Here is a 57,671-nt window from a genome sequence, read left to right on the forward strand (position 1 = left end):
AACGAAAGCATGTAATTACAGGAGTAAGAGAAAAGCAAATGCAAACCAAAAAGTCAGAGAATATCTTTGTTATTTCCACTCGGATCGCAGAGGTCAGTCGACATTTTCGCTCTATCCAATTAAAAAAGAAACTCCAACAAGTTGAAATGGAAGCTGCTAAAATGTTGCGCCTATTGTTTCGAAAAGAATTATTCGTCGTACGAGTGTGGATACATCCTGAGACTTTCCAATTAAAACTTTACAATTCCCTAAATGAAGAGATTCTCAAAGAGAACTTGTCAGCGGGAGAAAAGCAAATCCTTCTATTATCAACGATCTGGGCTATGGCTATGTGTTCAAACCGCCGCTTACCATTTATTTTTGATACGTTACTTGGTCGGTTGGACCAGACTCATAAAAAGAGTATTATCGAACACTTTCTACCAAGATGTGGAGAACAGGCAATAATCCTCTCAACCGATTCTGAAATCGATTCAGAGCACTATAAGTTAGTTCAACCAATTGTATCTAAGACTTATACTCTTGATTTTAATACCGACGAATCAACAGTCCAAATAAGTAATAACTACTTCCATTTTCAATTAGAGGAGGAGGATATAAGTTATGCAGTTTCGACTCAAGACTTCTAAATCAACAGCTGATCGTTTAAAACTGTTACAAGACTCAACGGGGCTAACCCCTAATATTCTTTCTCGTATTGCAATAATGCTGTCTCTAAGAGAACCAAAAAAAATCAGTGCATTAAGCAAAGATGTTGGTGGTATTGAGTTTAATCGAAACACTTTAACTGGTACGTATGATTACGTATTTAAAGCGCTTATTACCCATCACGAAGAGCGTGAAATCACGGATGAGGAGTATTTTCCCAATCTATTTAATGCTCATCTTGAACGAGGTAGTAAGTTACTCGAGAACGAGTACCAATACGCAGGTAACTATCAAAAATTTATCACTAACCTAGTTGAAAAGTCTGGCATAAGTAAACTATGATTTACTTTGATAATTGTGCTACAACGCCCTTACATCCTGAAGTGCTGGATGCCATGCTCCCCTTTCTCCAACAAGAGTATGGAAACCCATCCAGCAAGTATTATCCCTTAGCTGAAAATGCAAAAAACGCAGTCTCTTACGCACGTGAAAAGATCGCTATGTTACTTAACTGCATTCCCGAAGAAGTCGTTTTCACCAGTGGGGCAACTGAGAGTAACAATATGATTCTAAAAGGCATTGCTGATCCATTCTGGGGTACCGAAAGACAAATTATCACCTCTAAAACTGAGCATTCATCCGTACTTGATACCGTTCATCATCTAAGATCAAAAGGATTTCATATAGAGGTTATGGATGTAGACCGATTTGGTAGAGTAAGTATCGAAAAACTTAAAGAACTTGTGAGCAGCAACTCTCGAACAACCCTAATGGTCAGTATTTTATGGGGAAATAACGAATTGGGAACATTAAACAATATCAAAGAAATAGCTGAATTTTGTCAAAATCATTCTATTTCCATACACAGTGATGCTACTCAAGTTGTAGGGAAAATGAAAATCGATTTAGACGATCTCCCGCTTCAGTTCCTGTCTTTGTCATCACACAAATTACATGGTCCTAAAGGAATAGGCGCAGCCATAATTAAAAAAGACAAGCTAGGCATTCGTACTCCTATTACTCCTCTATTGCATGGAGGAGGCCAAGAATTCGGATATCGAAGTGGTACTCTAAATGTCCCTGCCATTGTTGGTTTTGGCAAAGCAGCTGAGATCGCAAATCGAGATTTGGAAAGTAATATTAGGCATTTGGAATTCTTAGATACTTATTTTATTTCTAAGCTTCAACAACATTTTTCTGAGATCCTTCATTTTAATTCAAATTCATCTCCTAAACTTCCAGGGATACTCAATATTCGATTTGCAGGAATCCATAATGAACTACTAATCAAAAAGATTGCAGCCCACGTTGCCATTTCAAGTGGATCTGCCTGTAGCAGCAGTAAACCTTCTCATGTTCTCCAAAGCATTGGCTGCTCACTCGATGAAGTCAGATCTTCTATTCGAGTATCATTCTCTAAATATAATAATATCGAAGAAATTGATACATTCATTAATCTTCTAAGCAGCTAATAAAATACTAAATTCAAGGTGATCCTTTATGAACAAATTAAAAGAGAAAGAACTGCAATTACTCTCCAAATTGTGTAGAGAGAATAACTTGCCTTTAAAGATGGTCAGTGAGTTGCTAAAGTCAGCTGAGAAGTTCTCGTATGAGAATACAACTGACACCGTTCGTGTGAAAGATTATACTGGTTTGATCGATTTTTATTCTAAAGACATCAAAGGTGATTAAATAAATGATTATTAAAAAGTTACTCTTATATAACTATAAAACCTATTATGGACAACAAGGGCTTAATTTGCATATTCCGAAATCGGTGCGTGAAGAAAGCAGTAAAAACATCATACTTATCGGCGGACTAAATGGTGCGGGTAAAACAACAATCCTCAAAGCAATTCACTATGCCCTATTTGGTCAACGTGGGATGTCCCCCTCCGAACATAAACGTCTATTCTCGAATGTACTTAACAATACATTCTTTGATGAAGGTGGTCGTGAGTGTTCCATTTCCCTAACACTAGATATGGATTCTGGTGAGGAATGGGACCTGATAACTAAGTGGACTTTCGACCATAATAAAAACTTAGTTAGAGAAAATCGAGAAATAACAGTACGTAAACCTGGGATGAGTCTCGGAAAGACTGCAAATGTTGAAAATATTGCCGCCTACAATCGTTATATCGATAAAATGATTCCCTATCACGCGGCTCCGTTTTTCATATTTGATGGAGAAGAGATTAAAGAAATAATCCTTCGGCAGAATAGCAACGAGATGAAAGAAGCTATTCATAAAATTAGTGGAATCGAAGCCTATAAACAGTTAATCAGTGACTTAGCTAAACTTAAAACTTCTGTTGAGAGTGAACTTGCAAAAGCAGTAAATCAGTCGGCTGTTACATCGCTCGAGAAAAAACTATCTGAAATCGAAGATGAAATTAAAATAGCAGAAAAAAAACGTGAAGTTCTAATTGCCGACCGAAGAAATCTCGATCAATTACTCGAAGAAGCAAAAACAACCAGGAATAATAAAATGCTACTTAATTCGAGATCACGGGAAGTAATTATTTCAAAACAGAGTCAAGTAGCAGCAGAGCTTAAACTGACGCTAATAAATCTCAATCAACAAATGAAAGAAAAGGTTGTTGAGATTATTCTAGCTGAGAAAGTTTTCTCTCTACAAAATCAGCTACGTCAAGAATCTGACAATCGGCAGCGTAAACTCGTTTATGAGGCCAAATTGACTCCTTATCATAGTTTCTTTAATCAATTACTTCAACACCCAATTCACCCTCCACTCTCGACTGAACAACTTTTTCAACTTAAGGAAATTGGAGAAGAACTTTGGAAAAAAGAAAACAATATCCAATCCTCTCCTCGGCCTATAGCGAAAGAAATACATGACCTAGCTCAATCAGATTACAATTACTTAATAGCACTGCCTAGATTAAGTAAGAATACGGTAATTAAATTAGTTAATCGTATTGAAGAGCTGCAGCTATCTTCAAACGAAATAGAGTTAGAACTTAGAAGTGCTCCTGAATCTGTAGACATTCAGGACGAAAATGAAAAAATCGAACTTCTGACTAAAAAGATAGGCGTACTTGATGTAAAGAACAGATCACTGTTTAGTAAAATTAATGTGTTAAAAGAGGAAAAGAAGAACCAGCAGAATAATATTACAAGAAAATCGGGTGACGCCGCAGATAGCGAACAGCTAAAATCCAGACTTGCCACCGTTACTAAATTAGAAAAGGCTATGCAACAATACGTTCAACAAATGACTCAAATGAAAGCTGAATTTATCAAGGAAGAGTTTGCAAGAATGCTGTTGACCTTGTTCAGGAAACAAGAGGAATTTGGGAAAATTGAATTTGATATCAATACTTACACCATTCGCCTCTACAATGAACGTCAACAGGAAATAAGTATCCAGGATCGTTCTGCAGGAGAGATGCAAATGATCGCTTCAGCATTGATATGGGCTCTCACAAAAGCATCAGACCTTTCATTACCCATGGTAATTGATACTCCTTTAGGACGGCTGGACAGCTATCATCGCAATCATCTTATTAATCATTACTACAAGAATCTAAGTGAACAGGTTATCATTTTATCCACCGATACTGAAATTACAAGAGAATATGTTGACTTAATGAAAAAACATTCGTATAAACAATACATGCTTGACTATAATCAAGAAAAAAAGTATACCGTTATTCGAGATGGTTACTTTGACTTCATAAAGGTGTGATACCATGTCCAATCGAAAAAGAAATCTATCTGGAAGTGGAAAAGAGATCCTAGAATCCTTATGTGATGCACTAGAGATTGAACGACCATTGGCATTAAAAATTGCTCTTGCAAAAGGAATAACCCAGGGGGTTAAGAACGAAGGTTTGGAACAATTCAAGGATAATAAGGACAAATGGACAATCGGAGAAGGTTTGATTAAAGATAAAGATTATATTCTCTTCAAGCATCTTATTATTAATGAACAAAATCAAGCTCTAAATGATGATGAAGTAAGTGACTTCTTTCTTCTATATATTGAAGTAGGACTCCGTGTGATTAAAAGAAACCTCACTGACCAAACGTCACTAGAAGACTTTCGCATAAAGATCTTACAATAAATAAAGAAGAGTGCCGCGGGCACTCTTCTTTATTTATTTAGATTCGATATTTAAGTGGAGTAATATCAATTACGGTAACTACTGGGGAAGACAACTCTCCATTTTCTTTTAAAGATTGTCCATTTACAATACATTGCCCCTTCTTCAGGGCTGCAAGACGCTGTTCGATCTTTTTCTTTTCACTTTGATCATTTGCCAAGTTACTAGCTATATAGGAGATCTCTTGTTCAGGCTGTGCAAAATAAATCTTCTGTGAAGCATTTTGCAACCTAGCCAACTCATCATTTCCGAGTTGAGCTTTAAGAAATTGTGTAGCAAACCAGCCCGACCAACCAAACTTTCGACCTTCCGTTAGAATTTTCGTAGAGGGTGATTTCTCTCCATGGTCTAAGTTCTGAGCTTCGTCAAGAACTACTGGTATCGGGTTATTCTTTCTACCATTTCTAACTGAGTGATTCCATAAATCCCACAAAATAAACTCAGTCAGAATAAGTTGAACATCACGTGGATAACCTGTCAATTGAATAATAAATACATTCCCGTCACCTTCAAACAAATCTGTCCACTCCATAGAGTCTTCATTTGCAAAGGGATTACGGTCGATAAATGGACGAATTTGTGAAAGGGCCGTTTTTGAATAACTTGAGTTGTCAGCCTCCAGTGCCTCCTTCAATAATGGAAGGTTGAATTTTTCGTCATGTGCTTCTAGACCGTTTAATACTGCCTCATAAATCGCATTAAGCTGTTGAATACCAAGTGACTTATAAACTGTACCAAAAACACTTTTAACTCGTTCAGCCACATCAGTATTGTCCTCGGGAAGCATCGCCCCGCCAATATCGCGAACATTTTTTCGGAATGGATTAATCGGGAATTTTTCTGTGAAAACAATTCTCTGAGTTAATTTAGCCCCCATAAAGTTTACAAATTCCGATTCAAGTTGATTAGGAAGAAACCCTTCCGTATAATCGATAACAATATTTGATATGCCTAACTTTGATTGCTCCAAGAGTAAACACTGCATTAAATATGTCTTACCCTGCCCCGATTTCCCGGAAATCAGTAAGTGTCTGTTGGCTAGATCTTTATGACCAAATTCCCAATACAATTCTCGATTGCTGTTTTCTGCTCTACCTAACAATATCCTCGCTTGCTGCAGATCGGCTTTGACTGGTTTCTGATTACACAGTGGTCCTTCTGGATCCCTTGGTAAATCTACTAACTTTTTAATCTCCATTGTTGGTGGATCTACTGGTGTCATGGACTCCTCAGGCAAAGTAGGTTGCTCTATGGACTCTATAGATTCTATGAGCCCCTTTGGACTCTTTAACGCCTCAACTGACTCCTTAAGCTCAGTTGGTTCTACTGGAGGTTCTAATGAGCTGGTGCTCTCTGATGATATATTTAATAAAACTGATCCACTAGTTGGCCTACTTTCAATGGGACTTTCTCCATTGTAGTTATACAAGTACGACAGCATACGTTCCTTAATAAAATCATTGTTTTTATCCTGAATCCAATGGCGCATATCCTCCATGGATTTCGTCAGCCCACTATAACCATCATCCTCTGTTAGATTCAGATAGGTTATGCCATCTTCCAACTTAGAGCTTCTATGGTAGGCATCCCTTTGAAATGACAGAACTGCCCCTTCACCGATTATTTTGTGTATATCACTATCTAAAGCTAAATCATCTTTCAAGAGTCGTTCAATAGTAGCAAATGACAGATTATAGCCTATGCGTTGAGGCCAAAATTCACTACTATATAGTTTGTATGCATTTGTAATATACAGTTGAACAAAAAAGTAACGATAGAATCTACTTGTGAATCGCTTTTCGCTATTTTCTGATAAAGCGCTAATAATTAACTGTTTGGTATGCTTTACCTGCGCCTTAGCCTTATCTAAGACTGATCCATTGTTGATTCCTATCTTTACTTCAACTGGATAAAAGTGCATAACTAGTTGACCTTTACGTTCCTCTAAACCAATCAATAGCAGGTCATCACTATGAGCACCTTTCACGCCTAGATTTTTGGCAGTAAAGACACCTTCTGATTTATTCAAGCTAACTGCTCCCGCTACCCTTAAAATTTCTTCTAAAGAGATCGGCACCCAAAGTATATTCAAATGATCAAAATAAGATAAAGAGAACTTAATTGCGGATATAATACTCAATTTTTCTCTCGAATAATGCCCCTTGCTGCCAATAATCCGTAACAGCCATTCACCATTAAAGGTATTAAATGCTCTTACAGTATTTATAACACTCTGCTCATTTACTTCAACTTTTTTAGCAGCAAGAACCTCTTTAATTACAGAATAATACTGCTGAGATTTATCCGTAACTGTAATTGCATCATATTTATTTGACGTAGAATATTGATCATTGTAATGAATGACAACTAAATTCTTGTAGCTATTGAAAAACTCTAAATCTATATTCGAATCGATAAACGTAACCCAATATGAGATCTGGAAGATCTTCTCCAATGTCTTCTCATCCGCTGTCGTAGTTCTAGAGAAAATAGATTCTCCTTTACGATAAGCATCACTACCAGAGTTCCGCAGATTAGCAGCTAATTCATTAATGTAATAGACAGTCTCCATGAGGAGGTTGCCATCATCAATTTCATAACCTTTTATTCCAAAACCACTTCGATAATTCTCTTCTGACTTCATTGAAGGTACAAACGAGTACAAACCATCCAATGCAATTCCAGACTCCATATCGCTCATTAGTTGCAGAGCATCCTTTTCTTGAGCCATCATCTTGTAGAATGAAATATGCGCATATCTATAGTCTTGATCTACGTTTTGCTTGTAATAATTGAGTTTGTTTCTTATGATTCTCATCAGATCATGTGAGTCGTATTGTTTGGATACAAGGTTTATTGAAAACATTTCTTCAATAGCGGCGATAGAATCAAGCCTTGAAAAACGATCAAATGCACTTTCAGCATTATTAGCTCGGTAAAGTGTTAATTCGATATTTTTTAGGGCATCAGCACCTTTTTCTCCAATTGTACGTAGCATCCATTGTATAATTCCTCTTAATACTTCTCCATCATTTTCAATGTTGATTAGATTGATTTGTAATGGTGCACGTGAGCTTTCACTAAACAGATATCCAAAATGTTCTTCAAATTGTTTTAATTTATCTTCGATAACTTTGGCAAGGTACTTGTTTGCATCTGTAATCGAAACTTGATTTACAGGCTTGTAGACCATCCATTCCATTGCTGACATTTGTGGATCTGGTTTATAAAGTCTATCATCATCATTAAAGTCATAAATGAATGGAACTAACCCATCGGGTCTTAGCCTATTAAGTATATTAGTCTCCACTTCCTCATTGGATAATTGGGTGTTTAGTTGGAGCTGATAGGCTACAATTAGTGGATGATAAGGTGTAAAATAAATACAATTATTGGATTTAATAACCCCCAGTTTAAAGAGATCTCTTCCCTTTCTCCCAGCCTCCTTGTTACTGACAAACGCTTTTATCTCGTTAACATACACAGTTAAATATTCTTCCGCCCTTTTTATCAATTCTTGAGAATATACAGTTAAACTTGGAATGTTTTGAATGACATTATATTGATTTATATAACGACTATATGCTTCCCTCATCAAATCACTAAGTTCTAGATCTACATTTACAAGGCTACCCGATTCAAAATCCGCGCATTTATAACCTCTTTCACGCCATTCGGTTTCCCATTCAAAAAAGTGCCTGTAATCGGAGTTTAAATAGAACTCTCTATTTCCGAGCATGAGTTTATTACTTTTCCATTCGAAATCCCTCTGCATTTCTCGCTTTAATCGCCATATTCTAGCCCCCGTTATAGGTGTTGATTCCGGGAGCTCATTAATTAACTTGATCGGAAGCTGCAGGTTCTCTTCGACCAATTTGATATTTATGATCAGTTCCTCATCGTCATTAAATGCTTCTGCATGTGGCTCAATGATTAGTTTGTCATCAGGGTTCAACAAGATCTCCTGACCATCTGAATTAATTTCAATAATATTTTGATTTAAACCATCACCGAGGACAATCGTACTGCCCTCATATTGAATAGTAATTAATTGCATTGATGTATCGATCAAATAAGATGTCTTATAGGGATCAAGAAGAAATGAGTCTATTGGTAAAACTAAAATATTAAACTCAGCACCCAAAGTTGGCTTATTATTATGTTTATAGTCAACCTTAGCAAATGTGCAACCATTGGTTTGTGTTTTCACTTTAATTGTCATTGTTGTACGTGCCACAGTAACAATAACATCCGAGTTCTTGGACCTCACATAATTCTCCTGGAGACTTTTGGCTTCCCCACCTTCAAACCCAAACGTAGCGGTTAAATTGATCTCTTCTTTTTTATTTACATTGAAAATAATAATATGTCGTTTTCTTTCTCCCGCTGATGTCTCTTTAACCGGTCTGTTCCAAATAATTACATCATCTTTTGAGTCAAATGACTTTAGTTCGACTTTCGTCTTCACTCTCTGTTCCAGCATTTCATTGTGATGCTTTAAGACATCCGAGAAGGATGTATCTGACCAGTTTCCTTTTTCAAGCTTATCTTTTCCTTTTGAAGTAAATTTATTTTCTAATTCTTCAACGTCTAATCCATAATCATGAAACCTTTTCACAAAATCAAATAGCTCACGATTTAACTCAATGCGGTCCCTGAGCTTATTTCCAGTAAAGGTATCTAATTCATCGTCCTTAAATAGACCTAAAAGCTTATAGTCCTCTTCTTTGATCGATCCTGCGGCAAGGAGAGTAAAGATTTCTTCAAAATCGAAGAAGGTAATATGTTGAAATATCTGCTCACTCAATATAAGATCCATGCGGTCTAGTAGCATAATTTGTTCGACTTTGTTAAGCGTACTATTCTCTATTTCTTTCTTAAGACGTCCTACTAAAGTTTGCGCATGTAAGGGCATGCCCTCTTTTTGAAGGTCACTACTTCCACCTTGAATTGAATCAAGTTGCATGGATACAACGCTCAGTAATGCAGTTTTTTTCCACACTCCACCTTGTTCTCCAACCTGATTTCGTAGTGTAACAAGAAAATCTGGCTTAACAATGTCAGATGTCGAGGCCACTACAAGCTGAACATCTTGGATTTCGATTGCAAATGTTTCGTAAGGTTCACCCATTTCATGTTTATAAACAAACGCACTTACATTAGATTGGAGCCTAAATGACTCTAACAACCCTTCGACATCATCCTGACGATCCAACTGTAAATAATACCGATCTCCCGCTGTAACACTTTCCGTTCTAAAGTATTCAAGTAATAATCCTGAAATTTTATTAAAGAATGGGTTTGACATATTGAGCATCTCCGCTATCGCTTTTTTTGTCGAGAATATTTAATGAATCAAATAGCTCGATGATTGCTTTTTTAGATAAACGATCAAAGTTCACCCCTCGTTTGGAGAACTCCTCAAACAATTTATTTACAGGCATTCTCTCGTTTTTCACACAAACCGTCGTTAGAAGCAGAAGCATCTCTTGGTTTATATTTAATACTTGTCCTAGACTGCCGCGATTCTTTATAAATGTCTTTCCACCAAATCCTTCGAGCTTTTTACCATATCTCTCAGCAACTTCTGTATTGGTTCCTTTTTTTATACTATCAAATAAAATCCCCATAGCGCTTTCTATGTTTGTAGGACTCTCGCTGATGATTTCATCATCTGACAAAAATAACTTTGAATAATCTTGGATCCAAATTTTCAGATCGTTAAGATAGTTGTAATTCATCTCTTGATCTTCTTTAATTTGGTCATGAATATCTCTGTAAGTTAAGAAACTAGGATTTTCTTTAGCTGTTTCAGATTGGATATGACTAAGCTGAGACATCGTATGCACATGAACGAATAAATGAGGGAGTTTCTTCTTTAGACCTTGGAACCCCTCCGCTTCCGATGCCTTCCTGCGTTTACTCACTGCTTCCCACTCTAAAGCAAAATAAATTGTAGAAGCCTCGCTGTACTCTCCTTTTTCAAAGCGTTCAAATTTTAGAAGCAATTGACAAATATACATAAAGGAATAGAAGTGAGTTAAAAGGGTGAAATTTGAAAGAAAATAATCTTGGTACTTACTAATAAACATTATATCTTCTTTATACAGAGACGAAAGAAAAGGTAACAGGAGCTGATACTTTCTTGAATCGCTATTATTTATAGCCTTTAATTCTAGATTCTTAAGAACTAACTCAGTCAGAATGTCATCCGCATTTTTGTTAGTAAAAATATTTTTCATCTCAATTTCATCTTGCACTAGGATTTCTGATAAGAATATGGCATATTTACGGTAAGTATCCTTTTCAGGTACGGGGATAAAATTATAAATGTAGGGATGGAACACTTTCATATTGTTGTTTTGACTATATAAATATTGTCTCAAGAATCGCTCTAAGTCTATTTGAGACTCATTCTTAAATTCGATTTGACCGGTTAACTGTGAAATCAGTGGGTCTTCGAATTCAAGTTGATCTTTACTTGCAGGTTTTTTCTTAACCACATGTCCACATATCTGGCGAACATACTCACCAATCAAATCACCGAAATCATTATTTAAATCTTTGCCATTGGTCGCAACAAACGGAAGAATATCCGCTACTTTTCCCGTTTCGTGCTTCTTTTTACTAAGCAAGCTCCTTAGTTTAATTACATCTAACGATAATGTCATCTGAGAATTACTCCTTTTCAAATACAAAAGAACCAAAATCATCTTTGTACAATTTATAGAATCGACCATCATTCGGATAATGAACAATTAACTCTTTGGATTTTTCTCCATAATTCATCATTTTGTCAACAAATTCCACGAAATTTATTGCGTCTTCTTCGTCTTTTTTATTAGGACAATAACCCCGTAACACCTGTTGCAATAGCTCATAGAGAGCAAAATCCACCTCTATTGGAATTGGTTCATCCTTGCCAATATTATAAGCTAGCGATAAAGTTGGCTTGAATGTCTCAAGAACCTCTTCTTGAACAAATTGTAGGTGGCTGACGTTAGGCTTTAGATTTAATTTTTGAGCTATCCGAATTGTTTCTGTCTGTTTACTTAAATAAACGTAGTCTTTTAGCGGTGTCCCTTTCCATTTCTGAATCACATCTTTAAACTCATCATAGAACGATCTTATCCCTGCAGTTCTTCCATGGTTGAAATCATAGAGGCGTCTTAAATAATTATTAAACACCTGACTTTTTATTTGCCTAGCGTATTTCTCATTTGTAAGAAAAGACAGCCGAATTATCGTTTCAGAGAACTGAACAAATGATTCACCACTCAAAGAACCATCGCTATCATTCCTAAAAGGCATTATCCACAGTTGTGCAGTTTGATCACTAATGAAATCATTTGTAACATTTGACCAGTCACTCAATGTGTTCAAATCGATAATTAACTGATCCGTGAAGGAAGAACGGGAGTGAAGTGGATCTAATTCATACATCGCTTTCAATATAAACGATCGCTCTCTTCGCTTGAATAGCAGCGTAGGAACCGATTGTTCCAGCCTTTCAAACTGATCAATGAACCGTACCGGAGTTTGAATGTCAGGAATAATCAAATCCGCAATAAAATTTAGAAATGCCCTGGCCGATATCACGATTTTATTGCGTATAATCGCCTCGATTGTTAACTGTACGATTTGTTTCTGAACAAAAGCGTTCTGTAAAAACCGATAATTTTCATGCACCATCGTTTGATTAGAATTGTTTAAATCCTCTTTATATGCGAGAAAGAAAGGATTGAACGATTTCTCAGCAAACACTCTAGAAAGGATTTCACTAAAAAACTTCGATTCTGCTCCTCTTTCTGTTAACTCATATGAACGGTAGTCACTAAAACTAATGAGGTCAAAGAACTCTTCACTGAACCAAGTAATAATTTTTTGTGAAAACAACCCACTGTTTGAGATGAAGCCTTTTAACCGATTAAAAGTAACGCTTTCATGCTGTAAATTAATGAAATTATGAAGAACACCCAGATTAATGGCCAAGATTACTTTTTTATCGGAGCTTCCAATCTTTTGATCCGAGAAATCTTCTAACACTTCCCTCAAAGTCTCCATTGCATCCTTTGTTGGAGAGAAGCTTTCCGTCGCATCGTTGAACACTTGGTAGTCCTGTAATAGCTGCGGCTTGTTTTCTTTTAAGTAGGCTAATAAGTGCGACTTACCATCACCAACACTTCCGCACAACAAAATTAAACTTGGCTTTTGAAGAATCTCGTTTTTAGTGAGACTCTTCTCTAGATCAAGTTGAACTTTCCTTTCAACGTGTAGGTATTCTTTATATTTGCTAAATGCATTGGCATTTTCAATAGCTTCTTTTGATGAATCTTTAAGCCGCCTCAGCTCACGCATTAGATAGCTCTCACGTTCAGAAAGATCAGCCTTAAAAAGCCCCTCATCTCCGGTTACGACAGGTTGAGTAACAGTCCGCTCTGACTGATCACCTTTTCCTGACTGTATATTTGCAAGTAATTGAAACACTTCTTTTTTAAAATCTTGGAGCTCCTCAGAAGCTTTAGCAGGTGGTTTAGGATACTCATACGAAGGAACGGTAAGTTGTAATGTTGTGTATATCTCATAGAACCAAACAGCGATTTTGTAGACAATCTTATGAAGCATTATCGCTTCACTCAGATCATCATAATTGGCAGTGTGAGCTGCCTTATTCCCCGTCATTCTAATAGTATGAAACCCATTCTGCACTTCCGAGGTAATATATCCACCATTGCTTAAAAAAATAATTTTATCATTAAGGGATGATTGCGGCGGCAAACTCAAATTTTCAAGTTCGAATACTCTTTTTAATATTTCTTCGGCAAATACTCTGGCTTTTACAATAGAACTACTTGGATCTTGGTATATTAACTCTTCCATTTTCTTCGCACTAACTGCAGCGTCTTGGTTGAGCTGCTCAATAAACGTTATAAGTTCTGTTATTGGTTGAGACAAGACTAATCAACTCCAAATTAATATATCATTTGCACACTTTAATCATTTTCTCGACTTTGGTTATTACTATATTAACTCAAAATACATGTAAGATGTTGAATCGATAAATATTTACCAACTATTACCAAGCTAACCTTTTCCAATTCCGGAGAGTACAATCTAGTTCAAACTTTGGCCAACTCTTCTTATTCAGTACCTATCACACCATTTTGAACATGCTCTATAGCTAACCTATTTTACTCATGTGATTAAATCCTAAAGAGTGCCAAATTATTTCAATAATTACTGCTTTAGACGGAATTAATATCTACTTCACAGTATATCTATTCTACATAATAACCTTAATAATTCTATTTAAACACATTTGGTATTGGTCATTACACCATCTAGTTCTACCCTCACTCATAAAAAATAGACATATCTCTACTTTATAATAAAAAAAACATATTCCTTCACATTTCCGCCTACCTTTCGCTCCCAGTCCTCCACATGAGCAATCACTTGAGGACTATAATAATCCACAGAAAAATCCGCGAGTTCATTGATATGGCGAAGCAAATTATCTTTGGGTACAATCAGGTTATAGAGTTCAATGTAAGGACTTAACACCAAAGTCTGCTGTTTTTGATCACTCGGCTCACTCTTTTCCCATGATGCCTAAAAGTATACAAGAAAAAAGGTGCAGTCTCCTCAAATTTTCGAGAGAATACTACACCTTTTTTAAAATTGGACTTCTTCAGTGGTCTCGCTTACATATCAGGTGTTTTTCTAACTAATCTATTGATTTCATCAACATTCAGCCAACTCATTAATTTCAAGTCTCTTTTCACATTTTCATCTCATCTGTACTAGTAAAAACAGCTCCACCACTACAATATCAGCTCTCTGTACCATTCCTCACCAATAAAGCTACCGACTCCACATGCACCGTCCACGGAAACATATCCACCGGCGTCACCTCCGCGACGCCGTAACCGCCATCGACCAGTACGCGCAGGTCGCGCGCGAGTGTCGATGCGCTGCACGACACGTACACCACGCGCCGCGGCCGCAGCTCGAGGATGGTCGCCAGCAGCGCCGGGTCGCAGCCCTTGCGCGGCGGGTCGACCACGATCACGTCAGGCCGAACGCCCTGACGTGTCCACTCCGGCAGGACGACCTCGGCGGGTCCTGCCTCAAAGTGCACGTTCGTCATGCCGTTTAACTCGGCATTCTTACGTGCATCGGAGATCGCCTCTTCGACGATCTCGACGCCGTACACCTGTCCCGCGCGCTGCGCAAGGAACAGGGAGATCGTGCCGATGCCGCAATAGGCATCGACCACAACCTCATCGCCGGTCAACGCGGCGTACTCCAAAGCTTTCCCGTACAAGACTTCCGTCTGGACGGGGTTCACTTGAAAGAAGGATCGCGCGGAAATAGCAAATTTCACATCGCCGATATAGTCATAGATGACCTCGCTGCCCCACAGAGTGCGCGTCTCATCCCCAAAAATAACATTGGTCTGTCTCACATTAATGTTATGACAAATGCTCTTCACCGCAGGCAGAGCCTCGCGAATGCCAGCAATCCACTCGTCCACACGCGGAATCTCCGTCCCATTGGTCACCAATACGACCATGACTTCGCCCGAGCGGAAGCCGACTTTGACGACGACATGGCGCAGAAGCCCAGTCCCCGTCTCTTCACTATAAGCGCGAATTCCTAAGCGCGAGCCGATCTCTTTCACACGTGCAACGACTTCGTCGTTCGCCTCGTGCTGAATCAGACAAGCCTCCATATCAATTATCCGATGACTGCCTTGCGCATAGAAACCGCCGATGAGGCCGCCCCGCTCTTCCCCAAAAGGAACCTGAGCCTTGTTCCGATATCTCCACGGATCGCTCATCCCAAGCGTGGGATGAACAATAATCCCTTGACCTTGCTCTTCATCTCCGCTTTCACCGGTTCGGCTAAGTGTCGGCTCCCCCGCCACCCCCAACTTCCCAATCCGCACTAAATTATCAACAACCTGCTGCCGCTTCACGCGCAGCTGCGCCTCATAACTCAAATGCTGCAACTGACACCCGCCGCACTCATCATAAATCCCACAGTCGGGAGCCACGCGATCCGGACTCACTGCTAGCAGCTCTACCAAAGCAGCATACCCATACTGTTTCTTCAAATGTTCCACGCGTACAAGCGCACGCTCACCCGGCAGCGCCCCCGCGACAAAAAGGGTAAAGCCATTCACACGGCCTACCCCTTCGCCATCATGGCTGATCCCAATGATCTCAGCCTCGTATTGCTGTCCGCTCTGAACAGGCAAGCCTGCCATCCAAGCGGGCACTTCTTTCTTCCCTCTGTTGTTACCATTCCCTTTATTCCCTGCCGACCTGCCACTACCTCTATGTTTACCTGGCGCGGAGCCAGATGTACCTTTTGCTCTCATATTTCCCTCACTTAATTCTAGCTAAAATTAATCATGTTAATATTTGGGTCTTTACTACCTACTCAACCTCATCATGCCCATTTCCATGCCCCTTCAAATGAAACGGCGTGGTCAATGCCTCAAGAAATTTCTTTTTATATATCGACTGCCCCGACTCATCCACGATCACTTGCAAATGGCTCTGCAAATTCGTCATCACACATGGCAATGTTCCGCCAAACTCACCGTCGAGATTCAACTGAACGTAGTCCGGAGAGTTAATTTCAATATGATTCGTCTGAAAATAGATCAAGTTCGGATCATTCAAATGCTCGCCGCGGAGCGCGAGTGTAACGATGCGGATGAATTCGGCCAGGTTACATTTTCGCAAAATAATGACATCGAACATGCCATCATTAATATTGGCTTCCGGAGCCAACTTCTCGAAGCCGCCAACGGAGTTGGTGTTGCCCACGAGGAAGAGCATGACTTCTTCATGCATCTCGCGATCGCCGGCTTTGATATAGAGCTCAATTGGCTTCAGCCTAGGCAGCTTCTCGAGTCCCTTCATATAATAGGCCAACTGGCCGATCATGGTTTTGAGCTTGCTCGGGACTTCATACGTCAGCTCGGTCATCGAGCCGCCCCCAGCGATGTTGATGAAGTAGCGGTTGTTGATTTTGCCTACATCGATAGAAGTTGCATACTGCTGAATGATCAGGTCGCAGGCATACTCCAAGTTCTTGGGGATACCGAGCGCACGCGCAAAATCATTCGTCGTCCCGAGCGGCAAAATGCCCAGCGGCGGTCTGCCTTCTCTCTCGGCCATGCCGTTGACGACTTCGCAGATCGTGCCATCGCCGCCTGCCGCGATGATGAGGTCGAATCCGCGACTCACGGCCTCGGCCGCTGCGAGTGTGGCATCTCCTTCACCGATGGTCGCATGAGCGGAGGTCTCGAACCCGCCGCGCTCTAAGCGTTGGAGGATTTCAGGCAATCTTTTCTTCATTTCTTCCCGGCCTGAAGTCGGATTGTAGATCAATCGTGCTCGTTTGACCACTCTATGTCATCCCCTGTTCATCGTATGGGAATACGGAGGCAATCTGCCCCTCCATCCATTTGGAAATTTGCAGACTAGGCAACAAAGCCCGTCCATGATACTTATATGCGAACCCTTCCAATCGGGAAGGAACCACTTTCTGTGTAAAATACCCTTCACTTAGAAAAAGCGGTGCAACAATCACCTTATACGTTGGCTTCTCACGTGTCCACCAGGCTAGCCTCGAAGACAGTTGATCCGGCAAAAGCATGGCAATATCCGCCTCGGCGAAGCCACCTAATACCTTTACCCGCTCCGCGAGCTGTTCTAAACCTTGGCGCCACTTCTGGTGGAAGCCCTCTTCCTTACTCCCATGCCCCACCAATAGCAGGATCTCTTCCTCCGGCGACTCGGAAAGCTCTTGGATTTTGCCATAAAGAATAGCTGCAATATCGGGATGATCATCAATCGGCGACGTGAAGTGAATGCGCGCGCGAATATCTAAGAGCTCCATGTCGGTTTCGAGCACCGGCTCAGCAATAACCCCCAACGCGTAGCTAATCTCATCAATATGTGTACTCCCAGAGGACACGAACAGCGGAACGACGATGATATCGGTCACGCCTTGCGCCTCTAAACGATAGATGCCATCTTGTATCAATTTACCCTCGACAAGTTCCAAATATGACGCATAAATGGGCATGCCATCCGGCATCCGAACCGCATTCACGGCATCCTCCACCAGCTGCACCCAACCCTCATCACGGGATCCGTGGCTAATGACCAGCACACCATATAATCTCATTCCAACTTCCCCCACCCGTACGAACTAAGCCTATCTTCCTATGCTAACGAAAGTGGTCACCTATGTCAATTTGAAGCTACGCTCTATTATTAAATATCAACCACTTAACCCAAAATATGCTATAATCGATTTCGACAATAGAATCGGTTTCAAGGTTGGTCGGCTAGCCTCTTTAAAGGAGGTGATGCCCGTGGAGGTATACCAAGCATTATCGCTCATGATTACATTTGCGACTTTGGTTGTGTTAATACTTACTAACAAACGGAAATAGACCTCCCTTGAGCTTCGCGGCTTTGGAGGTCTATTATCATTCAACTGCGGCCGATCACCATTGAGGTAATCTATTGTACGGGAGAGGTGTTAGCGCACCTCTCTTTTATTATGTTTACTGTAACATATCCACAATATACGTGCAATTGTATATAAGATTATTTACTACTTACATGCCCAAAACTATTAACGATTCAAACGATCCAATGTCAGCACATAACCATCGTTCCCGTAATTCAGGCACCTTTTGACCCGCGAAATGGTTGCTGTGGAAGCCCCTGTTTCCGCTTCGATCTGGTTATACGTACATCCTTTGCGCAGCATGCGAGCTACTTCGAGGCGCTGCGAAAGCGACTGAATTTCGTTCACGGTACACAAGTCGTCAAAAAAGACGTAACACTCTTCAATATCCTTCAACGTTAGTACAGCTTCGAAAAGCTGGTCTATGGCTTTATCATTTAGTTTTTTTAATTGCATCTGCTGTCAACTCCCGGTCAAAAAGCATGTTGGCTTCATGGTTCTCTAAGCTCCTGTGTATCATTCGACACGTCCTGGGCAAATCCTTCCTTTAGGATTGCAGAACGTTAAAATTTCTATGCGTTAATTGGCTAAATAGCAACAAATCCCCAAGACCCGTGACATTCGTCCATACCAAAGGTAGGCAAGTGACATATCCTGTAGGAGACAAATCTGATAAAAAGGATCGTGAATCCTAGTGACCAACCCAAGACAACAAATTATTGGTAATGGCGGAATTCGTCCTGAAGTGGAAACAAGAAGCTTAACCCTTCCAGGTGAAGGCTTCGGACAATACCCCGGCTTAGGCGGTGGCAATCCCTTCGGTGGCGGCGGCTTTGAAGGCGGAGGCGGCTTCTTCGGTGGTCCTCCTGCTGGCGGCAATGCTGGTGGAGGTCTTTTCGGCGGCGGTGGCGGCAATTCAGGCGGTGGTTTATTTGGCGGTGGCGGAGGCAATGCCGGAGGTGGTGGCGGCGGTAACTTCCTAAGCAATCTCCTTGGCGGTGGTGGTGGTGCCGCTGGAGGTTCTTCGAACCCGTTAAGCGGCTTAAATATGAAGCAAATCTCCGGCTTCGTTGAGCGGATGGGTGGTATTGATGGCATCATCGGCACGATGGGCAAGGTTCAGAAGTTCATGTCGACTTTCCAGCAAATGGCACCGATGGTGAAAACACTCCTTGGCTCCGTCGGCAAAGGGAAAGTAGCTTCTGGAGACGTAGAGGAAGTCTACCGTCCGAAACGCAAACGCCGTAAGAAATCCGGCACGGGTAAAAGGCGCAAAGGCCGCTCCACATCTGGCCTAGCTAAGCGCAAGCGCAGATAGTTGATGGGCGAGGAGCACTCCTGCTTCAGTTCAGGCACACGAATCCCCGCCTCGCAGGGCATAGCAAAACAAATTAGCGGGAAAACCTCCCGCTAATTTAGTCTATTTCCACATGCTGCGCGATATAACTGGAAATTCCCCAGCTCTAGATGGGAATGCAGATCCTACTAGCTGTCGCACTAGCACTTATCATTAGGTTGACAACTACTCCACCTTCAACTTCGTCCCCTCCGGCACGATCTGCACCCACGTGTTGCCCGGCAGCAGCGGCACTTCCTTGCCATCGGTGGCGTAGGCGCGGAGCATGCCGTTTTTGCGTTCCCACGTGATCGCTTGGGACATGCCTTCTTGGAAGATCATCCCCTTGTTCGGCCCGAACACATCGACAATTCGGCGACCCTCTTTATCGATGATCTGATGCTTGCTCTCGAGAACAAGCAGATTCTTCGTCTGCAGCTGCTTGCCGGTTTCCTTATCGAGATGCGGCTTGCCTTCCATAGAGCGCTTGTACACACCCCCAGCAGCATCATAATCATACGAAGCGAAATACCCCATGAGGTATGGGATCTGAATGTAATGTACGGCTGCGCCCGTGAGTTTGCTCTGTCCTGCCTTAGCGAACGTGAGCAGAGGCCCGTTCCACTCGGTGCGGAACTTGCGCGCCTCGGCACCTTTTTTCATTTTATCCACAGAGGTATAGAGATTGTGCGGTGCCTTACGGTCGGTGGAGCGCCAATAGTAGGCGCCATCGCCATACACTTCATCGAGATGGGCCAGATTGCGCCCTGCCATCATATCCATCGCATCCTGGCTCCAGCCAGCATGTACAATAATCGCATCCAGCGCGTCGCCGATCTCCACAAAATAAGGCCGAATGCTCCGCACCGGACCAATCGCGCCAGCGGGTTGGCTCTGGAACACCGAGACGAATCTAGTAATCTCGCCCTCGGCTAGGATTTCATAGACGATGTCGGCCTGATCGAGGCCGGTTTGGGGCCGGGCTTGCGGGGCATTTTCGACCATTACCATATAAGGACGGGTCTTCACCTCGTGATCGGCAGGCAAACCAGTTAACGGAAATTTGAAAGGCAGCTGCGTTTCTACTGTTGTCGTGGCAGGCTGCGTCGCAGGCGTTGGGCTGACCGTAGCCGTCACAGGAACGGTATCCGGCGTCGCCGTTGATATAACGGAAGTGTCATCACTACAACCAGCTAGGGTCAGGACAGAGCATCCAAGTATGAGCCATGTGCGAAGAGTTCTTTGACGGATTAACGGCAGTGTGTTCAAGGGGGCTGCACCTCTTTCTCTCGTGGACTATCGAACTATGACATGTATATGCTAGATATGACGAAAATAGAAGCTAGATGGTTGATTCGAAAGCAAGCTTCACAGCCGCTAGCAAGAAAAAGCGCCCCAGACCATGCGCACATGGCTTGGAACGCCTCTTTTTAACATCAGCCTATTGCGTCTGCTTCCCTCTCCAGCTCATGATGCCGCCCTTCAAGTGGGACAGCTCGCTAAACCCATTTCTCCGCAGTATTCTCGCCGCCTGCTTGCTCCGCATACCGCTTCGGCAGTACAAGTAGATCGGACGATCCTTCGGGATCTCCGCCAGTCTCCGGCCCATCGCAGACAATGGAATGTTCACCGCACCTGTGATGTAGCCTTGCTTCCATTCACCAGGCTCGCGCACATCGATGAGCACCTGCTTATGCTTGTCCGCTGCTAAAGCCTCCTGGAATTGCTCAGGCGATAGATTGCGCAGCCCTTTCACACCTGCAAACCTGGAATAGAAAAACCAGGCAATAAACCCCAATGCCACAATATTAAAAATCATCGTACTATCCATGAGCAGCCTCTTTTCTGGAGCATGTCTTTACCTGCTTTTGACTAACAATTCCACCGCTTGCTTCACGATCTTACTTGTGTCTCTGCCTGCTTCCTGCTCCTCTTTAATGCAGTTCTCCAAGTTGACAGCTACAATCGTGGCGATCGCTTTATCGGCAGCGCTGCGGACCGCAGAGATTTGACTCACGACATCTTTGCAATCCTGCTCTTCCTCCATCATCCGTAAAATGCCACGAAGCTGGCCTTCCATACGCTTTAGTCTTTTTTTCATATCATCATCGTATTGCATAGACAGCCCTTCTTTCCCTATACCTGTATAGGTATATTATTGCCCATGTTTCAGCCTAAAACAATATGAAATCCTGTCCCGGCATTTTGCCGCGCCTATTAAATAAATAAGTTCACCTTCGCATCCGTCGCATCGCCCAAATAAGCCGCAACACCCGCATGCTCAACCCCATCCAGCAGTTCCTCTGCTTGCAACCCGAGCAAATCCATCGTCATTGTACACGCGACTAAGCGGATGCCTTGCTCCTGAGCTAGCTCAATCAATTGTGGAAGCGACAGCGCGTTATGCTTTTTCATCACATGCTTGATCATTTGGGGACCCATCCCGCCGAAATTCATTTTGGACAAGCCCAGCTTATTGGCGCCTCGCGGCATCATTTTACCAAACATACGCTCGATGAAGCCTTTCTTAACGGCGATGTTCTGATCTTTGCGCAGTGTATTGAGCCCCCAGAAGGTGAAAAAAATCGTCACATCATGATCATAAGCCGCGGCCCCATTCGCAATGATAAAAGCAGCAATCGCTTTATCGAGTTCCCCGCTAAACAGCACAATCGTCGTTCTCTCCTTCGTGTCCATCACCGTCACGCTGCTCACCCTTTCTTCACGATAAACGTAAATACACCCTGAGCTTCTCTAGCTTCCAAAAGCTCATGTTTGGATTTGCCGACCCACGCCTGAAAATCCTTCATCGCCCCCTTATCCGTCGTCAACAGCTCCATGATTTGCCCGGATTCCAGCGTATCCATCCCTTTTTTCGCTTTCACGAGCGGCATCGGACATGCCAACCCTTTCGCATCCACAGTTAAATTAATCATGTTAATGACCTCCATTTAGTTATTTTTCGATATCAAAAGTCCATTGCGACATGCCAGGTAGTACGTTTTGTATGTGGTTAAACCCTTGCTCCGCTAACAGATGGCACGCCATATCGCTGCGAGTTCCTGTCCGGCAAACCAGATAATAACTGAGATTCGGATCGAGTTGGGACAGCGCCTTCTCTAAGACGCCAAGCGGGATCGAGCTCGCTCCTAGGATATGTCCACTTGAAAATTCATCTGGTTCGCGGACATCGAGAATTTGAAGCTCTTCGCCTGCGGCAAGCTTAGCGTGAATCTCAGCATTGCTGATCGTATGAGGGAATTTGTACGCTAGCTTCGCATGGGATGCGCCATCGTGAACGGCACAACGGTTCGGACCGATCTCCATCTCACGCTGCTCTTCTTGGGTCGGATGGATTTTGCCCATGTTCGTCTGCCTGATTTCCTCATACGCTTTCGGCTGCGGCGGCAAATTCTCCGTCACCATCCGTCGAAAAGCCGATTCATCTTCGATTTGGAGTCCCAGATTCTTTTGAAATAAATCACCTAATCGCGCGCTTACTCGCCCACCTTCACCTAGCTCCGTCACCTTCCCAAAATGGGCAGGAAGCACGACCAGCTCCTCGGACAATGCCTGATAACGCTCGTATAGCGTCGTTCTCAGGTCGGACACCCAGTCGTCTGCTTTACCCGCCAGATCCGGACGGCCAATCGACTCGATGAACAAAATATCGCCAGACAACAAGTAGCGTCCATCAATGAGAAGCGACGTGCTTCCGACGGTATGACCTGGCGAGTAGATCGGCTGGATGCTGATTTCCGTATGGCCAACGATCAGGTTATGGCCTTCTTCGAGCTTTTGATAAGGGAATTCCACTTCTGTCGCATCCTTCGTCGGGAGCCAGTAGGAACCACCCACTGCCGCCGCCAGCTGTCGTCCACCGGATATATGATCCGCATGGAGATGGGTATCGAGTGTATGTGTGATGATGACATCCTTATCTCTAGCAAATTGTTCATAAATATCCGTCATCCGAACCGCATCAATGACCGCGGCTTCTCCTTGCGAAATGACCATGTACGATAAGCAGCCCTTCCCTACACGAACGAACTGATACATCTCGCCGCCGTCGTCTAAATCTCCGATTTTGACAGGTGTAAGCTGCTCGCTCCATGACTTCATACCGCCGATCAGGTACGTGACATTGGATATGCCAACCTCCTTGAGTTGCTCTGCAACGAAGATGGACGAGCCTTCTTTGGTACAGACGACCAGCACCTCTTCATCGTTAGGAATCCTATCTAGAATCGCCTCCACGCCATCGATCAGTTCGTAATAAGGCACATTCAGCGACTTCACCTGTCTGCCTTCGATTTTCCAATCCGCGTAGTCGGTTTCGTTTCGCACATCCAGAATAAAAATAGATTCCTGATTCAGCACTTTCTCGGCTACTATAGCTGCATACCTGCCTTGTACTTGAGTCTGTTCCAATGAAATCCCTCCGTTATAGGTTAATAGACAACTATTTAAGCTAAAATAGACAACCAGATTTTGACGACCGTTGCCGATATCAATATGGATAAAATCCCTTGGAGCATCTTGATATTCACTCTCTTGCTCAACCTTGCGCCAAGTGGCGACGCCATCGTACTTGCAACGATGAGCACCAGCGATGGAATCAGCAGCATGTGCCCGCCGAACAGCTTGCCTGTCGTTGAACCGATTGAAGCTAGAAAAGTGATCGCTAGTGAAGAAGCAATGGCGACGCGGGTAGGAATTCGAAGCACAACGAGCATCACTGGCACCGTGATAAAAGCCCCCGCCGCGCCCACAATGCCCGACACCAGCCCGATCAAGAGCGCAAGGGTTATGGCGAGTGGTTTGTTAAAAATGATTTGAGTTTTGTCGGGAGTATCCTCCGCACCCTTCTTAGGCATGAACATCATCATCGCTGCTATCAGCGCTAACACGGCATAGACCGAGTTAATCGTAGCGCTAGTCAGCATTGTGGACACGGAGCTTCCGATGAAGCTTCCTATGGTGATCGGTATTCCCATATAGGCGACTAGCTTCCCATGGATGAACCCGCCTTTGCGATACACCAACATCCCCATGAGGCTGGCAAAAAACACTTGCACAGCGCTTATCGCAGTCACCTCCTGAGCGGTAAACGCCACTAATCCCAGCGCCGGCGGCACAAACAGGAGCATCGGATAATTAATAATGGAACCGCCTATCCCCACCATGCCTGAAATGAATGAGCCCAAGATGCCTAAGGTGAAAATAATGAAGATCCATGTTATGTCCATCGCGTTCCTGCCTTTCTTGATGAAGTGAGGGGGAGTCTATATACCCTATGGGGTATGCATTAGGACAAAAAAAATGAGCACAATTGGCGTCGGTTTCTGATTCCTATTCCTAACTTCTACCTTCATGCCTTAATAGCTTAATACCTGAATACCTGAATACCTAATACCTGAATACCTAATACCTTAATACCTTAATACCTAAATACCTAAATACCCTCTAAATACCTAAATACCTCTAAATACCTCTAAATACCTCTAAATACCTCTAAATACCTAAATACATTCCTACCTAAATACCTTCCTACCAACTTACCTTCCCTTCCCTTACCTCCGCCCCTTTATACCCATACCCCTATGAGTATATAAAAACTATACAACCTCATTGTTTTTTCGTCAACCCTGCTTGTCTCACTTCTGTAACACCATTTATTCCCTCGAACCCTCTGCAAGTTGCTCAATCGTCTGACTGGCGTATAATAAGAAGTAACTTCTTCCACTACCTTACGCTGATCAAAGGAGGCGCCAGCACTATGTCGCACCAAAACGATCATCCATCCATCATCTTGTTCGACGGGGTTTGCCTGCTCTGCAGTAGTAGCGTGCAGTTTATTCTGCGAAACGATCCCAAGGGCGTGTTCCACTTCGCTTCTCTTCAGTCGGAGTTTGGGCATAAACTACTCGCCCAGCACAAGCTGCCGGTAGATCAACTCAGCACCATCGTGCTGATCGAAGGTGACCGCGCGCATACGCGCACTACGGCCGCCCTGCGGATTGCACGACGCTTGCGCGGCGCATGGCCGCTAACCTACGCAGCGATCGTGATCCCAGCTCCGATCCGCAATCTCGGATACAACTTCATCGCATGCAACCGCTATCGCTGGTTCGGCAAGAGCGAGCAATGCATGCTGCCGAGGCCAGAGCATCGGGCGCGGTTTCTGGATTGAGCAGGCGGCCTCAATTATTGACTTAGAGAACACACTGGAGCCCTCTTCGATGACCTAAGTCGATTTTTTCGACTTAGAGAACCCACGGGAGCCCTTTTCGATCCTCTAAGTCGATTTTTTCGACTTAGAGCACACACGGGAGCTCTTTTCGATTCCCTAAGTCGATTTTTTCGACTTAGAGAACCAACGGGAGCCCTTTTCGATGCTCTAAGTCGATTTTTTCGACTTAGAGAACCAACGGGAGCCCTTCTCGATCCCCTAAGTCGATTTTTTCGACTTAGAGAACCCACAGGAGCCATCTTCGATCCCCTAAGTCGATTTTTTCGACTTAGAGAACCCCCCACGCGCCCCCCAAAAACGCAAAAAAACCTGCAGCATCGCAGGCATTCCCCTTCATCCAATGAATCACAAATCAATTCTTCCATTTTTGTAAGCTTTTCTGATCGATTTTCTCAGCCTAACCGCCTTTCTTCCGCAAACTTACGCCTCCAAACATCCAGCAGCATAAGCTCAGGCTGCCCATCTGGAAGCTATGATGCAGCAGCTTCGCGCTCCGTGTAGCATCACCCGCTCCGAGCGCGATCAGCAACGGTGCAAAATGCTCCGGCGTCGGCACCGCCTCCCGCGCATGCGGCGCTCTTTCGTCGTAGCGAAGCAGCGCCTCCAAATTCCACGTCTCCAGCTGCTCCGCTAGCCACTCGTCAAACTCCACGGCCCACAGCTGTGGCACTGGATTGTTAGGATCCAACTTCTGCAAATTGTGCACCGTCCCGCCACTGCCAATGATCAGCACCTGCTCCTCCCGTAAGGAGCTAATCGCAGCACCAATCCGATAATGCTCTTCTGGCGTAAGCCGTGGATTAACCGAAAGCGTCACGACAGGAATCTGCGCATCTGGATACATAATGGATAGCGGCGCCCAGACGCCATGATCCAAGCCCCGCCGATCATTGAGCTTACAGCGTATGCCCTCTTGCTGAAACAGCTGCTGGATATGCAAGCTGAGAGGCAGATCCCCTTTGACCGGATAGTTAATGTCATAAAGATTTTCCGAAAACCCCGAGAAATCGTACATCATCTCCGGCTCGATGGCCGAGCTAATTTGCTGCACGGGGCTTTCCCAGTGGGCACTGAAAACAACGATAGCATTGGGCCTGGGTATGCTCATGGCTAGCCTCTGCAGAAACTCCGTATACGCATGCTGCTCAATCGCCAAGCTCGGTGAACCATGCGCAATAAAAAATACCGGCAGCATAGCAACGCCCCCTCCCACTTTCAAATCCGTGCCAATTATCTACATTATTCTCGAATCCCGCAAAATAAAACCATCCCGCGCTCGCAAGCATCACTTACCGTTCACAAACTGCTCAATACCATCCGCAATCCCTGTCGCCAGCTTCTGTTGATAGGCTTTATCCGACATGAGCTCGTCCTCTTCGGGATTCGTCATGAACCCGAGCTCAACGAGAGCGACGGGCACCTTGGACCAGTTGAAGCCGCTGAGGTCATCGCGTGCCGAAAGCCCGCGCCCCTTCGAGCCTGTTGCTTGCTGCAAGCCAGCTAATAAATACCCAGCAGCTTGCTTGCTTTCAGCTGCAATAGGCTTCATAGCCGGTTGTCCTGCCGATGGGTACAACACCGAAAACCCCTTCGTACTAGCCGATGCGTCGCCATCCGCGTGAATCCTTACAACCAACGCAGCACCTGCCTCATTCGCCATATCCGCACGCTGCTTGTTGCTAATATCCACGTCATGCGTCTCACGCGTCATCTCAACGTTAATCCCACGACGCACTAGCTCAGCTTTCAGAAGTGCGGATACCTCCAGATTGAGCACATACTCTGCTTTCTTCGTGCGTACGCCAACAGTTCCTGAGCTCACTTTCGCTTTCATTTCTCGCGTATCTGGCCCGACCTGCTCAGGTTCATTATTGCCATGCCGCTGATGACCGGGATCGATCATGACGAGCTTATTGATAGCAGCAGCCTTCGCTGGCGTCGGCTTCATTTCCGGTGTTGCTACTGGTGTTGCTGCAGGCGTAGGAGCCACTGTCGGCGAAGTTGCGGGCAAAGGCGTACTGGTTGGTACAGCCTGTACCTCTGACACCTTCGCAGCAGCTATTTCCACCATCGCAGTCCCCTGTGCAACAGGTGTAGCAGGTGCAGCACTCTGCACAACCTCCGTCGTAGGCGAAGCCAAAACCGCAATCTGCCGCTGCTCATCCCCACAAGCCGCCAGCACACCAACTAACGCGATGCCCGCAACGAGGAGCAGCATTCTTTTAACACACATCCGAGGATTCCCCTTTTTCTCTCTATTCTGTATAAAAACTGCCCACGATCACGAAACTAACACTACCATGCTTCTCCACATTTGGGAGGTCTCGCTATGCAAGCACTTTGGCATTATTTCACTGATCACTGGCTGTCCATATCGTTAGTTGTTCTTGCCTTACTGGCGTGTTTTTTCGTCTATAAGGGCAGAAGCAAATATATTCGTGGCTGGGATAAGAAATAGATAGCCTGCCTACTTCTATATCTTTCCGTTATTTATCCTTAAACAAAGAAGCATAGGGAGTTAACCTACGCTTTCTTTACTCTTCCACAATTCCTTTTATCCATGGATGCCTTAATGTAGAACGATCAAATATTTCAACTTGCTTTGAAAATGGCGCGAATCGTGTCAGCTTATTTTTTTGAATCACTTGATCAAAATATTGTCTAGCTTGCTCAAGATCAAACTTGTCCAATTTTACAGCTAGAATAAGCAGTTGTGCAAAATTCAATACGATCTTTTTATGTTGAGAATCTATGGTAATTTTTTCCCTTGCATCCCCATCGTCGCTAATTATTGCATCTATACCCATACCAACGGAATAAGCATAGCAATCTAGCTCCCCTGGGTCTAGGACAGCTCGCAACCTACTTTTCACTTTTTGTATCTCCTGCCTGGACTCGACGGGGAGCGATGACCATACTTCCTTGGTTAACTTAATCCTTTTTTCAGCACTAAACTGATTAATCATCATGTGGTACAAACCGTTGTTTCTCATTTCTATTTCAACTTGAGGTGTTATATAAATTTCTTCGATTATATCTGGTTAAGTACATTGAAAATTTGTCCATTAATAATGTGCTTCAATATATCAGTATCAGAAACCACTACCGATTTACTCAACATCCTCACTTCCCCTTTCTGGCAAATAACCCATCAAGGGAATCTTAATCAGATTTTCTAGATATTTCACCTTCCTACTAGTCAATCTGCGATTTACAATGTTATCAATCAGACCTTCCATAAAGCTTAAGGGAATTCGAGAATGTTCTAATTCTGATACCAAAGCTACGTTGTATCCTGATTCTGCAGTTGTCCTAACGAGTAATTGAGGGTCTTCCTTCGTACTTATCTTTCGAAACTCAGCGTGCTGAATATCCGAAATCACTAGGGACTTATTCAACATTCTAATCATCTGTGTGAAGCTCACACTGAAATAATGCTGTATTTTAAACACATCTTGAATAGAAATGTTCCCATAATCGTGAATGTCCAATAGTTTAAGTGCTTTATAAATAGCTACTTCTGGTGTGATAAAATAATCGGCAAATCTGAAAGCAAAGTACTCCATGCTATTCATTTGGAGTATTTGCTCCTCATCAGGCAACTCCTTGAGTTTCACGAAATTCTGAAGATCTCGAAGGATGTGACAATACTCATGAGCAATCGTATAGTATTGGCGTCCAAGGGACTCGCTCGCGTTAACAAATATAGCTTTATACTCACCGAATACACGCACAAATCCGGAACATCCTAGATCCTTTATTTGAAATACGAGTATACCTTCACGCTCCACAATGTGAATAATATCAATTGGATCATGAATAGAGACTCCCAACCGTTCTCTAGTTTCTCGAGCAAATGCAAGGGCATTGAGACGTAAAATAGATTTTTCCGGGTCAGTTAATGGAATTTTACCTTCAGGACGTTTAAACATTTTTAAATTGTCCCTCTTTTCTGATATTCTTCATATATAACTCTTTTTGACCCATCAACTCCCGAAAAATACTATCGGAATAATCCAAAAGTTTCTCATCCTCAGCTTCTCTTCCCTCACGAAACAATATAAGACCTTCTAATGAGCTATTGTCACTTTTTAACAGCTCCTGTATATCTAATCCGAGATAATCACATAATGCTTTAGCATCGTTTAACGAACAAGCTGTGCGCCCTGACTCAATATTCGCATACTTGTCTCTAGTTATCCCTATGCCGGCAGCGACTTCTTCTTGTGTAAAGGATAAATCTTGACGCGCTTGACGAATTCGCTTTCCAATGACGACATCATTTAACTTTGCCATTGGATTCACCTCCCTTAATTATATAATTATTATACACTACTATACACAAAAACAGTCAACTCTGTGTATTAAAACACAAAATCGACTGTTTTTATTATCCGTTGTGTTTCCAAACTAACCGTTCGCCCACAAAGCAAAAAAACACAGCCCCTCACCCAAGAGGCTGTGTCTCTCCATCTATCTCAATGCCTTCATCGCAATATCCGTCCGATAGTGCTTACCCTCAAAATGAATCCGATCCGCATCCGCATAAGCCTTCTGGCGAGCTTCAACGATATCTTTGCCAAGGCCAGTGATACCGAGCACACGTCCACCGTTGGTGACGATTTGCCCGTTCTCATCAACTGCCGTCCCCGCGTGGAACACGAGGGCATCCTGCACTTGATCAAGTCCCGTAATCGGAAGTCCCTTCGGATACGGCCCAGGGTATCCTGGCGAAGCGACGATGACGCATACTGCGGCTTGCTCGCTCCACTCGATCGGCTGCTCAGAGAGCGTGCCGTTGTTGATCGCAAGGAAAATGTCGAGCAAATCCGTTTGCAAACGCGGCAAAATCACCTGCGTCTCTGGATCACCGAAGCGCGCGTTGAACTCGATGGTTTTTACACCGTTAGGAGTCAAAATCAGACCCGCATACAGTACGCCTTTGAACGGGCGGCCTTCTGCCACCATCGCATCCGCTGTCGGTTGGACGATGTTCACAAGTGCTTCTTGCACGATGGACTCTGGAATGTGTGGAAGTGGGGAGTATGTACCCATTCCGCCTGTGTTCGGTCCTTTATCGTTATCAAAAACCGGCTTATGATCCTGCGAAGGCACCATCAAACGCACGGTTGAACCATCTACGAAGGCCAGTAACGACATTTCTTGTCCTGTCAGGAACTCCTCGATCACGACGCTCGCGCCTGCCGATGCCCCAAAAACCTGCCCAACCATGATGTCTTTCAACGCAGCTTCCGCTTCTTCCATCGTTTGAGCAACGGTAACGCCTTTACCAGCGGCTAAGCCGTCAGCTTTAATAACGATTGGCGCTGTTTGCGAGCGCAAGTACGCAAGTGCTGGCTCATACGCGTCGAATGACTCGTAAGCCGCTGTAGGGATGCTGTATTTTTTGAGCAGCTGCTTCATAAATACTTTGCTGCCTTCGATAATCGCTGCATTAGCGCGAGGGCCGAAAGCCGCAATTCCTTTGGACTCCAAATGATCGACCAAACCTGCCGCTAACGGATCATCAGGCGCGACCATAACCAAGTCAATCGCTTGCTCCTTCGCAAATGTGCTGATCTCTTCGAATTGAAGCTCCGTAATCGGCACGCATTCCGCTAAGCCTGCAATTCCGCCGTTTCCTGGTGCGCAGAACAGTTTGCTGATTTTCGGGCTTTTGCTAAGTGCCCATACAATGGCATGCTCACGTCCGCCACGTCCAATAACTAATATTTGCATCCTGTCATCAGTCCCTCTCATGGGGAATGCCCACGCTCCCCTTACGAAACGTGAGCATTCTCAATTGTTTTAGTGTTTAAAATGACGAACGCCTGTCATGACCATCGCAATACCATTTTCGTTGGCAACGCGAATGGACTCTTCGTCTTTGATGGAGCCGCCTGGCTGAATCACCGCAGTGATGCCTGCTTTTGCTGCCATTTCAAGTGTATCGCCCATCGGGAAGAACGCGTCGGATGAAAGTACGGAGCCTTTGGACTTGTCGCCAGCTTGCTCGATTGCGATTTTCGCTGCGCCGACACGGTTCATTTGACCAGCGCCTACGCCCACAGTCATATCGTCTGCCACGAGTACGATAGCATTGGATTTAACGTGCTTAACGACTTTCCATGCAAAAAGAAGTTGCTTCATCTCTTCCGCTGTCGGTTGACGTTCGGAAACGACTTTCAGATCAGCTTCTGTCAATTGACGAGCATCACTGGCTTGTACCAGCATGCCGCCTTCAACTGTTGTAATAACTGGCTGGGACTCACGTCCAGCAATTGTATCCAAACCGGCTACTTTGAGTAGGCGGATGTTTTTCTTTTTAGCCAGAATCTCAAGTGCTTCTGGTGTAAAATCTGGCGCAATGACGATTTCCAAGAAAATCTCATGCAGCAATTGTGCAGTCGCTTCGTCGATTGCACGGTTCGCAGCCACGATACCACCGAAGATGGAAGTCGGGTCCGCATTGTACGCTTTCGTGTAAGCTTCAAGCACGTTTGTACCAATACCTACGCCGCAAGGGTTCATGTGCTTAACGGCAACAACTGCAGGCTCGCTGAACTCTTTTACAATTTGAAGAGCTGTATTAGCGTCATTAATATTGTTGTACGATAATTCCTTACCGTGTAATTGTTCAGCCGTTGTGATGTTGCCAGCAGCCGCATTCGGCGAGCGGTAGAACGCTGCGCTTTGGTGCGGATTTTCGCCGTAGCGAAGCTCTTGCATTTTCTCATACGTAACGGTGTAACGCTCTGGGTAAGGCTCACCTTGGAGGCCAGTCAAATAGTCGCCAATCAAAGCATCGTAAGCGCCCGTGTGACGGAACACTTTGGCTGCAAGACGTTTACGCGTCGCTAGCATAGTGTCGCCAGTCTCTTGCACTTCTTCCAGCACTTTCGCATAGTCCGTCGTGTCGACGATAACGGAAACGAACGCATGGTTTTTCGCTGCGGAACGAAGCATGGTAGGACCACCGATATCGATGTTCTCGATTGCATCTTCGTACGTCACATCAGGCTTCGCAATCGTCTCTGCAAAAGGATACAAATTCACGACAACAAGATCAATGTACTCCAGGCCAAGCTCTTTCATGCTTGCTTGGTGCTCTTCGTTGTCACGAACAGCTAGAAGTCCACCATGCACGTTCGGGTGAAGTGTTTTCACACGGCCGTCCATGATTTCTGGGAACCCTGTAACCTCGGAAATACCGATCACCGGTACCCCTTTATCCTTTAACAAACTAAGCGTACCACCTGTGGAAATGATCTCAACGCCCAGCTTTGACAGCTCGCTCGCGAATTCAACGATGCCCGTTTTATCGAAAACGGAGATCAGTGCTCTTTTGATTGCCACTATGCTTCCTCCTTAGGGAATGGAATTGGTTGTGAATGTTTACGTTAGTGATGAAAATCATCACTATTGCGGATATTTCTCGCGGGAAGCCCTACTTAGTGATGTAAAACATCACTAAAGCACACGATACTCCTACTTTGGGAGCATAATCGGCTCTTTAGTGATGAAAAACATCACTAAAGCACACGATACTCCCACTTTGGGAGCATAATCGGCTCCTTAGTGATGTAAAACATCACTAAAGCACACGACACTCCCACTTTGGGAGCATAATCGGCTCTATAGTGATGAAAATCATCACTATAGAGCGTGGAACGTCCAGCTGCCATATAAATAAAAATATAAGTACCACACACGCACTCAAGCGCGTGCAACAAAACCATAAACCCTACTTCCGCACGCTAACCCTGCGGCCGTCCAAGCTCACGCGACCCTCGCGCAGCCACCGCACAACCTGCGGCAGCAGCACGTGCTCAGCCGCGTGGATTCGCTCCGTGAGCGAATCTGCCGTCTCGTGCTCGTGGATCTCCACGGCACGCTGGGCAATGATCGGGCCGGAGTCCAGCCCGCCATCGACGAAGTGCACCGTGACGCCAGTCTGCTTCACGCCGTACTCAACCGCCTGTTCCACAGCGCGGACGCCGGGGAACGACGGCAACAACGACGGATGAATATTAATCATCCGCCCGAAGAAAGGCTCAACCAGCACATTCGTAATAATCCGCATGTACCCTGCCATCACCACCAGATCGACCTGACGATCCTGCAGCTCTTTCAAGATCAGCGTCTCATACGCCTCACGGCTTTCGTATTCCTTCGGATTAAAGGCAAAAACAGGCACCTTCGCTTCCTTGGCACGCTCAACAACGAACGCCTTTGGGCGGTCACAGACAAGAAGCTCGATGCTGACATCAAGCTTCCCTTTCTGTACCTGATCCACAATGGCCTGGAAATTCGAGCCGCTGCCTGAAGCCATCACCGCGATGCGATAAGGCTGCATTACACGTCAGCTCCTTGAAACGTAACTACACGCTCGCCTTCTGTAACAACACCTAGACGATACGCTTTCTCGCCTTGCGCTTCCGCTGCAACGATCGCTTTCTCTGCATCGTCAGCTGCCACGATCACAACCATCCCGATTCCCATGTTGAACGTGCGGAACATATCATTGTTCGTGATGTTGCCTACACGCTGCATCAAGGAGAAAATCGGAAGGATCGGCCATGATCCATATTGGATATCCACGTTCACGCCATCAGGCAGAACCCGCGGAATATTTTCGATGAAACCGCCGCCTGTGATATGCGCCATCCCTTTGATCGCTACATCTTCCAACATAGCTAGAACTGGCTTCACATACAGCTTCGTCGGCTCAAGCAGCACGTTACCAAGCTTGTCGCCAAGCTCTTCCACATGCCCTTGAAGGGTATATCCGTTATCTTCTAGCAAAAGCTTACGCACAAGCGAGAACCCGTTGCTGTGTACGCCGCTTGAAGCTAGTCCTAGCACGACATCTCCAGGACGGATTGTTGTTCCGTCGATGATCTTTTTCTTGTCGACGATTCCAACCGTAAAGCCAGCAATGTCATACTCCCCTTCAGCATACATGCCCGGCATTTCCGCCGTTTCGCCACCGATAAGTGAGCAGCCAGACTGCGCACATCCGTCGGCGATCCCTTTAATGATCGCTTCAATTTTCTCTGGAATGACTTTGTCACAAGCGAGATAGTCTAGGAAGAACAATGGCTCTGCGCCTTGAACGATAATATCGTTCACACACATCGCAACCGCGTCGATCCCAATCGTATCATGCTTATCCATGGCAAAAGCAATCTTCAGCTTCGTGCCCACGCCGTCCGTACCCGATACGAGTACAGGCTCCTCATACTTGTCTTTGTTCAAGCTGAACAGCCCGCCGAAGCCACCGAGATCTGTTAACACTTCAGGACGGAATGTCCGTTTCACGTGCTTTTTCATCCGTTCTACTGCTTCGTTCCCCGCCGCGATATCGACGCCAGCCTTTTTATAAGCATCCGACACTGACCAACACTCCTTAGTTTGTCTATATATGGGGGAGGTCGCTAGACCCCCGTTTTCTCTCTTGCCTTTTGCTGAATCAGCCTTTAGTCACACGCACAGCCAACCTTCGTCACATCAACAATCTCAGTTGGATAGCTGTTATCGAAACAAGCAGTACAATATCCGCTTTCTTTGCCTGCGGAACCTTGACCGATTGAATCTAACAGCCCATCCTTCGTCAGAAAATGAAGCGAATCCGCGTTGATTGCTTTGCGAATCTCTTCGATCGAATTCATCGCCGCGATAAGCTCTTTGCGATCCGGTGTATCAATCCCGTAGTAACAAGGGTTCATAAACGGCGGCGAAGAAATCCGCACATGAACCTCCGTTGCTCCTGCTTCACGAAGCAGGTTGACGATGCGTAAGGACGTTGTCCCACGAACGATGGAGTCATCGATCATCACGACACGCTTGCCTTCGACCACCTTGCGAACGGCGCTCAGCTTCATTTTGACACCTTGCTCACGCAGTTCTTGGCTTGGAATAATGAACGTACGGCCAGTGTAGCGGTTCTTGATCAGACCCAGCTCATAAGGAATCCCCGTTTGTTCTGCGAAACCAATTGCAGCTGAAATACTAGAATCCGGCACGCCGGTTACAATGTCAGCATCCACGAAAGCTTCCATCGCTAGTCGCTTACCCATCCGTTTACGAGCGGAGTGAATATTCACGGTATCAATGTCGCTGTCAGGACGAGCAAAGTAGATGTATTCCATCGCACAAATCGCGCGCTTGCCACCCTCTGTAAACTGCTCGGAACGGAAACCGTCACGATCAATCACAATGATCTCGCCAGGCTGTACATCACGGAAATAGGTTGCCCCAACCGCATCAAATGCACATGTCTCAGACGCGAACAAGTAAGCATCTCCGAGGCGACCGATCATGAACGGACGTAAGCCGTTCGGATCAAGCGCAGCAATCAATTTATCTTTGGTGATAATAAGGAATGCGAAGCCGCCGATGACTTGATTCATCGCATCTTTCACAGCGTCAACGATATCATCATGCTCCGAACGAGCAATCAGATGCGCCATAACCTCGGTATCACTTGTTGTTTGGAATATGGAACCCTTACGCTCCAGTTCACGCTTGATAATGTTGGCATTATCCAGATTCCCGTTCGTCGCAATCGCTAGATCGCCCTCGCGGTATTTGAACACAAGCGGCTGCGCATTCGCCAGCTTGCTTTCGCCTGCTGTGGAATAACGAACATGTGCGATAGCCGTCGAGCCCGTAAGTGGATGCAAATTATCATTTGTAAAAACTTCCTTCGCAAGTCCCATTCCACGGTAATAATTAAATTTGCCACCATCAACCGTACAGATGCCGGCACTTTCCTGTCCACGATGCTGAAGGGCATGCAGCCCGTAATAGCACAGGGAGGAAGCGTCGGGATGACCATACACCCCGAACACCCCGCACTCTTCATTCAGCTTATCGAACAATCCACCTTGGCCGCCAATACCTTCGTTGTAATAGTCACCTGTCCAAAGCTCATGCTGCCCATTCTCAAGTTGTTCCAATGGTGCCACAGGAAGCTTTAGGGCCTTGGATTGTTTCACGCCATTAGACATGGAATCGCATCCTTCCAGACCTTCGCCAGCTCGTTTACAGGAGACTGGAGACGCTGTTCGTCATTGATTTTCACAGTAAGGTAAGAACCTGTTACTCTTCCGATTTCTTGATAAGGAACACCTTGGGAAGCGATCCAGTGTTTCAAAGCATCCGCTTTGTCTGGTGTCGCGCTTAGCACGATACGAGATTGCGTTTCGCTGAACAAAGCGAAGTCAGGACGTAGTTCAGAAGCTACATTAACCTCTGCACCGATGTTTCCGCTGATACAGCTTTCTGCTAGTGCTACAGCCAATCCGCCTTCAGACAAGTCATGTGCGGAAGCAACTAGACCTTCTTGGATCGCTTTAAGCACTGCATTTTGCAGGCGTTTCTCAGTAGCCAAGTCCAACTCAGGAGGACGGCCTTCTGTTACACCGTGAATGACATATTGGAATTCGCTGCCGCCAAGCTCCGCTTTCGTCTCGCCTAGCAGGATGATGATGTCGCCTTCATTTTTGAAGTTTTGCGTCGTGATGTGGTCTGTGTCATGCACAAGACCAACCATTCCGATAACCGGAGTCGGGTAAATTGCGCCTTTGGAGTTCTCGTTGTAAAGCGAAACGTTTCCGCCGATAACCGGCGTATCCAAGAAGCGGCAAGCTTCTGCCATACCGTCTGTGGATTTCTCCAACTGCCAGAAGATTTCAGGCTTGTCCGGGGAACCGAAGTTCAAGTTATCCGTCACAGCAAGCGGCTCAGCACCGGAACAAACGATGTTACGAGCTGCTTCGGATACCGCGATACGTCCGCCCACTTCCGGATCTAGGTACACGTAGCGTCCGTTACAATCCGTTGTCATCGCAAGACCTTTGCGCGTGCCGCGGATCGTTACGACTGCTGCGTCCGAACCTGGACGCACAGCTGTTTCTGTACGAACCATGTAATCGTACTGGTTGTAAACCCACTCTTTGCTCGCTACCGTCGGGGACGCGAGTACGGATTTCAGCGCATCCGTCAACTTCGTTACCTCTGGGTAACGTGTTGTATCGATCGCTGCGCTTGCTTCGTAATAAGCCGGCACTTTGCTTGGCTTATTGTAAACCGGGCACTCGTCAACGAGTGCGCCTACAGGCATGTTCGCCACGACTTCACCGTGGTGGATCAATTTCAAGAAACCGTCGTCCGTTACTTTACCGACTTTTGCACAGTGCAAGCCCCAACGCTCGAAAATGCCCTTAGCTTGCGCCTCATCCTTCGGCTCAACAACGAATAGCATACGCTCTTGGGACTCGGACAACATCATTTCATACGCCGTCATGCCTTCTTCGCGTTGTGGAACTTCGTCCAGGTACAGCTCCATGCCGTTACCTGCTTTACTTGCCATCTCAGCGGAGGAACACGTAAGTCCCGCTGCACCCATATCTTGAATTCCGAGCACGATGCCGGAATCGATTAACTCTAAGCAAGCTTCTAGTACTAGCTTTTCCATGAACGGATCGCCAACTTGTACCGCTGGACGCTTCGCTTCGGATTCAGCTGTCAATTCCTCGGATGCGAATGTCGCACCGTGGATACCGTCGCGGCCTGTTGCCGGGCCGACGTAGAAGACTGGGTTGCCAACACCTTTGGCAACACCGCGTTGGATCATGTCGTGGTCGATAAGACCCACGCACATTGCGTTAACGAGAGGGTTCCCCTCGTAGCTCTCGTCGAACATCACTTCGCCGCCAACTGTCGGGATCCCGATACAGTTGCCGTATCCAGCGATACCGGAGACAACGTGCTCGAACAAGTACTTCACGCGATCGTTTTCCAGTTTACCGAAACGCAAGGAGTTCAATAGTGCCACTGGGCGTGCACCCATGGAGAAAATATCACGAATAATACCGCCCACACCTGTCGCCGCGCCTTGGTAAGGCTCGATAGCGGAAGGGTGGTTATGACTTTCAATTTTGAAAACAACCGCTTGGTTGTCCCCGATATCTACAATCCCTGCACCTTCACCAGGTCCCATAAGAACGCGAGGTCCTGTAACTGGGAATTTGCGAAGAACAGGTTTGGAATTTTTGTAAGAACAATGCTCGGACCACATTACGCTGAATACGCCGATTTCTACGTAATTCGGAGTACGTCCAAGGAAACCACAAATCTTAGCAAACTCCTCGTCGGTTACACCCATTTGCTTGTAAATCTTCTGTTCCGCGATTTGTTCCGGGGATGGTTCCTTAGCGGATAGCTGCTGCGTCATGTTTTTCCCTCCAAGCACTTAGAATTGATGTGAACATTTTCTTACCGTCTGCGGAGCCTAGAATCTCATGTATGGCACGCTCAGGATGGGGCATCATACCCACAACGTTCCCTGCTTTATTGCTGATTCCAGCGATATCATCCAGTGATCCGTTCGGGTTGTTGCCCGCTTCATAACGGAACACGATTTGGTTATTTTCTTGCAAATCTTTCAGCGTTGCTTCGTCACAGTAGTAGTTGCCTTCACCGTGTGCGATCGGAATGTTGATCAATTCACCTTCGGCATAATCACGTGTGAACGCCGTTGTGTTGTTCTCAACCTTCAGAACCGCTTGGTGACAGCGGAATTTCATGCCGTTATTGCGCAGCAATGCGCCTGGCAGCAAACGAGCTTCCGTTAACACTTGGAATCCGTTACAAATACCTAGAATGTACTTGCCTTCTTCCGCAGCCTTCACGACAGCCTTCATTACGTTGGTAAACTGAGCAATCGCTCCACAACGCAGGTAATCCCCGTAAGAGAATCCTCCTGGTACTAGGATGCAATCGTATTTGGACAAGTCGCCGTCCGTATGCCACACATAGTCAACTGGTTGACCAATTGTATCTTCAATCGCTTTGTACAAGTCGATATCGCAATTCGATCCCGGGAACACAAGAACCGCAAAATTCATGGTTTTTCCTCCTAAAAGTTGTGCTTTAATGGTCTCTTACACCAATTCGTAACGGTAGTCTTCGATAACTGTGTTCGCAAGCAATTTCTCACACATAGCTTTCACGCGTGCTTCTGCTTCTGCTCTGTCTGTTGTACCAAGCTCAAGCTCCAAGTATTTACCGATGCGCACTTTGCCAACTTCTTCGAAGCCCATGGAGTGAAGTGCTCCTTGTACTGCCGTTCCTTGCACGTCCAATACGTTTTGTTTAATCGTTACATAGACTGTTGCTTTCATCGTGAAATCGCTCCTCAGCGTTATTTTAGAGGTAGTTCAAAAAGTCGTTTTTGATCACGAAGCAATTCGAGAAGCCAATTCGACATCGAATCTTGCGTTCACCTTCGAAGTCCGGTGCTCATGTAGGTTTGCCTACACTCCGCTCCTCCTTCTTCAGGTTCTCGCAATCTTCTCGGTGCTGAAAATCCGACTTTTTGAACACACATTTTTAGTCAACCAAGCGGTGCAGAATACCTTTATATCGGTTCGAAGTCTCTTCCACCACAGAAGTTGGAAGTTCGTCCGGTTCACTATTTTTATCCCAACCTGATCCCGCCAAATATGTGCGAACAGGCTCTTTGTCCATGGAATCAATCTCGATATCCAAGGCATATTTATCTTCAGACCAATAACGGGAAGAATCCGGTGTGAAAATCTCATCAATTATAATAAGTTCGCCCGCATAAAAACCGAATTCAAACTTCGTATCCGCTAAAATAATGCCTTTTTGCTCGCAGATGGAATGCGCCAGCACGTACAACATAATGCTGCGCTCTTGCAGCGCATAGGTCAGTTCTTCGCCGACCAATTCTTTCATCTGTGCGAGGGAGATGTCTTCGTCATGACCGACATCATTTTTCGCTGCTGGCGTGAAAATCGGCTCCGGCAAACGCTCGTTTTTACGCAAGCCTTCCGGCAATTTAATACCGTTAATTTCCCCGGTTTTCTCGTACTGTCTCCAGCCGTTTCCTGTGATGTAGCCACGAACCACGCACTCGATGGAGATGCGCTCCGCCTTTTTCGCCACGATGATACGCTCTTTCAAAAGCTCTCGATCAGCAGCACTTGGAATAATCGCTTGAAGCTTCTCAACATCTGTATGGATGATGTGATTGTTCATATAACCGCTAGTAATTCCGAACCAGTACTTGCTCAAAGCATTGAGCACATACCCTTTATCTGGAACGCCAGGCTTCAAGATGTAATCAAAAGCCGAAATCCGATCCGTTACCACGATCAAAAAGCTATCGCCAAGATCATACAGTTCACGTACTTTGCCTTTGTGCACCAGCGGCGCATTAATCATTTCCTCAGCTGTATCTACGATCACGCTTGCGTTTGCCACGAATTCCACACCCTTTCCCCATCAAATCTATCTGTTAGTTCAATATCTTCTAGGTCTAGTTCTAGTTCAATCCAAGACGGTCAAAAATCGTGCTTACATGTTTCAAATGCCAGCTAGGATCGAAGCAATCTGCGATTTCTTCTGGGCTTAACACTTCGGTGATGACCGATGCGTTCTCTACGATTTCACGGAACGAGCGTTGCTCTTCCCATGCTTGCATTGCTCTAGGCTGAACCGTATCGTAAGCTTGCTCACGTGCAAAGCCTTTGTCGATCAACTTCGTCATCACGCGGCCGGAGAAAGGCACGTCGTACGTGCTGCGCATGTTGCGTTTCATATTTTCAGGGAACACCGTCAAATTCTTAATGATATTACCTAGACGGTTCAACATGTAGTTCAACAATTGCGTTGAATCCGGCAGGATAATACGCTCAACGGAGGAGTGCGAAATGTCGCGCTCATGCCACAGCGTCACGTTCTCATACGCGGACACCATGTGGCCACGAATGACGCGGGACAGGCCGGAAATGCTCTCGCAACCGATAGGATTGCGCTTATGCGGCATAGCGGAGGAACCTTTTTGACCTTTTGCAAACGGCTCTTCAACTTCACGGAACTCACTCTTTTGAAGCGCACGAATTTCTGTCGCGAATTTGTCTAGGGAAGTCGCTACCAATGCTAATGTAGCCATGTAATCCGCGTGACGATCACGTTGCAGCGTTTGGGTGGAGATAGGGGCTGGCGTTGTGCCTAGCTTCTCGCACACATATTGCTCAACAAACGGATCGATGTTCGCGTAGGTTCCTACTGCTCCTGAGATTTTACCGAATTGCACGCCATTAGCGGCTGTACGGAAACGCTCCAGGTTACGCTTCATTTCTTCGTACCATAGCGCCATTTTCAAACCAAACGTCGTTGGCTCCGCGTGAACACCATGCGTTCTACCCATCATTGCTGTATCTCTATGTTCAATCGCTTTATTGCGAAGGATTTCGATGAAATTCTGGATGTCTTTGTCCAAAATCTCATTGGCTTGTCTCAACAAGTAACCCATCGCCGTATCGACAACGTCTGTCGAAGTCAAACCGTAGTGAACCCATTTGCGCTCAGGCCCTAGTGTTTCGGATACCGCACGTGTGAAAGCAATAACGTCATGACGTGTCTCTTGCTCAATTTCGTAGATGCGATCGATGTTGAAGCTTGCATTTTCGCGCAAAACTTTGACATCTTCCTTCGGAATAACGCCTAGCTCTGCCCAAGCCTCGCAAGATAGAATTTCAACTTCCAAATAAGCTTGAAACTTATTCTGTTCTGTCCAAATGCTTGCCATCTCAGGGCGTGTATAACGATCAATCATGTTCCGTTCCTCCAATAATCATCTTTTACTTACTTTCCCAAATGCCTGTCTGTTCTATCCAAGTCAATGCTTTCTCAACATCGTCGGTTAAAAGATTGATGTGACCCATCTTGCGTTTCTCTTTCGCATCTTTCTTACCGTACAAATGAAGCTTGGCAGAGACGCCTAACGTTTCATTCTCTAGGAAGCCTGGATTCACTAGTTGATCGTGCAAAGGAGCGATGTGCTCACCCAGCAAATTAACCATGACCACTGGCGTCAACAATTCCGTTGAACCCAGAGGCAAATTACAAATCGCGCGTACGTGCTGCTCGAACTGTGAAGTCCGGCAAGCTTCCATCGTGTAATGCCCCGAATTATGCGGGCGTGGCGCAAGCTCGTTGACGTACAGCTGACCATCCTTCGTCAGGAATAGCTCAACCGCGATCAACCCGATGACACCGAGCGACTCCGCGATGCGAATCGCCAGCTCTTCGGCTGCCTTCTGCACGGGCACTGGAATACGTGCCGGCACGATGGATTCGTGCAGAATATTATGTACATGTATATTTTCAGCAGCAGGGAATGCTTTGACCTCGCCGCGTGGACTTCTAGCTGCAATAACGGATAATTCTTTGTCAAAATGAATGAATTGTTCGAGCACTAGCTCGGTTTTGGCGCGGCTTAGCGTTTCATAAGCTTCGGTGACTTCATCTAAGGAGCGAAGCACCCACTGTCCTTTGCCGTCATAACCGCCGGTTGCGGTTTTGAGTACGCATGGCGTACCGAAGCGTTCGGCTGCTTCCCGCAGCTCCGCTTCGCTTGTGATCTCTGCGTAAGGCGCTACGGGAACGCCTGCCGCTTCAATCGCCTTTTTCTCACGAAGTCGGTGCTGTGTCGTGTATAAAAGATGACTGCCTTGTGGAACATAGGACTCTTCCATCAAGATGTTGGTGACGTGTGCGTCGACGTTCTCGAACTCGTACGTGATCACGTCCGACAGTGCGGCCAGCTTTCTAGCTGCCTCCACGTCGTCGAAATTCGCTTGAATCTGCGTCGCCACTTGCCCGCAAGGCGCGTCCTCTGTCGGGTCAAGCGTCACGAAGCGATACCCCATATTGCGTCCGGCTAGCGTCAGCATGCGGCCTAATTGCCCGCCGCCAAGGATACCGATGGTACCGCCTGGCTGGATCACCTTTCCGCTGGAAGTGTCACTCATAGGTTGTCACTGCTTTCTAGCACCGTTTGCGTGATACGCGCGCGGCGTGCTTTCACTCTCGCTTGAATCTCTGGGTCAAAAGCGCCCAAAATCTGCCCAGCGAGCAAACCTGCATTCGTTGCACCCGCATGGCCGATCGCAACTGTAGCAACCGGAATGCCGCCTGGCATTTGCACGATAGAAAGCAAAGAGTCCATACCGTTAAGCGTAGACGTTTTGACTGGAACACCAATAACCGGTAGCTCTGTTTTGGCTGCAACCATTCCTGGTAAATGCGCCGCACCGCCTGCTCCGGCAATAATGACTTGTAGCCCACGTTCGATAGCCGATGCTGCATAGTCAAACATCAGATCAGGTGTTCTATGCGCGGAGACAACCTTCTTCTCATACGCTATACCCAGTTCGTCCAACATATCACAAGCATGCTTCATCGTTTCCCAATCCGACTGGCTTCCCATAATTACACCAACACGTACCGTCATCACAAACCTCTTTCTGAAAGCCGACTTTTAAAATCTTCATCTGACAATAAAAAATGCCCAGAGTTAGAATTCACGATTCTATACGCTGGACAGCAAAAGAACCGAATGCAAAAAGACCATCATTTCCTATGGTTCCCCTCATTCGCTTCCTCGTAGTCCAAAAATTCATGGTTTTTGGGTAGATACTTCCAGGCCTTATCCCTGATTTTATACGAGTTGATTCGACATTTTCAATTAGTGCGGCTTCATTTCCCGCTTTCCTAGTTTACTACCAACTAACGTGCCATGTCAATTTGAAAAAACGAACGATTTTCGCTAATTTCTTTTAAATAGTTCGCTTTTTAGGCACGTTTTCTAGTTTTTACCTGTAAAGAGCAAAGATGCGTTTATCTACCTCATTATATGAGATCATCCGTTATTCTTTAATTTCAAAGACACTTGTATGACGAGCATTCATATTTTTCGACATGACTTCATTCTTTTGGAAAAACAACAAATACACTGACATACAGCTGTCAGTGCGTTTGTATATAATGATAATCAGAGGTGACCAGAAACTTATGATCATAGATAAAATCGTGAAAGTTCACACACGACAAGATTGGCGAAATTGGCTAAGTGATAATCACAGCACAGAAGAATATTGTTGGTTAGTTCCTACAAGTCGACATTCCGAAAGTTACTTAGATTCTGTTGAAGAAGCCTTATGTTTCGGCTGGATTGATAGCACCATTAAGAAATTAGATGACACGCAAACAGCACATCGTTATTCACCAAGGAAAAAGAAGAGTAACTGGACACAGCTCAATAAAGAACGCGTCAGAAGATTAGACAAATTAGGCTTTATGACAGATGCAGGATATCGTGTATTGCCCGATATGAACACCGCATCTTTCCTCATAGATGAAGACATCTTAGCGCAATTACGTCAGGACGAAGTGCTCTATAGTCATTTTCGATCCTTGCCAGAACTCTATGTTAGAGTCAAGATCGATAATATTCAGTCTGTACGTAACGATGCAACGTTGTACAATAATCGGTTAACCAAGTTTATTGAACATACTCGTATGAATACATTATATGGTCAATGGCACGATAACGGCCGACTTATCGCGTACTAATCCGTACTAGGATTTACTTACGAGCAAATAGCTGCTTCATATCGTAAAGTGGCTCCGCCAACCGTCAACTCATTCACTAATCCGAGCTTTTTAAAAACATGCAAAGAACTGTTAACCGTCATTGCATTCAATTGCGGATATTCACCAACCATCGCCTCGCATATGTCTTTCACCGCCACGTAACTTTCCTGCGCATAGAGATACGTTAGTAACGCGCGCCGCTGTGGAGTTAACGGGATATTCCTTGCCCGCATCCGCTGCAAAGCTTGATTCAGATCATGTTTAACCATTAGGGTAACCTCCTCATACGTTGGTGGGGACTACGGCTTGCTTTTTCAAATGCTGCATTTATCTCGAAATATCCTCGGTTCTTTAATTATAATTATTATAATATAATATTAATTATAATTATATTGATAACAATTGTCAACAACCTTACCCTCTGAAGGCGCGATCTACGAGGAAGCTATCCCTCCACAATCACATTGTTTCAATGAGGGAGAACGTACTGCTGTGGAGGATGAAAAATGCAAAAGTGCAACCTTTTTTGGCGAAGTCATCTAGTCTGCTGAAATACTGCAAAGAGCTTTCGCATCTTTGAGCATGTTTTTCACCGATACAGCGCAGCTCTGGGCACGCCTACTAAGAAAAACCGCCAGGAGCTATCCTCCTGACGGCCATTAGCAAGCTAAACTCGCTACTTATTCATCTATTTGCGTTGGATCCCAACCATCGTCGCCTGCCAGCACTCGCTGAGCTGTCATTTCTCCCGCTTCACTTGCCGTCAACACCGTTGCCCACTCGACGCGGCCGGTGGTTACTGCTCCTGGACCTACACTCCCACTCTCTATGTACCTAACCTCATCGACTGATTCCTGTTCATTCCATCGATCCCAGCCCGTAGCTTTAATATGCGTTCCTACCCAGCAATCTACGAACGCTGTCTTCGCATAATTCCGCCACGGCCGCCCTAGACCAACAGACTGCTCTGGCGCATCCCCGGTCAGTTTGCATCGCAGGAATACATAACCATATGGAACCTCTTCCGGGGTTGAGGCAGCTGTAATCCAGCCGCGTCCCAAGGAGACAATCTCGCAATCCTGAAACACAGCTGTCGCCGAGCCAAAAATAAAATCAACATCCCCTTCTACATAGCAGCGTTCGTAATACTGCCTCACCGGACGCCTCGGCGCACCTTCCCTTGGACCGCCAAAGCTCCCGCGATCTCGCGGCTTCGGTGGCAACGGCCCTGTGAACAGCGTATCCTGGTGCCCGAGGAATCGGCAATCACGAAAGGTGACGCAGTCCCCATCGACATATGCAGCCAAGGCTTGCCCCACGATGTCCCCGCTCCCTGCTGTATTCTCGAAGGTGATACCTTCCACTGTAATATGGTCCCCACCGATGTAAGCCGTGTACGAATGAAACGTGTGGTAAGGCTCACCGCCCGGAAACAACTTCTTCGCATAATCATCGTAGGTGATCACAGTCGTGTCCGCCCCTTCGCCGACTAGCGTTATCCACGACTTATCCATATATATCTTTTCTTTATATACACCACTCTTAACATGAATCATCGTCGGCTCTGTCTGCCCCTCTGGGATATGATCAACTGCCTCTTGTATGCTCAGGAAGTCGCCGCTCCCATCTGCTGCAACGGTAATCATGGCTTTCCATCCTTTCTACTCGCGCGATAATTATCAAATTGACGTTGAATTTCCGAAATCACATGAGTCATTCCTGCATCCTTTAATTTGGCTCTGAAGTCTGCCATTGTCGTTGTCCAATCCATTTTCGCATCATACAATTTCGGCAAATACTCCGTAATGATAACATTGAGCTGGGCAATCTCCGATTTAATCGGCGCCAGATCAGGCACGAAGCCAAGTGTTGGGGAAACGATAACTTCCTTATCCCAATCCCGTAGCTCCTTGCTATATGCTGGGGAGATATGGGTACTAAACCGAGCAAACCGAATATCATTCCAAGTCCAGCTGATCGGGTTATACTGATGCTCAGGCGCGATACCGTCATATACGATAGCCTCGTCCTTCAGCTTGTAATTCACATCCTTGATTCCATAGGTGAACAGATCGTAGTTCTCCTGGCTGCTTCTCAGCCAATTCAGGAAGGCAACAGACTCATTCACATGTTGGCTTGTCGAGAATACCGAAAGAATATTATCAGCACCGGTGTATAAGTACTTCGGCTTCTCTGGATGCAAATACACATTCTCCAGTTCTCCCTCTGGAAGCATCGCTTTGAACGCATCAATTCGCTCGGTTTGCTTCATGACAACACTCCACGTTGCCGCCACTTTACCTGAGTTGAAAGCAAGCTCTGGATCTGGATACTTCGAGGTGTCCGACGGTCCATATGGAATGTAGCCCTTCTCTTGCCATTCATGCATCTTCCCCATGATATGAAAGAAAAAATCTGACTCATAGGTATCTCTGACCTTCAGCTGAGGATCCGCAGGGTCAATATACACAGGAGCATTCAAGTAACCTCCCGCAAAAAAAGCAACATCCCCATATTCCCGAAGCAAGAAACGGCCTGTGTCGTAAAAATAGGGCGTAATCGTCGGTTCATTCTGATGAATCGTCTCCAAGTACTTATCCATATCGGCCACCGTCTTTATTTCCGGTAAACCGTATTTCTTTCTCAGATCGCCTCTAATCTGCACGAAGCTCTGAAACTCCGCGATCGGCATCACACGAGGAATACCATAGATATACCCGTTAATCGTTACACCCTGAAACGCATAATCCGGTGTACTGTTTACTATCGCATGACCATAATCGCGAAGCGCGTCATCCAAGGGGGCTAGCACTTTCTTCGAAACTAAATCCGCAATATTCGAATACGCCGATAAAGCAATATCATAGGGCTCTCCGCTCGCAGCATTCAGCCACAGCTTATTCCAGTACTGTTCATACGGAATATACGTAAACTCGAGCTTGATCGGCAAGCCGTCCTTGGCTAGCTTGGCCTCAACGGCTTGGATAACTTCCTCCTGGGCTGCTGGCTTCTCCAACGGAAACAAGAGATGTAAGGTGGTTGGCACTAGGCCCTGCCCCGCTTTGTTCGTGTGCGACGTAGCTGGTGTCAGATCAGGATCCCCCCCCCTGCCAACGATCATGAGCACAACAATTGACGTACATATCACGATGAACAGTAGCATGTAGGTGGATCTCTTCATCCTGAAACCGTCCTTTTTAAAGATTCGTCGCCGCAAATGGATAAACACAGCAGCCATTTTCGCGGCTGCTGTGCTAGTTACACAAACGACAATCGTTATTTATTTCTTACTAGCCGTGAGATAACGGTCATATTGTGCTTGTCTTCCTTTAATAACATCCTCAACACCCATGCTTTTCAACGACTTGATATAGCTATCGAATTTATCCAGGCTTTCCTTGCCAGTAATAAACTTAATATTCATTTCATTCACATACGTCGTGATATCTGGCATCACCGTGTTCTCTTTGTCAGCCTCGGCTTTCAGCGCATACACGAATGGGAATGGTGCTTTGATATATTTCTCCATCTCTTTATCAATCTTAGCATGCCATGGTGCTACCAGTACATCCGTCGCCTCAACGGATTGTTCGATTGGCAGATTAGTTGGATTGATTCCGAACTTCTGGATAAAATCATTATCCTTGCCTTTCTCCGTAAATTGTTTCTTACCGTCAACCACATCAAACGTTTGCCCTTTCAGTCCCCACACATACATCTCCTTGGATTCTTCACTGCTCGCATAATCCAAGAATTTGAACGCCAGCTCAGGATCCTTCGCATTCTTGGAAACACCAAAGATACCTGTAATCGGGTTACGACCAATATAGAACTGATCACCATGCGGCCCTTTGAATGGGGCGATCCCTTTAATGAGCGGCTGTGCAGGATCGTAATCCTTGAACAGCTTGCTATACACCATGGAGGTATACCAACTAAAGTTAAATGTAGCACCTGTTAGGTTTTGCGAGAATTTCGATGTAATCTGATCCGCTGTAACGCTGGCGAAATCGGACTCTAGTAATCCCTCTTTGTACAAACTATTTAAGTAGGTTAAATATTCCTTGTAATTCGGCTCATAGAACGAATAATGCACTTTACCGTCTTTGTCTGCATAGAAGTTATTGGCTAGATCCAATCCGAATACAGGTCCGAAAGCATTCGCCAGTTGATTAGGCGCTACGGAGAACGGGATTTCGTCCTGCTTGCCATTACCATTCGGGTCATTCGCTTTGAACTTACGCAGCATATCCGTGAATTCATCGAGCGTCGTTGGCTCTTTGAGATTTAATTTTTCCAGCCATCTTACGTTCACCATAAACGTAGGCATGTAGTTCTTCGTCACCGCCAGCTGAGGTAGATAGTAAATCTTCCCGTCTGGTGTTGTTAAGCTGGCTTTCAGCGCAGGGTATTTCTCGAATAGCTTCTTGACGTTCACGCCATATTTATCGATATAATCGTTCAGAGGTTTAAACAAGCCGCCTTGAATATTTTTCATCGTCTGATCCTGATCCAACTGATAGATCACATCGGGGAGATCGGCACCCGCAGCAAGTCGTGGGCTAATGGCATCCTGATAGGTTGATGGCGGAAGCAGCTCCCAATTGACCGTAATACCTGCACGTTTACTCAACTCTTGGACGATCGGGGCTTGGTTGAGATCGACATTGTTCGTCCAAGCATTCGTTGCTAGAATTTTGAGCGATCCCGCTTTATCGGTGATTGGCCCTGTGCCTGTGTATGTGAAGCCCGCTGGCGCCGCAGCACTCGCATCTGGTTTCGTCGTCGTTGCCCCCGTGCTTGCAGCAGGCTCAGCGCCACCATCACTTGTACAACCTGCAGCTACCATAGCGAATAAAGCGGTAATCAGAGACAAACTTGCCGTTGTTTTGAGTGTTTTTTTCATATACGAACCCTCCCTTAATGTATAAAGCCCACTTATCTATCCAGCAAGAGTATCGCTACCCTTTGACTGCTCCTAGTGTGATACCACGAACGAAATACTTTTGAATGAACGGATAGATCGTAATTATCGGCAAAATGCTGACAACAATCGAAACGTAGCGGACTTGCAGCGTCGAAACAGCCAGTGCTTTAGCCGCTGTCTCGCCCCCCATTTTCTGCATAATTTCAGGCGAAGCCATAATGAGTACCCTTCGCAGGAATATTTGCAAGGGCTGCAGCTCCGATTTCCCAAGATACAGCAGTGCATTGAAGAAATCATTCCAATGGGCAACCGCATAGTACAAGGTCAGCACCGCTAAGGTCGGCTTGGTAAGCGGTATCGCGATGCGAAACAGCAAGGTGAAATCCTTGGCTCCATCCATGCTTGCGCTCTCAAATATTTCGTTCGGAATCGCCTCGAAAGCTGATCGCAAGATCATGACGTTAAAGGTACTTACAAGAACGGGCAGAATCATCGCCCACCTCGTGTTGTATAGACCTAATTCCGTGATCACCATATAAATGGGAATCAACCCGCCAGAGAAGTACATCGTGAATGCGATGTAGAAATTAAGCTTTCTTCGAAGGAAGAAGGACTTTCTCGAAAGCGGATAAGCTGCTAAGCACGTGGCCACAAGATTAAAGACCGTTCCCACAACGGTGTACCAAATCGTGTTGTAGTATGACTTCCATAATTCAGAATACCCGAGCACCATTTTGTACCCATCGAAATTCAGATCAACCGGTAAGAACGTGACTAACTTATTATCTATGGCTTCTACAGAGCTCATTGAGATGCTCACCACATAAATAAATGGATATAAGGTCACAACAATCGCAAGAGCAACAAGACTGTAAACGATTACATAAAAACTCCGGTCCGTCCATGATTTAACCATGAAGGCCTCCTTTCTTGAAATATAAGAATTTATATGTTTCACATGATAAGTCGGCTATATTTTGGGATAAACACTGTGAGAAGTCCTGAAAGGACGGTGTTGCCGTTTATTTCAAGGCGCTGCTACCACAAAGACATATCGTTTACACGACGACTTGCTTGGTTGGCCGCATATACTAAGATGAAACTGATAATCGAATTGAATAACCCTACTGCTGTTGCAAAGCCAAAGTTCTGAGACTCAATCCCTTGCCTGTATACATAGGTCGAGATCACATCAGCCGTTTCGTACGTGGCGCCGTTGTATAGCAGATACACCTTTTCGAAATTCACACTCATAATGCCGCCGATGGAGAGCAGAAACAGAATCACAATCGTTGGCTTCAAGCTTGGCAGTGTGAGATGCCACACCTCTTGGAATTTGTTAACGCCATCAATCTTTCCTGAATCGTACATTTCCTGATCGATCCCCATAATAGCCGCAATGTAGATAATGGAGCTAAAGCCGAAGCTTTGCCAGATACCTGACGCCGTGAAGATGGATCGAAACCATTCTGGCGCCATCATGAAATTGATTTTGGCCATGCCCATCGAAGCTAATAACGTATTCACAATTCCGTCTGTCGGAGACAGGAAGTTAATGATCATCCCCGCGATCACAACCGTTGAGATAAAGTGCGGCAGGTAAGTCACCGTTTGGGCAAAACGCTTGAAGAGGCCATTCTTAATTTCAACAACGCATATGGCAAAAAGAATAGGAATCGAGAATCCGATGACTAGCGGATAGAACGCAAGCAAGAATGTGTTCCTCAGCAGTCGCCAGAAATAGCGAGAATGGACGAACTGGTCCAGCCATTTGAGCCCTACCCATTCGCCTCCCCATACACCATGACCTGGTGTGAAGTTTTTGAAAGCAATGAGGATCCCCGGCATCGGCAAGTAACAAAATATGAAATAGTACAGAAACACCGGTAAAAACATCAACAGCAGCAGTTTATCTCTGCGTATCAGCTTGATGAGCAGCGGTTTCTTATCCCCCAACAACTCCAGCTCCTTTCAATCAATCATCCAATAAGTAAATTTTAGCGCATGACTGCGTTTGCAAATATCCAACATTTTTGCGATATGTAACACTTTTTTACGCAAAAAAAACACCTATTCAGTCTGGCGCATTCACGCCAACTCCATAGGTGTTACCTCATCAACTAGGTGTCTTGCTTAGACAACTCCTCAGCCATGTAGGCTGGAAAGTTCAGAAATACACTGGTACCGTGCCCCAGCTCGCTTTCAATTCGCAAGCCATAGCTTTGACCAAAGCGAATTTGGATGCGATCGTGCACATTTTTCAACCCATACCCGACTGAGCTCAGTTGAATGACCTCTTCCGCCAGCTCCTTACTCATTCCTGGTCCGTTGTCTGCGATACAGAATTCAAGATCATCACCAGACCTGTAGCCTCGCAGAGTGATACAGCCGCGCTCACTCCCCTTACGGAGCTTATCAATACCGTGTTCTAAAGCATTTTCCAAAATCGGCTGAAATATAAGATTAATCATGTCATATCGCAAAAGCGCTTCATCTACTTCACAAATGAAATCAAAGCGATAATTGTGCATGATACTTTGGATATGCATATAATCCTTGGCATTCTCCAATTCATAGCGAACAGGGATGAAATCTCTCCCCTTATTCAGAACCGTTCGATAGAAGCGTGAGACAGTATTCGTGATCTGACTAATTTCCATCGCATCAATCTCTAAAGCCTTCCAATTAATAATGGACAAAGTGTTGTATAGAAAATGCGGATTAATCTGAGTTTGCAGCGCCTTAAGCTCCGCCTCTTTCTGCGTGATTTTACTTTGATACACTTCTTCGATCAAGGTGTTAATGTTGACAAGCATATTGCCGAACCGATTCGTCAATTGGCCAATTTCATCCCTAGACTGACTAGATACATCAATCTTCAGATTGCCGTTTTCGACGATCATCATCTTCTTATTGAGCTTAATGATACGTTTGACGAAGGTGTTCGAGAACATCCAGATGATGAGCAGCAGTCCAGCTAAACAAACCAAGACGATCAGGGCTGTCGCACTCACGATGCTCCTAGCATCCACCGATATCCCATTCTTAGGTGTAAAATAAACAAGCTTCCAGCCTGGCTCCGCCATATCCGCCGTAATGTACATGTAATCTGTTGCCTGTATGGAAAATGAGCCAACTCTCTCCTTTAAGTGGGAAGACGGCAGCGAAGCGATGGGAAGATCTGCACTCATCTGTATGTTTTTAGATAGAATTTGGTTGCCCTCTTTATCCAAAATCAAGATACCATAGGCATTCGTTTTGATATCATCCAAGCCTTGAAATAAACGATCGGCATCGATGCTCAGGAACAACACAGCAGGCGCTTTCCCTAACTGCACTCCCTCTTCACTTACGAACGGCCTTGTAGCGAAGAGCTTGCCATTCTTAATGTTCCACTGCGTTTCTTTCAGATGTGTCTGTTGTTTCGCCCACTTCAGATCCGATGCCAAATCGAGCGGCAGTATATATTCGCCTCGCAGGATCGACTGATTCTCGGTAAACACCGATATTTGTAGGATATCGTGATTAAAATCAAGAATATTACTGAAAAACGGATCCACATAATCCCGATACAGGACAGGGAAATCACCGTCATTATTAATGAATATGCGCTTAAACACAACATTCTGTGTGATCGAATTAATAATCGCTTCATGCTGCTTCGCGCGATAGTTAATCGTCTCTGCGATTTGACTAATGGCTCCATCCAAATTCTGTTTCGCCTGTTGGAGCAGGAACGAGCTAGCTTGGTGATAGGAAAACGTCCCTAATACGACCACCGGAATAATGGAAACGACCATATAGGAAATAAAAAGCTTCTGCTTAAATCGTAAGTTTTGGAAATAAGCTAGGAAAGTTCTCATATCAGTTCGTTCCTTCTCGGAACTTGGCCGGACTTTGCCCATGATATTGTTTAAATGTTTTGCAGAAATACGACGTATTCATATATCCGACCTGCTGGCTAATGTCCGCAATCGTTAGATGCGTCTCCCGCAATAATGCCGCTGCCTTATGCATCCGAATCGTCGTTATATATTTAACAAACGTTTGCCCTACTTCTCGCTTGAACAGGTAGCTCACATAGGTCTGTGTAAGAAACACCTTCTCCGCAATCCATTGCAAGCTGATATCTGATGTGTAGTTATCTTCAATCAGTTTCCGGATGTCCTTGATCACTTTCTTATTGAATTCCGGATTATGAACATCCGTATCACCGTCGAGCAAACCGAGAACAGTTTGGATTTGCCCTTTCAGCTCGGCGAGGGACTTGCATCCGAATATAGTCTCAACAATCGACTTAAATGCGTGGACATCCGTTTTCCCTGCCGTTTCCCATATTTTCTTCGCCAGCTCCGTACACATGTACTTCACGTAAATTGCGGAATGCTGCCCACTCCCGTCAATTGTCTTAAAGAATAGCTCCACACCTTGGCGTAAGCCGAATTCATCCTTTACTTGTAAGTGCCAATAGAGGGTTTCCATTAGCTTCGGGATTGTGCTCGCTATTTCTTCTTGCCCTTGACTTTCATCTGTATAGAACACTGTGCTTTCATGAAAGAAAAATTTATAATCCAGCACATTCTCCATGAGTTTAAACTCTGGTACCAACTCATCTCCCGTGTTGACTAGCCTTGAAATAACCAACATAAAGGTTTCGTTGTAGGCGTCTGCAATGCTTGCTTTTAACATGCCCCCGATTGACTCAAGCTCTTCCTTACGCACCGTATGATCCCATCGCATACAAACTAAGCTCTGACTCCCATTCAAATTCATATAATCGAATGGCACACTAATGGCGCTCTGCAGCTTCTCTGGAAGCAAGTCGTGCTCTACATCAAAGACGGATGAACCGTAGTCTATTAAAATCAATTGAACGGACATCTGACTAAAATTGATCCCGATAAGATCTAGCTTGCGAGAGAGCGTTGAAGAAGCCTGGGCAGTATGAAGGAGCTCTAAGAACAGTTCTTCCTTCTCTTGTTCTTGATCCTTATGACAGAGCGCAATGACCTCATGAAAGGCTCTTTGGAAATCACTCACATCGATGGGCTTGAGCAGATACGAGGAGATCTGATAATGAATGGCTCTCTGCGCATACTCAAACTCCCCATAAGCGCTGAAAATAATCAATTTCAACTCTGGGAACTGCGCCCGTGCCCGCTCACACAAGGTAAGGCCATCCATAAATGGCATCTTGATGTCGGTTAATACAATATCAACTGGATGCGAAGCTAGCATCTCTAAAGCCTCTTCCCCATTCTCAGCTTCTAACACAGATAGAGGCAGTTTATATTTGTGGATTAATCGCTTAATCCCTTCTCTTTCAATATACTCGTCATCTACGATGAGGATCTGAAACAAGGGCTTCCTCCATTTCCAAGCAGGCCATAATGAACGGAGCAAATCCTTTCGGATCATCTCTTCGCACAGGCTCACTCATATAATAAGCGTAGGACCCATCCCGATAAGGATTCCCCCCTAGTCCCGCTACACTACAAATTTGATTGAGATGCAGAGAACCATCCGTATCTTCTTCCAAACAATGTACTAACAAGCCTTGGAAGCCTTTGGAGGCAGCTCGAAAAGAAGCATGACTGAGATATCCCTTTCTCGCTCCCTTCGCCAACGCATACACAAACATACTAGATCCAGAGGCTTCCAAATAATTCCCAGCTTCCTGACCTTTATCCAGCACTTGATACCATAACCCGGTTTCAGGATCTTGCACACGTGCAATGGCTTCAGCCAGCCGATAAAAAAGTCCAATCACAAGGCCCCTATTGCGGTGATCTTTCGGTAAATAGTCCAACACATCCACAATGGCCATCATGTACCAGCCGAGTCCTCGGCCCCAGAAGTGCGGCGAACATCCAGAGATGCTGTCTGCCCAGCGCTGCTCTCTGCTTTCATCCCATCCATGATAGAGAAGCCCCGTCTTCGGATCTCGTGCCCTCTTTTCCATCAGAATAATCTCATGGGCGACATCATCAAACCATTCGGAAGCTCCAAAGCTATGGGCATAGCGCGCAAGCAGCGGAGCCGTCATATAAACACCATCCAGCCACATCTGATAGGGGTATATTTTCTTATGCCATAGACCGCCCTCTGTGGTGCGAGGATGACTCTTCATTTGTGTGACTAGCAGCTCTAACGCCTTGCGGTATCGGTCATCGCCTGTTTGCTCAAAAAGTAGAAACAGCGACTTCCCTTGATTGATCTGATCTACATTATATTCTTCCAGGCGGTACGTATAGATACCCCCATCCGACGTAATAAATAAATCCATATTCATTTGAATATAGTCCAAATAACGCTGATCCCCCGTCTGCAACCACATATATTCAAATGCGCTCAAGATGCAGCCATTTTCGTAGTTCCAACTTCTAGCTCGCTGGAAAGGCATATCAGAGACTATCGGATATTGCTTCATGAATGATTCTGACATTCGTACAGACCACTTCGTTGTCATTATTAACTCCTCCTAAGCGAAACCGACTCCATCTAAATTTTATCAGAATACCCCCTCATATTAAAATTCAACATTTTTGTGTTCCATGTCATTTTTTTATGGTGATGAGGTAGCAATATTGTACTCATATCCACGAATACCTTTGTAATACTTAGGATACATCGCACCTACACAGTTCTCCCATGCGTACTCGAGAGCTCTGCGCTCGGGCGTTGTTGGAGGAGTTTGTTGATTTTGAGAGGCTAGTTCGCCAGAGATTTGCATTAACTGGAAAATGTACAGCTATTTCCGAGGAATTTCATCGAAAACTCGATTTAACTGTAAAATATGTAGTTAAAATCACTCATTTGGTTTATATCAGTAAAAATGCATAAGATTTAACTGTGTATTTTCCATCTAATCTGCGTTTGACTGGTAAATCCAAATATTTAACTACATAAAATCCATTTATTCACCTGGGGCTCAGGAGATATTAAGAAAATCCCTTACCCTTGCTCCAACAAATACAACTACACCTACTACCTCTCTACTCGTATCTAGCATGTCACAGAGCGTCTCGCCATAAATCAAGAAAAGAGCAGGCGCTATGCCTGCTCCACTTCAACGTCCGTCTTAATGAACTCGCCCCACATGAGTGTTCGAAACTCTTCCTTATATGGTGATAACGCCGGCAGCTCTGCCAAGATCTCCTCGGCTTTCTGTGCGCACACCGATTGAACGATACGTGCATACTCCAAGCAGCCGGAGTCCTGAATCAACTGTTTCACTTCGTCTTCCTTTTCTGCAAAAAGTTCAGCCGTGATCTCACCTTTATAATACGCCTTCACTGGTGAGAAGCCTTCGCCTTCAATAGAAAGCAGATACAGGATAGGCAGTGTTCTCTTCTTCGCCATTAAATCACTTTTCTCATCATAGCGAACGAGATCCCGCAC

54 protein-coding genes, 1 pseudogene and 1 riboswitch (2 of these 56 only partly in view) are annotated in these 57,671 nt (G+C 45.1%); of the genes and pseudogenes, 11 read left to right on the plus strand and 44 right to left on the minus strand.

All coding sequences use genetic code 11. The features are described 5' to 3' along the window. The 6 genes in view from dndD (ASG89_RS14830) to ASG89_RS14855 are tightly spaced (at most 28 nt apart) and all read left to right on the plus strand, a layout consistent with a single transcriptional unit that may run on beyond the window. Window positions 1–629, plus strand: the final stretch of a protein-coding gene (gene dndD / locus ASG89_RS14830; RefSeq protein ID WP_057311491.1) for a DNA sulfur modification protein DndD. Its footprint begins 1,405 nt before the window's first position; the window shows 629 of its 2,034 coding nt (coding positions 1,406–2,034); its start codon lies beyond the left edge, outside the window; its stop codon occupies window positions 627–629. Continuing rightward, window positions 604–990, plus strand: coding sequence for a DNA sulfur modification protein DndE (gene dndE, locus ASG89_RS14835; protein ID WP_057311492.1), 387 nt, complete (start codon window positions 604–606; stop codon window positions 988–990). Before dndD (ASG89_RS14830) ends, dndE begins: the two co-directional genes overlap by 26 nt. Next, entirely contained in the window at window positions 987–2,120 is a 1,134-nt protein-coding gene (locus tag ASG89_RS14840; RefSeq protein WP_057311493.1) for a cysteine desulfurase family protein, read from the plus strand. The genes dndE and ASG89_RS14840 overlap by 4 nt, the downstream gene beginning before the upstream one ends. Before the next feature lie 28 nt (window positions 2,121–2,148). Further along, a complete protein-coding gene (locus tag ASG89_RS14845) occupies window positions 2,149–2,343 on the plus strand; it encodes a DNA modification system-associated small protein (RefSeq protein ID WP_057311494.1) in 195 nt (64 codons plus the stop codon). A 4-nt stretch (window positions 2,344–2,347) separates the two neighbouring features. Continuing rightward, window positions 2,348–4,363 carry a DNA sulfur modification protein DndD gene (dndD, locus tag ASG89_RS14850; RefSeq protein WP_057311495.1) on the plus strand — a complete coding sequence of 672 codons (2,016 nt, stop codon included), beginning with the start codon at window positions 2,348–2,350 and terminating at the stop codon, window positions 4,361–4,363. A 4-nt stretch (window positions 4,364–4,367) separates the two neighbouring features. After that, window positions 4,368–4,742 carry a hypothetical protein gene (locus ASG89_RS14855; RefSeq protein WP_057311496.1) on the plus strand — a complete coding sequence of 125 codons (375 nt, stop codon included), beginning with the start codon at window positions 4,368–4,370 and terminating at the stop codon, window positions 4,740–4,742. A 37-nt stretch (window positions 4,743–4,779) separates the two neighbouring features. On the opposite strand, the gene dptH is transcribed toward ASG89_RS14855, so the two are convergent. The 7 genes from dptH to ASG89_RS14890 all read right to left on the minus strand — a co-directional run bounded on the left by dptH (window position 4,780) and on the right by ASG89_RS14890 (window position 17,990). Beyond that, complete coding sequence (gene dptH / locus ASG89_RS14860) at window positions 4,780–10,089, minus strand: DNA phosphorothioation-dependent restriction protein DptH (RefSeq protein ID WP_057311497.1); 5,310 nt, start codon at window positions 10,087–10,089, stop codon at window positions 4,780–4,782. Then, on the minus strand, window positions 10,070–11,452 hold the full coding sequence (gene dptG, locus ASG89_RS14865) for a DNA phosphorothioation-dependent restriction protein DptG (RefSeq protein WP_057311498.1): 1,383 nt from the start codon (window positions 11,450–11,452) through the stop codon (window positions 10,070–10,072). Before dptG ends, dptH begins: the two co-directional genes overlap by 20 nt. 7 nt (window positions 11,453–11,459) lie before the next feature. After that, window positions 11,460–13,736 (minus strand): DNA phosphorothioation-dependent restriction protein DptF, encoded by a 2,277-nt coding sequence (gene dptF, locus ASG89_RS14870; protein WP_235549768.1) that lies wholly within the window; start codon window positions 13,734–13,736, stop codon window positions 11,460–11,462. Window positions 13,737–14,159: 423 nt separating this feature from the next. Beyond that, on the minus strand, window positions 14,160–14,345 hold the full coding sequence (locus ASG89_RS37680) for a hypothetical protein (protein ID WP_235549775.1): 186 nt from the start codon (window positions 14,343–14,345) through the stop codon (window positions 14,160–14,162). 268 nt (window positions 14,346–14,613) lie between these two features. Continuing rightward, entirely contained in the window at window positions 14,614–16,167 is a 1,554-nt protein-coding gene (gene rlmD / locus ASG89_RS14880; RefSeq protein WP_082593242.1) for a 23S rRNA (uracil(1939)-C(5))-methyltransferase RlmD, read from the minus strand. 58 nt (window positions 16,168–16,225) lie between these two features. Next, the gene (locus ASG89_RS14885; protein ID WP_235549772.1) at window positions 16,226–17,155 is read right to left on the minus strand and encodes a diacylglycerol kinase; all 930 of its coding nucleotides are present in this window, start codon (window positions 17,153–17,155) and stop codon (window positions 16,226–16,228) included. A gap of 52 nt (window positions 17,156–17,207) precedes the next feature. Next, window positions 17,208–17,990 carry a sirohydrochlorin chelatase gene (locus ASG89_RS14890; protein WP_057311501.1) on the minus strand — a complete coding sequence of 261 codons (783 nt, stop codon included), beginning with the start codon at window positions 17,988–17,990 and terminating at the stop codon, window positions 17,208–17,210. Window positions 17,991–18,174: 184 nt separating this feature from the next. Here ASG89_RS14890 and ASG89_RS38655 point away from each other — a divergent pair, with 184 nt between their 5' ends. Then, window positions 18,175–18,261, plus strand: coding sequence for a putative holin-like toxin (locus ASG89_RS38655; protein ID WP_414813269.1), 87 nt, complete (start codon window positions 18,175–18,177; stop codon window positions 18,259–18,261). A gap of 185 nt (window positions 18,262–18,446) precedes the next feature. Here the strand turns inward: ASG89_RS38655 and ASG89_RS14895 are convergent, their stop codons facing one another. Then, entirely contained in the window at window positions 18,447–18,737 is a 291-nt protein-coding gene (locus ASG89_RS14895; RefSeq protein ID WP_056612830.1) for a YerC/YecD family TrpR-related protein, read from the minus strand. A 238-nt stretch (window positions 18,738–18,975) separates the two neighbouring features. Here ASG89_RS14895 and ASG89_RS14900 point away from each other — a divergent pair, with 238 nt between their 5' ends. Beyond that, on the plus strand, window positions 18,976–19,599 hold the full coding sequence (locus tag ASG89_RS14900; RefSeq protein WP_057311502.1) for a hypothetical protein: 624 nt from the start codon (window positions 18,976–18,978) through the stop codon (window positions 19,597–19,599). Window positions 19,600–19,803: 204 nt separating this feature from the next. Here ASG89_RS14900 and ASG89_RS14905 read toward each other — a convergent pair whose 3' ends face one another. The 8 genes and pseudogenes from ASG89_RS14905 to ASG89_RS14935 form a co-directional block, all read right to left on the minus strand. Next, a complete protein-coding gene (locus ASG89_RS14905; protein ID WP_157276667.1) occupies window positions 19,804–20,754 on the minus strand; it encodes a DUF3048 domain-containing protein in 951 nt (316 codons plus the stop codon). A 304-nt stretch (window positions 20,755–21,058) separates the two neighbouring features. Then, window positions 21,059–21,448, minus strand: a complete 390-nt coding sequence (locus ASG89_RS14910; protein WP_057311504.1) for a rhodanese-like domain-containing protein — start codon at window positions 21,446–21,448, stop codon at window positions 21,059–21,061. 27 nt (window positions 21,449–21,475) lie between these two features. Further along, window positions 21,476–21,718: a metal-sensitive transcriptional regulator gene (locus tag ASG89_RS14915; RefSeq protein ID WP_414813266.1), complete on the minus strand. Its 243-nt coding sequence runs from the start codon at window positions 21,716–21,718 to the stop codon at window positions 21,476–21,478. Between the two features lie 116 nt (window positions 21,719–21,834). Then, window positions 21,835–22,314, minus strand: coding sequence for a DsrE/DsrF/DrsH-like family protein (locus ASG89_RS14920; RefSeq protein WP_057311557.1), 480 nt, complete (start codon window positions 22,312–22,314; stop codon window positions 21,835–21,837). A gap of 14 nt (window positions 22,315–22,328) precedes the next feature. After that, window positions 22,329–22,553 carry a sulfurtransferase TusA family protein gene (locus ASG89_RS14925; RefSeq protein WP_057311506.1) on the minus strand — a complete coding sequence of 75 codons (225 nt, stop codon included), beginning with the start codon at window positions 22,551–22,553 and terminating at the stop codon, window positions 22,329–22,331. Window positions 22,554–22,572: 19 nt separating this feature from the next. Then, the gene (locus tag ASG89_RS37685) at window positions 22,573–22,866 is read right to left on the minus strand and encodes a rhodanese-like domain-containing protein (protein ID WP_235549773.1); all 294 of its coding nucleotides are present in this window, start codon (window positions 22,864–22,866) and stop codon (window positions 22,573–22,575) included. A gap of 42 nt (window positions 22,867–22,908) precedes the next feature. Further along, window positions 22,909–24,048 (minus strand): annotated as a pseudogene (locus tag ASG89_RS14930) (MBL fold metallo-hydrolase); the annotation flags it as partial. Between the two features lie 35 nt (window positions 24,049–24,083). Next, window positions 24,084–24,866 carry a sulfite exporter TauE/SafE family protein gene (locus ASG89_RS14935; protein ID WP_057311507.1) on the minus strand — a complete coding sequence of 261 codons (783 nt, stop codon included), beginning with the start codon at window positions 24,864–24,866 and terminating at the stop codon, window positions 24,084–24,086. A 530-nt stretch (window positions 24,867–25,396) separates the two neighbouring features. Here ASG89_RS14935 and ASG89_RS14940 point away from each other — a divergent pair. Further along, window positions 25,397–25,810 (plus strand): thiol-disulfide oxidoreductase DCC family protein, encoded by a 414-nt coding sequence (locus ASG89_RS14940; protein WP_057311508.1) that lies wholly within the window; start codon window positions 25,397–25,399, stop codon window positions 25,808–25,810. Between the two features lie 457 nt (window positions 25,811–26,267). On the opposite strand, the gene ASG89_RS14945 is transcribed toward ASG89_RS14940, so the two are convergent. Further along, window positions 26,268–27,065 carry a DODA-type extradiol aromatic ring-opening family dioxygenase gene (locus ASG89_RS14945; RefSeq protein ID WP_057311509.1) on the minus strand — a complete coding sequence of 266 codons (798 nt, stop codon included), beginning with the start codon at window positions 27,063–27,065 and terminating at the stop codon, window positions 26,268–26,270. Between the two features lie 90 nt (window positions 27,066–27,155). Beyond that, window positions 27,156–28,103, minus strand: coding sequence for an N-acetylmuramoyl-L-alanine amidase family protein (locus tag ASG89_RS14950; RefSeq protein ID WP_057311510.1), 948 nt, complete (start codon window positions 28,101–28,103; stop codon window positions 27,156–27,158). Window positions 28,104–28,199: 96 nt separating this feature from the next. On the opposite strand from ASG89_RS14950, the gene ASG89_RS38220 reads away from it, so the two are divergent. After that, on the plus strand, window positions 28,200–28,328 hold the full coding sequence (locus ASG89_RS38220; RefSeq protein WP_268795627.1) for a hypothetical protein: 129 nt from the start codon (window positions 28,200–28,202) through the stop codon (window positions 28,326–28,328). Between the two features lie 76 nt (window positions 28,329–28,404). On the opposite strand, the gene ASG89_RS14955 is transcribed toward ASG89_RS38220, so the two are convergent. From ASG89_RS14955 to purE, 15 genes are all read right to left on the minus strand, one after another. Further along, window positions 28,405–28,839: a hypothetical protein gene (locus tag ASG89_RS14955; protein WP_157276668.1), complete on the minus strand. Its 435-nt coding sequence runs from the start codon at window positions 28,837–28,839 to the stop codon at window positions 28,405–28,407. Between the two features lie 141 nt (window positions 28,840–28,980). Continuing rightward, the gene (locus ASG89_RS14960; RefSeq protein ID WP_057311512.1) at window positions 28,981–29,802 is read right to left on the minus strand and encodes an ImmA/IrrE family metallo-endopeptidase; all 822 of its coding nucleotides are present in this window, start codon (window positions 29,800–29,802) and stop codon (window positions 28,981–28,983) included. After that, the gene (locus ASG89_RS14965; RefSeq protein WP_057311513.1) at window positions 29,795–30,166 is read right to left on the minus strand and encodes a helix-turn-helix domain-containing protein; all 372 of its coding nucleotides are present in this window, start codon (window positions 30,164–30,166) and stop codon (window positions 29,795–29,797) included. Before ASG89_RS14965 ends, ASG89_RS14960 begins: the two co-directional genes overlap by 8 nt. A gap of 177 nt (window positions 30,167–30,343) precedes the next feature. Then, complete coding sequence (gene purD, locus ASG89_RS14970) at window positions 30,344–31,609, minus strand: phosphoribosylamine--glycine ligase (protein ID WP_057311514.1); 1,266 nt, start codon at window positions 31,607–31,609, stop codon at window positions 30,344–30,346. 69 nt (window positions 31,610–31,678) lie between these two features. Beyond that, window positions 31,679–33,226 (minus strand): bifunctional phosphoribosylaminoimidazolecarboxamide formyltransferase/IMP cyclohydrolase, encoded by a 1,548-nt coding sequence (gene purH / locus ASG89_RS14975; protein ID WP_057311515.1) that lies wholly within the window; start codon window positions 33,224–33,226, stop codon window positions 31,679–31,681. A 388-nt stretch (window positions 33,227–33,614) separates the two neighbouring features. Next, entirely contained in the window at window positions 33,615–34,226 is a 612-nt protein-coding gene (gene purN / locus ASG89_RS14980) for a phosphoribosylglycinamide formyltransferase (protein WP_057311516.1), read from the minus strand. Continuing rightward, window positions 34,226–35,266, minus strand: a complete 1,041-nt coding sequence (purM, locus tag ASG89_RS14985) for a phosphoribosylformylglycinamidine cyclo-ligase (RefSeq protein WP_057311517.1) — start codon at window positions 35,264–35,266, stop codon at window positions 34,226–34,228. The genes purN and purM overlap by 1 nt, the downstream gene beginning before the upstream one ends. Before the next feature lie 83 nt (window positions 35,267–35,349). Next, window positions 35,350–36,882 (minus strand): amidophosphoribosyltransferase, encoded by a 1,533-nt coding sequence (purF, locus tag ASG89_RS14990; protein ID WP_082593248.1) that lies wholly within the window; start codon window positions 36,880–36,882, stop codon window positions 35,350–35,352. Continuing rightward, entirely contained in the window at window positions 36,867–39,110 is a 2,244-nt protein-coding gene (gene purL, locus ASG89_RS14995; RefSeq protein WP_057311518.1) for a phosphoribosylformylglycinamidine synthase subunit PurL, read from the minus strand. The genes purF and purL overlap by 16 nt, the downstream gene beginning before the upstream one ends. Further along, complete coding sequence (gene purQ, locus ASG89_RS15000) at window positions 39,088–39,783, minus strand: phosphoribosylformylglycinamidine synthase subunit PurQ (protein ID WP_057311519.1); 696 nt, start codon at window positions 39,781–39,783, stop codon at window positions 39,088–39,090. Before purQ ends, purL begins: the two co-directional genes overlap by 23 nt. Before the next feature lie 36 nt (window positions 39,784–39,819). Then, entirely contained in the window at window positions 39,820–40,059 is a 240-nt protein-coding gene (gene purS, locus ASG89_RS15005) for a phosphoribosylformylglycinamidine synthase subunit PurS (protein WP_028556672.1), read from the minus strand. Between the two features lie 208 nt (window positions 40,060–40,267). Continuing rightward, entirely contained in the window at window positions 40,268–41,149 is an 882-nt protein-coding gene (locus tag ASG89_RS15010; protein ID WP_235549774.1) for a phosphoribosylaminoimidazolesuccinocarboxamide synthase, read from the minus strand. 76 nt (window positions 41,150–41,225) lie between these two features. Next, complete coding sequence (gene purB / locus ASG89_RS15015; RefSeq protein ID WP_057311520.1) at window positions 41,226–42,521, minus strand: adenylosuccinate lyase; 1,296 nt, start codon at window positions 42,519–42,521, stop codon at window positions 41,226–41,228. A 25-nt stretch (window positions 42,522–42,546) separates the two neighbouring features. After that, the gene (gene purK / locus ASG89_RS15020; protein ID WP_057311521.1) at window positions 42,547–43,719 is read right to left on the minus strand and encodes a 5-(carboxyamino)imidazole ribonucleotide synthase; all 1,173 of its coding nucleotides are present in this window, start codon (window positions 43,717–43,719) and stop codon (window positions 42,547–42,549) included. Continuing rightward, the gene (gene purE, locus ASG89_RS15025; RefSeq protein WP_057311522.1) at window positions 43,716–44,201 is read right to left on the minus strand and encodes a 5-(carboxyamino)imidazole ribonucleotide mutase; all 486 of its coding nucleotides are present in this window, start codon (window positions 44,199–44,201) and stop codon (window positions 43,716–43,718) included. Before purE ends, purK begins: the two co-directional genes overlap by 4 nt. 133 nt (window positions 44,202–44,334) lie before the next feature. Continuing rightward, window positions 44,335–44,436: riboswitch (purine riboswitch) on the minus strand. Window positions 44,437–44,761: 325 nt separating this feature from the next. Here purE and ASG89_RS15030 point away from each other — a divergent pair. Beyond that, entirely contained in the window at window positions 44,762–45,322 is a 561-nt protein-coding gene (locus ASG89_RS15030; protein ID WP_057311523.1) for a YdeI/OmpD-associated family protein, read from the plus strand. 17 nt (window positions 45,323–45,339) lie between these two features. Here the strand turns inward: ASG89_RS15030 and ASG89_RS15035 are convergent, their stop codons facing one another. From ASG89_RS15035 to ASG89_RS15080, 11 genes are all read right to left on the minus strand, one after another. After that, on the minus strand, window positions 45,340–45,612 hold the full coding sequence (locus tag ASG89_RS15035) for a Fur family transcriptional regulator (RefSeq protein WP_057311524.1): 273 nt from the start codon (window positions 45,610–45,612) through the stop codon (window positions 45,340–45,342). Between the two features lie 411 nt (window positions 45,613–46,023). Beyond that, the gene (locus ASG89_RS15040) at window positions 46,024–46,989 is read right to left on the minus strand and encodes a pectinesterase family protein (RefSeq protein ID WP_057311525.1); all 966 of its coding nucleotides are present in this window, start codon (window positions 46,987–46,989) and stop codon (window positions 46,024–46,026) included. Beyond that, a complete protein-coding gene (locus ASG89_RS15045) occupies window positions 46,986–48,506 on the minus strand; it encodes an ABC transporter substrate-binding protein (protein ID WP_235549769.1) in 1,521 nt (506 codons plus the stop codon). The genes ASG89_RS15040 and ASG89_RS15045 overlap by 4 nt, the downstream gene beginning before the upstream one ends. A 117-nt stretch (window positions 48,507–48,623) precedes the next feature. Then, window positions 48,624–50,249 (minus strand): extracellular solute-binding protein, encoded by a 1,626-nt coding sequence (locus ASG89_RS15050; RefSeq protein ID WP_057311526.1) that lies wholly within the window; start codon window positions 50,247–50,249, stop codon window positions 48,624–48,626. 55 nt (window positions 50,250–50,304) lie between these two features. Further along, window positions 50,305–51,186 carry a carbohydrate ABC transporter permease gene (locus tag ASG89_RS15055; protein WP_057311527.1) on the minus strand — a complete coding sequence of 294 codons (882 nt, stop codon included), beginning with the start codon at window positions 51,184–51,186 and terminating at the stop codon, window positions 50,305–50,307. 122 nt (window positions 51,187–51,308) lie between these two features. Further along, window positions 51,309–52,166: an ABC transporter permease subunit gene (locus tag ASG89_RS15060; RefSeq protein ID WP_157276670.1), complete on the minus strand. Its 858-nt coding sequence runs from the start codon at window positions 52,164–52,166 to the stop codon at window positions 51,309–51,311. A 224-nt stretch (window positions 52,167–52,390) separates the two neighbouring features. Then, window positions 52,391–54,133 carry a sensor histidine kinase gene (locus ASG89_RS15065; protein WP_057311529.1) on the minus strand — a complete coding sequence of 581 codons (1,743 nt, stop codon included), beginning with the start codon at window positions 54,131–54,133 and terminating at the stop codon, window positions 52,391–52,393. A 1-nt stretch (window position 54,134) separates the two neighbouring features. Continuing rightward, window positions 54,135–55,631, minus strand: a complete 1,497-nt coding sequence (locus ASG89_RS15070) for a response regulator transcription factor (RefSeq protein ID WP_057311530.1) — start codon at window positions 55,629–55,631, stop codon at window positions 54,135–54,137. Further along, entirely contained in the window at window positions 55,606–56,739 is a 1,134-nt protein-coding gene (locus ASG89_RS15075; RefSeq protein WP_057311531.1) for a glycoside hydrolase family 105 protein, read from the minus strand. The genes ASG89_RS15070 and ASG89_RS15075 overlap by 26 nt, the downstream gene beginning before the upstream one ends. Window positions 56,740–56,835: 96 nt before the next feature. After that, a complete protein-coding gene (locus tag ASG89_RS37690) occupies window positions 56,836–57,003 on the minus strand; it encodes a hypothetical protein (protein ID WP_235549770.1) in 168 nt (55 codons plus the stop codon). 320 nt (window positions 57,004–57,323) lie between these two features. Then, window positions 57,324–57,671: the 3' end of a polyprenyl synthetase family protein gene (locus ASG89_RS15080; RefSeq protein WP_057311532.1), read on the minus strand. The gene runs 591 nt beyond the window's last position; the window shows 348 of its 939 coding nt (coding positions 592–939); its start codon lies off the right edge, out of view; its stop codon occupies window positions 57,324–57,326.

The sequence above is a fragment of the Paenibacillus sp. Soil766 genome (assembly GCF_001428105.1).
Classification (GTDB): Bacteria; Bacillota; Bacilli; order Paenibacillales; family NBRC-103111; genus Paenibacillus_E.

Bases quoted from the DNA above. Each gene is read 5' to 3' on its own strand.
- ASG89_RS14885 (WP_235549772.1), bottom strand. From the start codon at position 17,155: ATGAAGAAAAGATTGCCTGAAATCCTCCAACGCTTAGAGCGCGGCGGG.
- purL (WP_057311518.1), bottom strand. From the start codon at position 39,110: ATGACGCAGCAGCTATCCGCTAAGGAACCATCCCCGGAACAAATCGCG.
- ASG89_RS15035 (WP_057311524.1), bottom strand. From the start codon at position 45,612: ATGGTTAAACATGATCTGAATCAAGCTTTGCAGCGGATGCGGGCAAGG.
- dndE (WP_057311492.1), top strand. From the start codon at position 604: ATGCAGTTTCGACTCAAGACTTCTAAATCAACAGCTGATCGTTTAAAA.
- ASG89_RS15075 (WP_057311531.1), bottom strand. From the start codon at position 56,739: ATGACAACGAAGTGGTCTGTACGAATGTCAGAATCATTCATGAAGCAA.
- purF (WP_082593248.1), bottom strand. From the start codon at position 36,882: ATGTCTAATGGCGTGAAACAATCCAAGGCCCTAAAGCTTCCTGTGGCA.
- ASG89_RS14940 (WP_057311508.1), top strand. From the start codon at position 25,397: ATGTCGCACCAAAACGATCATCCATCCATCATCTTGTTCGACGGGGTT.
- ASG89_RS15060 (WP_157276670.1), bottom strand. From the start codon at position 52,166: ATGTTTTTACCGGTGTTTCTGTACTATTTCATATTTTGTTACTTGCCG.
- ASG89_RS14855 (WP_057311496.1), top strand. From the start codon at position 4,368: ATGTCCAATCGAAAAAGAAATCTATCTGGAAGTGGAAAAGAGATCCTA.
- ASG89_RS14915 (WP_414813266.1), bottom strand. From the start codon at position 21,718: ATGAAAAAAAGACTAAAGCGTATGGAAGGCCAGCTTCGTGGCATTTTA.
- purS (WP_028556672.1), bottom strand. From the start codon at position 40,059: ATGAAAGCAACAGTCTATGTAACGATTAAACAAAACGTATTGGACGTG.
- dptG (WP_057311498.1), bottom strand. From the start codon at position 11,452: ATGACATTATCGTTAGATGTAATTAAACTAAGGAGCTTGCTTAGTAAA.
- ASG89_RS37690 (WP_235549770.1), bottom strand. From the start codon at position 57,003: ATGCAAATCTCTGGCGAACTAGCCTCTCAAAATCAACAAACTCCTCCA.
- ASG89_RS14935 (WP_057311507.1), bottom strand. From the start codon at position 24,866: ATGGACATAACATGGATCTTCATTATTTTCACCTTAGGCATCTTGGGC.
- ASG89_RS14960 (WP_057311512.1), bottom strand. From the start codon at position 29,802: ATGTTTAAACGTCCTGAAGGTAAAATTCCATTAACTGACCCGGAAAAA.
- ASG89_RS38655 (WP_414813269.1), top strand. From the start codon at position 18,175: ATGCCCGTGGAGGTATACCAAGCATTATCGCTCATGATTACATTTGCG.
- ASG89_RS14945 (WP_057311509.1), bottom strand. From the start codon at position 27,065: ATGCTGCCGGTATTTTTTATTGCGCATGGTTCACCGAGCTTGGCGATT.
- ASG89_RS14925 (WP_057311506.1), bottom strand. From the start codon at position 22,553: ATGATTAATTTAACTGTGGATGCGAAAGGGTTGGCATGTCCGATGCCG.
- ASG89_RS14950 (WP_057311510.1), bottom strand. From the start codon at position 28,103: ATGTGTGTTAAAAGAATGCTGCTCCTCGTTGCGGGCATCGCGTTAGTT.
- purD (WP_057311514.1), bottom strand. From the start codon at position 31,609: ATGCAAATATTAGTTATTGGACGTGGCGGACGTGAGCATGCCATTGTA.
- ASG89_RS14895 (WP_056612830.1), bottom strand. From the start codon at position 18,737: ATGCAATTAAAAAAACTAAATGATAAAGCCATAGACCAGCTTTTCGAA.
- ASG89_RS15065 (WP_057311529.1), bottom strand. From the start codon at position 54,133: ATGAGAACTTTCCTAGCTTATTTCCAAAACTTACGATTTAAGCAGAAG.
- ASG89_RS15040 (WP_057311525.1), bottom strand. From the start codon at position 46,989: ATGATTACCGTTGCAGCAGATGGGAGCGGCGACTTCCTGAGCATACAA.
- ASG89_RS15030 (WP_057311523.1), top strand. From the start codon at position 44,762: ATGATCATAGATAAAATCGTGAAAGTTCACACACGACAAGATTGGCGA.
- ASG89_RS14840 (WP_057311493.1), top strand. From the start codon at position 987: ATGATTTACTTTGATAATTGTGCTACAACGCCCTTACATCCTGAAGTG.
- dptH (WP_057311497.1), bottom strand. From the start codon at position 10,089: ATGTCAAACCCATTCTTTAATAAAATTTCAGGATTATTACTTGAATAC.
- dndD (WP_057311495.1), top strand. From the start codon at position 2,348: ATGATTATTAAAAAGTTACTCTTATATAACTATAAAACCTATTATGGA.
- ASG89_RS14845 (WP_057311494.1), top strand. From the start codon at position 2,149: ATGAACAAATTAAAAGAGAAAGAACTGCAATTACTCTCCAAATTGTGT.
- purE (WP_057311522.1), bottom strand. From the start codon at position 44,201: ATGACGGTACGTGTTGGTGTAATTATGGGAAGCCAGTCGGATTGGGAA.
- ASG89_RS14890 (WP_057311501.1), bottom strand. From the start codon at position 17,990: ATGAGATTATATGGTGTGCTGGTCATTAGCCACGGATCCCGTGATGAG.
- ASG89_RS14920 (WP_057311557.1), bottom strand. From the start codon at position 22,314: ATGGACACGAAGGAGAGAACGACGATTGTGCTGTTTAGCGGGGAACTC.
- purK (WP_057311521.1), bottom strand. From the start codon at position 43,719: ATGAGTGACACTTCCAGCGGAAAGGTGATCCAGCCAGGCGGTACCATC.
- ASG89_RS15050 (WP_057311526.1), bottom strand. From the start codon at position 50,249: ATGAAAAAAACACTCAAAACAACGGCAAGTTTGTCTCTGATTACCGCT.
- purN (WP_057311516.1), bottom strand. From the start codon at position 34,226: ATGCAGCCTTATCGCATCGCGGTGATGGCTTCAGGCAGCGGCTCGAAT.
- rlmD (WP_082593242.1), bottom strand. From the start codon at position 16,167: ATGAGAGCAAAAGGTACATCTGGCTCCGCGCCAGGTAAACATAGAGGT.
- purQ (WP_057311519.1), bottom strand. From the start codon at position 39,783: ATGAATTTTGCGGTTCTTGTGTTCCCGGGATCGAATTGCGATATCGAC.
- ASG89_RS14965 (WP_057311513.1), bottom strand. From the start codon at position 30,166: ATGGCAAAGTTAAATGATGTCGTCATTGGAAAGCGAATTCGTCAAGCG.
- ASG89_RS14955 (WP_157276668.1), bottom strand. From the start codon at position 28,839: ATGATGATTAATCAGTTTAGTGCTGAAAAAAGGATTAAGTTAACCAAG.
- ASG89_RS14910 (WP_057311504.1), bottom strand. From the start codon at position 21,448: ATGGATAGTACGATGATTTTTAATATTGTGGCATTGGGGTTTATTGCC.
- purB (WP_057311520.1), bottom strand. From the start codon at position 42,521: ATGATTGATCGTTATACACGCCCTGAGATGGCAAGCATTTGGACAGAA.
- ASG89_RS38220 (WP_268795627.1), top strand. From the start codon at position 28,200: ATGCAAGCACTTTGGCATTATTTCACTGATCACTGGCTGTCCATATCG.
- ASG89_RS15045 (WP_235549769.1), bottom strand. From the start codon at position 48,506: ATGCTACTGTTCATCGTGATATGTACGTCAATTGTTGTGCTCATGATC.
- ASG89_RS15055 (WP_057311527.1), bottom strand. From the start codon at position 51,186: ATGGTTAAATCATGGACGGACCGGAGTTTTTATGTAATCGTTTACAGT.